The 55,953-nt window shown below is 72.7% G+C and carries 51 protein-coding genes, 2 tRNA genes and 1 pseudogene; 35 read left to right on the forward strand and 19 right to left on the reverse strand.

All coding sequences use genetic code 11. The annotated features are described in order from the left end of the window. Positions 1-304: 304 nt before the first annotated feature. Positions 305-378, reverse strand: a tRNA-Pro gene (locus ACF073_RS32900). A gap of 45 nt (positions 379-423) precedes the next feature. Next, positions 424-1,854 (reverse strand): MFS transporter, encoded by a 1,431-nt coding sequence (locus ACF073_RS32905; RefSeq protein ID WP_392075098.1) that lies wholly within the window; start codon positions 1,852-1,854, stop codon positions 424-426. Between the two features lie 207 nt (positions 1,855-2,061). Here ACF073_RS32905 and ACF073_RS32910 point away from each other — a divergent pair, with 207 nt between their 5' ends. Continuing rightward, entirely contained in the window at positions 2,062-2,640 is a 579-nt protein-coding gene (locus tag ACF073_RS32910; protein WP_392075099.1) for a TetR/AcrR family transcriptional regulator, read from the forward strand. 133 nt (positions 2,641-2,773) lie between these two features. Here ACF073_RS32910 and ACF073_RS32915 read toward each other — a convergent pair whose 3' ends face one another. Continuing rightward, a complete protein-coding gene (locus tag ACF073_RS32915) occupies positions 2,774-3,289 on the reverse strand; it encodes a hypothetical protein (RefSeq protein ID WP_392075100.1) in 516 nt (171 codons plus the stop codon). Positions 3,290-3,418: 129 nt separating this feature from the next. Here ACF073_RS32915 and ACF073_RS32920 point away from each other — a divergent pair, with 129 nt between their 5' ends. Beyond that, the gene (locus ACF073_RS32920) at positions 3,419-3,763 is read left to right on the forward strand and encodes a cupin domain-containing protein (protein WP_392075102.1); all 345 of its coding nucleotides are present in this window, start codon (positions 3,419-3,421) and stop codon (positions 3,761-3,763) included. A gap of 13 nt (positions 3,764-3,776) precedes the next feature. Here ACF073_RS32920 and ACF073_RS32925 read toward each other — a convergent pair whose 3' ends face one another. After that, on the reverse strand, positions 3,777-4,781 hold the full coding sequence (locus ACF073_RS32925) for a LacI family DNA-binding transcriptional regulator (RefSeq protein ID WP_392075103.1): 1,005 nt from the start codon (positions 4,779-4,781) through the stop codon (positions 3,777-3,779). Positions 4,782-4,892: 111 nt separating this feature from the next. Here ACF073_RS32925 and ACF073_RS32930 point away from each other — a divergent pair, with 111 nt between their 5' ends. The 3 genes and pseudogenes from ACF073_RS32930 (at position 4,893) to ACF073_RS32940 (ending at position 7,843) form a co-directional block, all read left to right on the forward strand. Continuing rightward, positions 4,893-6,044 (forward strand): Gfo/Idh/MocA family protein, encoded by a 1,152-nt coding sequence (locus ACF073_RS32930; protein ID WP_392075104.1) that lies wholly within the window; start codon positions 4,893-4,895, stop codon positions 6,042-6,044. A gap of 89 nt (positions 6,045-6,133) precedes the next feature. Further along, a pseudogene (locus tag ACF073_RS32935) lies at positions 6,134-6,541 on the forward strand (SDR family NAD(P)-dependent oxidoreductase); the annotation flags it as partial. A gap of 297 nt (positions 6,542-6,838) precedes the next feature. Further along, positions 6,839-7,843, forward strand: a complete 1,005-nt coding sequence (locus tag ACF073_RS32940; protein ID WP_392075261.1) for a Gfo/Idh/MocA family oxidoreductase — start codon at positions 6,839-6,841, stop codon at positions 7,841-7,843. A 48-nt stretch (positions 7,844-7,891) separates the two neighbouring features. Here the strand turns inward: ACF073_RS32940 and ACF073_RS32945 are convergent, their stop codons facing one another. From ACF073_RS32945 to ACF073_RS32965, 5 genes are all read right to left on the reverse strand, one after another. Further along, positions 7,892-8,089 carry a hypothetical protein gene (locus tag ACF073_RS32945; RefSeq protein ID WP_392075105.1) on the reverse strand — a complete coding sequence of 66 codons (198 nt, stop codon included), beginning with the start codon at positions 8,087-8,089 and terminating at the stop codon, positions 7,892-7,894. A gap of 209 nt (positions 8,090-8,298) precedes the next feature. Then, positions 8,299-9,207 (reverse strand): sugar phosphate isomerase/epimerase family protein, encoded by a 909-nt coding sequence (locus tag ACF073_RS32950; protein ID WP_392075106.1) that lies wholly within the window; start codon positions 9,205-9,207, stop codon positions 8,299-8,301. Positions 9,208-9,209: 2 nt separating this feature from the next. Continuing rightward, a complete protein-coding gene (locus tag ACF073_RS32955; RefSeq protein WP_392075108.1) occupies positions 9,210-10,121 on the reverse strand; it encodes an ATP-binding cassette domain-containing protein in 912 nt (303 codons plus the stop codon). Positions 10,122-10,124: 3 nt separating this feature from the next. After that, positions 10,125-11,201 (reverse strand): ABC transporter permease, encoded by a 1,077-nt coding sequence (locus ACF073_RS32960; RefSeq protein ID WP_392075109.1) that lies wholly within the window; start codon positions 11,199-11,201, stop codon positions 10,125-10,127. Continuing rightward, positions 11,201-12,220 (reverse strand): sugar ABC transporter substrate-binding protein, encoded by a 1,020-nt coding sequence (locus ACF073_RS32965; RefSeq protein WP_392075110.1) that lies wholly within the window; start codon positions 12,218-12,220, stop codon positions 11,201-11,203. The genes ACF073_RS32960 and ACF073_RS32965 overlap by 1 nt, the downstream gene beginning before the upstream one ends. Positions 12,221-12,801: 581 nt before the next feature. On the opposite strand from ACF073_RS32965, the gene ACF073_RS32970 reads away from it, so the two are divergent. The 3 genes from ACF073_RS32970 to ACF073_RS32980 are packed head-to-tail and all read left to right on the forward strand — an operon-like array spanning position 12,802 to position 15,988. Then, entirely contained in the window at positions 12,802-14,115 is a 1,314-nt protein-coding gene (locus tag ACF073_RS32970; protein WP_392075111.1) for an ABC transporter substrate-binding protein, read from the forward strand. An 8-nt stretch (positions 14,116-14,123) separates the two neighbouring features. Next, the gene (locus ACF073_RS32975) at positions 14,124-15,104 is read left to right on the forward strand and encodes a carbohydrate ABC transporter permease (protein WP_392075112.1); all 981 of its coding nucleotides are present in this window, start codon (positions 14,124-14,126) and stop codon (positions 15,102-15,104) included. Continuing rightward, complete coding sequence (locus ACF073_RS32980; protein ID WP_392075113.1) at positions 15,101-15,988, forward strand: carbohydrate ABC transporter permease; 888 nt, start codon at positions 15,101-15,103, stop codon at positions 15,986-15,988. Before ACF073_RS32975 ends, ACF073_RS32980 begins: the two co-directional genes overlap by 4 nt. 52 nt (positions 15,989-16,040) lie before the next feature. Here the strand turns inward: ACF073_RS32980 and ACF073_RS32985 are convergent, their stop codons facing one another. Then, positions 16,041-17,027 (reverse strand): aldo/keto reductase, encoded by a 987-nt coding sequence (locus ACF073_RS32985; protein WP_392075114.1) that lies wholly within the window; start codon positions 17,025-17,027, stop codon positions 16,041-16,043. A gap of 150 nt (positions 17,028-17,177) precedes the next feature. Here ACF073_RS32985 and ACF073_RS32990 point away from each other — a divergent pair, with 150 nt between their 5' ends. After that, a complete protein-coding gene (locus ACF073_RS32990; protein ID WP_392075115.1) occupies positions 17,178-18,545 on the forward strand; it encodes a cellulase family glycosylhydrolase in 1,368 nt (455 codons plus the stop codon). 38 nt (positions 18,546-18,583) lie between these two features. On the opposite strand, the gene ACF073_RS32995 is transcribed toward ACF073_RS32990, so the two are convergent. Next, positions 18,584-21,409: a LuxR C-terminal-related transcriptional regulator gene (locus ACF073_RS32995; protein ID WP_392075116.1), complete on the reverse strand. Its 2,826-nt coding sequence runs from the start codon at positions 21,407-21,409 to the stop codon at positions 18,584-18,586. Between the two features lie 267 nt (positions 21,410-21,676). Between ACF073_RS32995 and ACF073_RS33000 the strand changes: the two genes are divergently transcribed. The 3 genes from ACF073_RS33000 (at position 21,677) to ACF073_RS33010 (ending at position 25,220) form a co-directional block, all read left to right on the forward strand. Continuing rightward, positions 21,677-22,336 (forward strand): LuxR C-terminal-related transcriptional regulator, encoded by a 660-nt coding sequence (locus tag ACF073_RS33000; RefSeq protein ID WP_392075117.1) that lies wholly within the window; start codon positions 21,677-21,679, stop codon positions 22,334-22,336. Between the two features lie 149 nt (positions 22,337-22,485). Continuing rightward, positions 22,486-23,169, forward strand: coding sequence for a DUF4255 domain-containing protein (locus tag ACF073_RS33005; protein WP_392075118.1), 684 nt, complete (start codon positions 22,486-22,488; stop codon positions 23,167-23,169). Then, a complete protein-coding gene (locus ACF073_RS33010; RefSeq protein ID WP_392075119.1) occupies positions 23,166-25,220 on the forward strand; it encodes an ATP-binding protein in 2,055 nt (684 codons plus the stop codon). Before ACF073_RS33005 ends, ACF073_RS33010 begins: the two co-directional genes overlap by 4 nt. A gap of 16 nt (positions 25,221-25,236) precedes the next feature. Here the strand turns inward: ACF073_RS33010 and ACF073_RS33015 are convergent, their stop codons facing one another. Continuing rightward, positions 25,237-26,646: a hydrolase gene (locus ACF073_RS33015; protein ID WP_392075120.1), complete on the reverse strand. Its 1,410-nt coding sequence runs from the start codon at positions 26,644-26,646 to the stop codon at positions 25,237-25,239. A 303-nt stretch (positions 26,647-26,949) separates the two neighbouring features. Between ACF073_RS33015 and ACF073_RS33020 the strand changes: the two genes are divergently transcribed. From ACF073_RS33020 to ACF073_RS33075, 12 genes are all read left to right on the forward strand, one after another. Next, positions 26,950-28,569: a phage tail sheath subtilisin-like domain-containing protein gene (locus ACF073_RS33020; RefSeq protein ID WP_392075121.1), complete on the forward strand. Its 1,620-nt coding sequence runs from the start codon at positions 26,950-26,952 to the stop codon at positions 28,567-28,569. Positions 28,570-28,647: 78 nt separating this feature from the next. Beyond that, positions 28,648-29,091, forward strand: coding sequence for a phage tail protein (locus ACF073_RS33025; protein WP_392075122.1), 444 nt, complete (start codon positions 28,648-28,650; stop codon positions 29,089-29,091). Continuing rightward, positions 29,091-29,600 carry a hypothetical protein gene (locus tag ACF073_RS33030; protein ID WP_392075123.1) on the forward strand — a complete coding sequence of 170 codons (510 nt, stop codon included), beginning with the start codon at positions 29,091-29,093 and terminating at the stop codon, positions 29,598-29,600. Before ACF073_RS33025 ends, ACF073_RS33030 begins: the two co-directional genes overlap by 1 nt. Continuing rightward, positions 29,597-29,755: a DUF6760 family protein gene (locus tag ACF073_RS33035; protein ID WP_392075124.1), complete on the forward strand. Its 159-nt coding sequence runs from the start codon at positions 29,597-29,599 to the stop codon at positions 29,753-29,755. The genes ACF073_RS33030 and ACF073_RS33035 overlap by 4 nt, the downstream gene beginning before the upstream one ends. Before the next feature lie 2,306 nt (positions 29,756-32,061). Further along, positions 32,062-32,874: a hypothetical protein gene (locus tag ACF073_RS33040; RefSeq protein ID WP_392075125.1), complete on the forward strand. Its 813-nt coding sequence runs from the start codon at positions 32,062-32,064 to the stop codon at positions 32,872-32,874. A 119-nt stretch (positions 32,875-32,993) separates the two neighbouring features. Continuing rightward, positions 32,994-33,416, forward strand: coding sequence for a phage tail protein (locus ACF073_RS33045; RefSeq protein ID WP_392075126.1), 423 nt, complete (start codon positions 32,994-32,996; stop codon positions 33,414-33,416). Positions 33,417-33,430: 14 nt separating this feature from the next. Then, positions 33,431-34,156: a LysM peptidoglycan-binding domain-containing protein gene (locus ACF073_RS33050; RefSeq protein ID WP_392075127.1), complete on the forward strand. Its 726-nt coding sequence runs from the start codon at positions 33,431-33,433 to the stop codon at positions 34,154-34,156. Then, a complete protein-coding gene (locus ACF073_RS33055; protein WP_392075128.1) occupies positions 34,156-36,063 on the forward strand; it encodes a VgrG-related protein in 1,908 nt (635 codons plus the stop codon). Before ACF073_RS33050 ends, ACF073_RS33055 begins: the two co-directional genes overlap by 1 nt. Before the next feature lie 43 nt (positions 36,064-36,106). Further along, positions 36,107-36,541, forward strand: coding sequence for a GPW/gp25 family protein (locus ACF073_RS33060; RefSeq protein WP_392075129.1), 435 nt, complete (start codon positions 36,107-36,109; stop codon positions 36,539-36,541). Beyond that, positions 36,541-38,502 (forward strand): putative baseplate assembly protein, encoded by a 1,962-nt coding sequence (locus ACF073_RS33065; protein WP_392075130.1) that lies wholly within the window; start codon positions 36,541-36,543, stop codon positions 38,500-38,502. Before ACF073_RS33060 ends, ACF073_RS33065 begins: the two co-directional genes overlap by 1 nt. Further along, complete coding sequence (locus tag ACF073_RS33070; protein WP_392075131.1) at positions 38,502-39,101, forward strand: phage tail protein; 600 nt, start codon at positions 38,502-38,504, stop codon at positions 39,099-39,101. The genes ACF073_RS33065 and ACF073_RS33070 overlap by 1 nt, the downstream gene beginning before the upstream one ends. Then, positions 39,098-40,459: an NADase-type glycan-binding domain-containing protein gene (locus ACF073_RS33075; RefSeq protein WP_392075132.1), complete on the forward strand. Its 1,362-nt coding sequence runs from the start codon at positions 39,098-39,100 to the stop codon at positions 40,457-40,459. The genes ACF073_RS33070 and ACF073_RS33075 overlap by 4 nt, the downstream gene beginning before the upstream one ends. An 11-nt stretch (positions 40,460-40,470) precedes the next feature. Here ACF073_RS33075 and ACF073_RS33080 read toward each other — a convergent pair whose 3' ends face one another. The 3 genes from ACF073_RS33080 to ACF073_RS33090 form a co-directional block, all read right to left on the reverse strand. After that, complete coding sequence (locus ACF073_RS33080; protein ID WP_392075133.1) at positions 40,471-41,139, reverse strand: hypothetical protein; 669 nt, start codon at positions 41,137-41,139, stop codon at positions 40,471-40,473. A gap of 233 nt (positions 41,140-41,372) precedes the next feature. Next, complete coding sequence (locus ACF073_RS33085) at positions 41,373-41,894, reverse strand: NUDIX domain-containing protein (RefSeq protein WP_392075134.1); 522 nt, start codon at positions 41,892-41,894, stop codon at positions 41,373-41,375. Further along, the gene (locus tag ACF073_RS33090) at positions 41,891-43,153 is read right to left on the reverse strand and encodes an XRE family transcriptional regulator (protein ID WP_392075135.1); all 1,263 of its coding nucleotides are present in this window, start codon (positions 43,151-43,153) and stop codon (positions 41,891-41,893) included. Before ACF073_RS33090 ends, ACF073_RS33085 begins: the two co-directional genes overlap by 4 nt. A 232-nt stretch (positions 43,154-43,385) precedes the next feature. On the opposite strand from ACF073_RS33090, the gene ACF073_RS33095 reads away from it, so the two are divergent. From ACF073_RS33095 to ACF073_RS33115, 5 genes are all read left to right on the forward strand, one after another. Next, complete coding sequence (locus tag ACF073_RS33095; protein WP_392075136.1) at positions 43,386-43,817, forward strand: ATP-binding protein; 432 nt, start codon at positions 43,386-43,388, stop codon at positions 43,815-43,817. 499 nt (positions 43,818-44,316) lie between these two features. Further along, positions 44,317-44,583, forward strand: coding sequence for a putative ATP-grasp-modified RiPP (tgmA, locus tag ACF073_RS33100; RefSeq protein WP_392075137.1), 267 nt, complete (start codon positions 44,317-44,319; stop codon positions 44,581-44,583). Then, positions 44,583-45,548, forward strand: a complete 966-nt coding sequence (tgmB, locus tag ACF073_RS33105; RefSeq protein ID WP_392075138.1) for an ATP-grasp ribosomal peptide maturase — start codon at positions 44,583-44,585, stop codon at positions 45,546-45,548. Before tgmA ends, tgmB begins: the two co-directional genes overlap by 1 nt. After that, on the forward strand, positions 45,545-46,666 hold the full coding sequence (tgmC, locus tag ACF073_RS33110) for an ATP-grasp peptide maturase system methyltransferase (RefSeq protein ID WP_392075139.1): 1,122 nt from the start codon (positions 45,545-45,547) through the stop codon (positions 46,664-46,666). Before tgmB ends, tgmC begins: the two co-directional genes overlap by 4 nt. Beyond that, a complete protein-coding gene (locus ACF073_RS33115; RefSeq protein ID WP_392075140.1) occupies positions 46,621-47,178 on the forward strand; it encodes a DUF6087 family protein in 558 nt (185 codons plus the stop codon). The genes tgmC and ACF073_RS33115 overlap by 46 nt, the downstream gene beginning before the upstream one ends. Before the next feature lie 174 nt (positions 47,179-47,352). Here the strand turns inward: ACF073_RS33115 and ACF073_RS33120 are convergent. Continuing rightward, a tRNA-Pro gene (locus ACF073_RS33120) sits at positions 47,353-47,426 on the reverse strand. A gap of 106 nt (positions 47,427-47,532) precedes the next feature. Between ACF073_RS33120 and ACF073_RS33125 the strand changes: the two genes are divergently transcribed. The 3 genes from ACF073_RS33125 (at position 47,533) to ACF073_RS33135 (ending at position 49,747) form a co-directional block, all read left to right on the forward strand. Beyond that, positions 47,533-48,039, forward strand: coding sequence for a DUF309 domain-containing protein (locus ACF073_RS33125; protein ID WP_392075141.1), 507 nt, complete (start codon positions 47,533-47,535; stop codon positions 48,037-48,039). Between the two features lie 70 nt (positions 48,040-48,109). Next, complete coding sequence (gene cobF, locus ACF073_RS33130; protein ID WP_392075142.1) at positions 48,110-48,916, forward strand: precorrin-6A synthase (deacetylating); 807 nt, start codon at positions 48,110-48,112, stop codon at positions 48,914-48,916. 51 nt (positions 48,917-48,967) lie between these two features. Next, complete coding sequence (locus ACF073_RS33135; protein ID WP_392075262.1) at positions 48,968-49,747, forward strand: HAD-IIA family hydrolase; 780 nt, start codon at positions 48,968-48,970, stop codon at positions 49,745-49,747. Here the strand turns inward: ACF073_RS33135 and ACF073_RS33140 are convergent. The 3 genes from ACF073_RS33140 to ACF073_RS33150 form a co-directional block, all read right to left on the reverse strand. Further along, the gene (locus tag ACF073_RS33140; protein ID WP_392075143.1) at positions 49,736-50,533 is read right to left on the reverse strand and encodes a sulfite exporter TauE/SafE family protein; all 798 of its coding nucleotides are present in this window, start codon (positions 50,531-50,533) and stop codon (positions 49,736-49,738) included. The two genes, ACF073_RS33135 and ACF073_RS33140, sit on opposite strands and share 12 nt — an antisense overlap. A gap of 59 nt (positions 50,534-50,592) precedes the next feature. Then, positions 50,593-52,104 (reverse strand): long-chain fatty acid--CoA ligase, encoded by a 1,512-nt coding sequence (locus ACF073_RS33145; RefSeq protein ID WP_392075144.1) that lies wholly within the window; start codon positions 52,102-52,104, stop codon positions 50,593-50,595. A gap of 120 nt (positions 52,105-52,224) precedes the next feature. Further along, positions 52,225-53,412 carry a thiolase family protein gene (locus tag ACF073_RS33150; RefSeq protein ID WP_392075145.1) on the reverse strand — a complete coding sequence of 396 codons (1,188 nt, stop codon included), beginning with the start codon at positions 53,410-53,412 and terminating at the stop codon, positions 52,225-52,227. Between the two features lie 158 nt (positions 53,413-53,570). Between ACF073_RS33150 and ACF073_RS33155 the strand changes: the two genes are divergently transcribed. From ACF073_RS33155 to ACF073_RS33165, 3 genes are all read left to right on the forward strand, one after another. Continuing rightward, the gene (locus ACF073_RS33155) at positions 53,571-54,380 is read left to right on the forward strand and encodes an alpha/beta hydrolase (protein ID WP_392075146.1); all 810 of its coding nucleotides are present in this window, start codon (positions 53,571-53,573) and stop codon (positions 54,378-54,380) included. Positions 54,381-54,470: 90 nt separating this feature from the next. Then, positions 54,471-54,971: a DNA starvation/stationary phase protection protein gene (locus ACF073_RS33160; RefSeq protein ID WP_392075147.1), complete on the forward strand. Its 501-nt coding sequence runs from the start codon at positions 54,471-54,473 to the stop codon at positions 54,969-54,971. A gap of 165 nt (positions 54,972-55,136) precedes the next feature. Further along, positions 55,137-55,943, forward strand: a complete 807-nt coding sequence (locus tag ACF073_RS33165; RefSeq protein WP_392075263.1) for an SAM-dependent methyltransferase — start codon at positions 55,137-55,139, stop codon at positions 55,941-55,943. Positions 55,944-55,953: the final 10 nt, after the last annotated feature.

Genomic DNA, 55,953 nt, shown 5'->3' on the forward strand with positions numbered 1-55,953 from the left:
CTACCAGGTACGACAAGACCACTGAGTCTTACGAAGCAGCCGTCACCCTCGCCTCACTCCTGATGTGGGCGTGACATTTGACGACAGAACCTAGGCGGCGCTGCGGGGCTTGATGAACCAGCTCTGGCCACTGCACAGGAACATGTCGGGACCATATCAAGGGCGTTCCTCCGCGCCGCACGATTTTCCGGCGCGGTGCCGCTCCCCCGGCGCGAGTCCGTTCCGGCCGCGATCGGACCAGAAATGATCAAGGGGCGGTTCCGGATTTCTCCGGAACCGCCCCTTGATCTGCGACTCTCACAAGTCGGGACGACAGGATTTGAACCTGCGACCCCTTGACCCCCAGTCAAGTGCGCTACCAAGCTGCGCCACGTCCCGTTGCGGTCTCACGCGGGCTGTTCCGCGTGATCACGCAGGTCAACCCTACCGCACCTGTGCGGGTGCCCGTGTCGTACCCGGTGCGGCGGCCCCGACGGTGCGGCCGGCGGAGCGGCGGACCGGGACGAGGAGCGCGGCGCCGGCGGCGGCCAGGCAGAGCAGGGCGAGCAGCGCCCAGCCGTGGGTGTAGCCGGAGGCGTAGGGCAGGCCCGAGGGCTGGAGCCGGCCGGTGACCAGGACGCTGGTGAGCGCGGCGCCTATGGAGCCGCCGATGGTCCGGATGTTGGCGTTCATGCCGGTCGCGGCACCGGTCTGCTCGGGCGGCACGCTGCCCACGATGAGGTTGGCCATGGAGGCGAAGGCCAGTCCGATGCCGAGCCCGAAGAGGCCCGCGACGACGGCGATGTGCCACCGCTCGTCAGGCCACAGGGTGAGGAAGCCGCAGGCCACCGCGCCGAGCGCGGCGCCCGTGGTGAGCAGCGCCTTGGCGCCGACGCGGGGCTCCAGGCGGCCCGAGAGGACACCGGAGAGGAACATCGCGACGAGCATCGGCAGCATGAGCAGGCCGGAGGCGGTCACGCTGGCGCCGAAGCCGTAGCCGGCCGCCGACGGGGTCTGGACGAAGCCGGGCAGGAAGGACCAGATGGCGTACATGCCGGCGCCGAACAGCAGGGCCGCCGTGTTGGTCGTCCACACCGCGGGCAGCCGCAGCACGCGCAGATCGATGAGCGGGCTGCTCGACCGGGCCTCGGTCGCCAGCCACACCGCGAACAGCACGACGGCGACGGCGAACAGGCCGAGCACCTTCGCCGAGCCCCAGCCCCACTGGCCGGCCTGGCTGAGCGGCAGCAGCAGGGCCACCAGCCAGCCGGAGAGCAGCCAGGCTCCCGTCCAGCTGACCTTCCCCCCGGCCCGGTTGGGCGACTCGGGGACGTAGCGCAGGGCGATCAGGACGGTCGCGGCGACGACGCCCACCGGGAGCCAGAACAGCCAGCGGTAGTCGAGCGCGGACACGATCGGTCCGGCGGCCACCATGCCGACCCCGCCGCCCGCGGCGATCACGGCGGAGAGGTTGCTGATGCTGCCGCTGACCTCGGAGGGGGCGAACTCGTCCCGGATGATGCCGAAGGAGAGCGGGAACAGGGCGCCGCCGATGCCCTGGACGACCCGGGCGACGATGAGCACGGCGATGTTCGGGGCCAGCGCGGCGACGAGGCAGCCCGCGAGGACGGCCAGCAGGACGGCGACGAGGGTGCGCTTCTTGCCGACGAGGTCGCCGACCCGGCCGAGGATCGGGGTGAAGACCGAGGCGGACAGCAGATAGGCGGTCATCACCCAGGTCGCGGTGGACTGGGAGGTGTGCAGGGCGTGCTGGACGGTCGGCAGGGCCGGCGCGATCAGCGACTGGAGCATGGCGAACACGCCGGCACCGGTCGCGAGGACCGCGAAGGTGAGGCGGGAGGACGGACGGGGCATGAGGAAGCCTCTCCGGAATCGGGGACGCGGAGGGTGCGCAGGTCGGGCACGGCAGGGCACGGCCGTACGGGCCGCAGGAAGAAGGGGGGTGCGGGCCGGCGGCGTCCGGCCGCGGCGGAGCCGCCCCGCACTGGTAAAGTGGAGGTACCCCTCCACTGTAGCGGAGGTACCCCTCCGTTTCAATCGAGCACCTCCTGGGAGGCAGCAGTGACGGCCACGCCTTTCCCTGTCAGCGAGATCGCGGCGGCCCGCCGGCCGCACCGCAAGGACGCCGCCCGCAACTACGACGCCCTGCTCGGCGCCGCCCGCGAAGCGTTCGCCGAGCACGGGGCGGAGGCCTCCCTGGAGGACATCGCCCGCCGCGCGGGGGTCGGCATCGGCACGCTGTACCGCAACTTCCCGACCCGCCGCGACCTGTTCGAGACCGTCTACGCGGACGAGGTCGACGCCCTGTGCCGGGCCGCCGTGGAGGTCGCCGGGCAGGAGCCGTGGCAGGCGCTGACCACCTGGCTCGACCGGTTCGCCGAGTACATGGTCACCAAGCGCGCGGTGCGCGAGGCCCTCGACGGCGAGTCGGACATCTTCCAGGCCTGCCGCGAATCCATGTACGCGGCCGGCGGCCCGCTGCTGGAGCGGGCGCAGCGGGCCGGCATCGCTCGGGCGGACATGGACTTCGGGGACCTGCTGCGGATGGTCGTCGGGATCACCGCGACGGCGTTCGAGGACACGGCCCAGCGCGACCGGGTCCTCGCGATCGCGCTGGACGGGGTCCGCACCGGCCGCTGACCGGCCACGGCCGCCCTCCGCGGGCACGGCACCGGGGCCGCTTGCCGGCCGACGCGCTCGCACGCTTGCCGACGGACGCGCTCGCCCGCTTGCCGGCCGACGCGTTCGTCCGCTTGCCCGCAGACGCGCTCGCCTACTTGATGAACGCGTTCGCCACCACCACGATCAGCCCGAGCAGCGCGTCCCCGGTCCCCAGCAGCACGGCGGCGGGCCAGCTCCGTGCCGACCAGCGGGCGGTGAGCAGGCCGAGCACGAAGAGGATCACGATGTTGAGCACGAACGCCGCGTACTCGACGCCCTTCGCCGGCCACCACCCCCAGCGGGCGCCCGCGAGCAGGAAGACGGTGGGAAGCACGGCGGCGACGAGCGGCCACTCGTTGCGCATGGCGATCAGGACGTCCCAGCGGCGGTGCGGGGCACGCTCGGCGATGTAGTGGGCGTAGCCGTGGGCGAGGGCGGAGGCGCAGGCGGTCACCAGCACCCAGGCGGCGTCGTAGCCCCGGACGTCGGAGGACGTGTGCCCGTACCGGGTGAGCGCCGCGACCATGGAGCTGGCGAGGACGGCGCCGTACACCCCGCCGAACAGGACGATCTCGCGCGCCTCGCTGTGCCGGGGCGGTGCCGGGCCGCCCGCCGTGGAGTCAGCCATCTCCCCACGATCACCCGGGGCCCGCGCCCCCGCCAGTCAGCCGCCCCGACGAAGTGTCCTCCGACCAGGCCCGATGCCCCACACACTGTCCACGGTGACGCGGCGCGGGCGACGGCTAGGGTCGGCGGCATGACGCACAGCTTCGCGCTCCACATCCCCGACGCCGATCTCGCACCCGAGCCCCTCGATCCCGCGCAGATCGTCTCCGGCGACCCGGAGGTGACCGGGAAGGTCGTCTGGGAGTCGCCGGACGGCCGCCAGATCCGCGGGATCTGGCAGATCACCCCGGGCGTGGTCACGGACACGGAGGCGGACGAGCTGTTCGTGGTGATCAGCGGGTCGGCGACCATCGAGGTCGAGGACGGGCCGACGCTGCGCGTGGGGCCGGGCGACATGGCGGTACTGCGCGCGGGCGACCGTACCCGGTGGACCGTGCACGAGACGCTGCGCAAGGCGTACGCGATCAACCTGTGAGGGGCGGGCGGCCTCAGTCCGGCATGGACCGCGGTGCCGCCGTGGTGCCGCGGACCTCCAGGGTCGGCACGGCCAACCGCACGCGCCCCTCCCCGCCGGGCCGGTCGAGGCGGTCCAGGAGACAGCGGGCGGCGCGTCGGCCGATCTCGTGCGGGGCGGTGTCGACGGTGGTCAGCCACACATGCCGCAGCCGGGAGATGCTGGTGTTGTCGTAGCCGACGACCGACAGGTCGCCCGGCACCCGAAGGCCCAGCTCCCCGGCCGCCGAGAGGGCGCCGACCGAGGCCATGTCGTTGACGGCGAAGAGCGCGGTGGGGCGGTCGGCGCGGCTGAGCAGCCGTACCGTGCCCCGGTAGCCGCCCTCCTCGGTGAGATCGCCGGGTTCGACCAGCGGCTCGGCGCCGTGCGCCCGCATGGCCGTCTCGAAGCCGCGCCGGCGCAGCTCGCCGACGGCGCCCTGGCCGGCGAGGTGCGCGATCCGGCGGTGGCCCAGCGCGAGCAGGTGCTCGGTGGCCAGCCGGGCGCCGTGCTCGTCGTCCCCCGCGATGACGTCCACCCCCGGCGGCTGTGCCTCGCGGGCGCCCGCGACGACCACCGGCATGCGCCGGGCGAGCGCGCCGAGCCCGCCCGCGTCCGGGACCGTGCCGACGACCACGAGACCGTCGGCGCCCAGGTCGAGGAAGGGCTCGGCGAGGTCGTGGCCCATCCGCCGGTTCAGGCGCGCGTCGGCGAGGAGCATGTGCAGCCCCGCCGCGTGCAGCAGGGAGTTCAGGCCGTCGAGGAGGTCGACGAACCAGGGGTTGCGCAGATCGTCGAGGAGCACGCCCACCGTCCGGGTGCGCTGCTCGCTGAGGCTGCGTGCCGCGGCGTTGGGCCGGTAGCCCAGCTCCCGTACGGCCGCGAGGACGGCGTCCCGCTTCTCCGGCCGCACCGGCCCCGAGCCGCGCAGCACCAGGGAGACCAGCGACTTCGACACGCCGGCCCGTTCGGCCACGTCACGGATGGTCGGCGGTCTCATGGGATGGACCGTTCCATGCGGCGAGCCGCGCTGTCAAAGGGTTGACACGCTCGCTATGTCAGCACAAAGGTGACCTGGACGGAAGATGGACCGGTCCAACGAGGGGCTGTCATGGTGGATGCGCTGGGTGTCGCCGTCGTCGGGTTCGGCTGGATGGGCCGGGTGCACACCCAGGCGTACGCCCGGCTGCCGCACCACTATCCGCTGCTCGCGCTGCGGCCCCGGCTGGTCACGGTCGCCGAGGAGGTACCGGGGCGGGCCGAGGAGGCCGCCGAGCGGTTCGGGTTCGCCTCGGCGACCCGCGACTGGCGCCAGGTGGCGGCCGACCCGCGGGTGCGGGCCGTCAGCGTGACCGCGCCGAACTTTCTGCACCGGGAGATCGGCGTCGCCATGGCCGAGGCCGGCAAGCACCTGTGGATCGAGAAACCGGTGGGCCTGACCGCGGCGGACGCCCGCGCGGTCGCCGACGCGGTCGCCGAGGCAGGTGTACAGGGCACGGTCGGCTTCAACTACCGCAACGCGCCGGCCGTGGAGGCGGCCCGCGAGCTGATCGCCTCCGGCGGGATCGGCCGGATCACCCACGTGCGGATCCAGCTCTTCAGCGACTACGCGGCCCACCCCGACGGCGCCCTGACATGGCGGTACGAGCGCGAGCGCGGCGGCAGCGGGGTCCTCGGCGACCTCGCCTCCCACGGCGCCGACCTGGCCCGCTTCCTGCTCGGCGACATCGCGGCGCTCACCGCCGACACCGCGGTCTTCCTGCCGCAGCGGGCCCGCCCGACCGGCGCCACGGCCGGCCACTCCCGCGCCCGTGGCGGCGAGCCGGGCCCGGTCGAGAACGAGGACTACGTCAGCTGTCTGCTCCGCTTCGCCTCCGGCGCCCGCGGGGTCCTGGAGGCCTGCCGGGTCTCGGTCGGCGAGCAGAACAACTACGGCTTCGCGGTGCACGGCACCGAGGGCGCGGTGTTCTGGGACTTCCGCCGGATGAACGAACTCGGGGTGAGCCGCGGTACGACGTACCAGGACCAGCCGGTGAGCACGGTGTACGTCGGCCCGGGCGCCGGCGAGTTCGCCGCCTTCCAGCCGGGCGCGGCCAACGCGATGGGCTACGACGACCTGAAGGTGATCGAGGCCCACCGCTTCGTCCGCTCCATCGCCGAGGGCACGCCGTACGGCGCCACGCTCGCGGACGCGGTGCGCAGCGCGACCGTGCTCGACGCCATGGCGGAGTCGGCCGAGAGCGGCGGCTGGGTCGGCCTGTAGGCACCGGGTACGGCGGACGGCCGGTGCCCGCGCGGCAGGGAGGTGGTGCCGCGGTCCGGGCCGGGACGCCGGGGAAGCTGAGGAGCACCATGGGACCGCTGGACGACAAGCGCGTCCTCGCCGGTGGCGCCGGCCAGGGCGCGGGGGCCGTGATCGCGCGGGCCGCTGTCCGCGCGGGTGCCGCCGCGGCGGTCGGCGGACGGCGCCGGGAGCCGGGCGAGGCGCCGGTGGCGGAGCTGCCGCCCGCCGGGGGCCGGGCGCCGTACGTACGTGTGGATGCGGCGGACACCGCACAGGCCAGGGAGTTTGGCGCCGCGGTCGTGGACGCCCGCCGCCGGATCGACCGCCCGGTGGACTCGGCCTGGCCGGCCTCCCCGGGCACGCCGCTGGACACCACGCCGGAGCTGTGCGACGCGCGTGTCGCGGTCGGCCTCAAGGGGCCGTCCTCCGCGATGCGGGCGGCGGTCGCCGGCCTGGCGGCCCGCACGGCACCCCGCACCATCGTCGGCAGCCTCACCTCGTCGGCACACGGCAGCCGGACCGCGACCGAGGGCGAGGGCGGCGAGGGCGCCGTCCAGCGCGCCTTGCACGGCACCGGCGGCGGCCGGCGGGAGCAGGCCGCGGTCCGGCTGCCGATGGGCGGGCCCGGCCGGCCGGACGACCTCGCCGGCCTCGTGGTCCTCCCGCCGTCCGACCGGTCCGGCGTGGTCACCGGCTCGGTGACCGACGGGGACCAGCACGTGCTCGGCGGCCCCGACCAGAACTCCGCACCCCACCCTAGGAGCAGCACCCTCATGCGTATCGGAATCCTCGGCCTCGGCCGTATCGGCGCCTTCCACGCCGAGACCCTCTCCGGCCTCGACGCCGTCGAGTCGCTCGTCGTCTCCGACCCGTTCACGGACGCCGCCAAGGCCGCCGCCGAGCGGTTCGGGGCCGAGGTCGCCGACTCGCCCGAGGCCCTGCTGGCGGCCGGTGTGGACGGCATCGTGGTGGCCGCCGCGACCGACGCCCACCCGGCCCTGATCCTGGCCGGTGTCGAGGCCGGCGTCCCGGTCTTCTGCGAGAAGCCCGTGGCCAGGACGATGCGTGAGGGCGTCGAGGTCCTCCGGGCCGTCCAAGGGCGCGATGTGCCGATCCAGATCGGCTACAACCGGCGCTTCGACGCGGGCTTCGCCGCCGCGCGCGCCGCCGTGCGGGCCGGCGAACTCGGCAAGCTGCACACCGTCCGCGCCACCACCCTGGACCCGGCCCCGCCGCCCGCCGCCTACGTCGCCGCGTCCGGCGGCATCTTCCGCGACTGCTCCGTGCACGACTTCGACATCATCCGCTGGGTGACGGGCCGTGAGGTCAGCGAGGTGTACGCGGTGGGCGGCAACCGGGGCGCCGACTACATCGAGGCGGCGGGTGACGCCGACACCACGGGCGCCGTCCTCACCCTGGACGACGGCACGATCGCGGTGGTGTCCAACTCCCGGCACAACGCACGCGGGTACGACGTGCGCCTGGAGCTGCACGGGTTCGCCGACGCCGTCGCCGTCGGCCTGGACGAGCAGCTTCCGCTGCGCTCGGTCGAGCCCGGTGCGACCTTCCCGTCCGGCACCCCGCACGACTTCTTCATGGACCGCTTCGCCAGCGCCTACCGCGCCGAACTGACCGCGTTCACCGAGGTCGTGGCCGGCACCCGCCCCTCCCCGTGCACCGTCGAGGACGCGCTGGAGGCCGGCTGGATCGCCGAGGCGTGCACCCTGTCGCTGCATGAGCACCGGCCGGTGACGCTCGCCGAGGTGCGCGCGGTCTGAGGGCACGATGACGGCGCCGGGCGGTGGCCCGGCGCCGTCACCGCCGGCTCAGCCGCAGTACCGGATCAGCCACTCGTCGGCGTTGTACGTGTCCCGTGCCGGATCCGGCACGGTCGCCGGCTTGGTTTCCACCGTGTCCTCCGCGCGTATCCGCTCGGGCAGGTGGCCGAAGCGCTGCTGACGCTGGGCGGTGGCCGCCTCGGCGGCCCCCTGGGGGGTGTCGTGGAGTTCCGTGCGGTGTGCCATGTCAGTCCTCCCGTCGGCGCGGGCGTTCCCCGTTGTCAGTGAGAACGCCGGCGTGACCCGGTTGGTTCCCGGCCATCGCATGGCCGAATCCGTCGGGATACCGCAGGAACGGCCCGCGGTCACCGGACCGCGGGCCGCCCCGTCGGGCTCTGCCAGGCCCCGTCAGCCCCGTCGGGCCCGTCGGGCCCCCTCAGCCCCGTCAGTTCCCCTCAGGCCCCGCAGGAGCGCAGGAAGCGCCGGGTGCGCACCGCGATCGGCAGCGGCGCCTCCGGCTCGCACGGGTACATGTCCTGCTCGACGATGGCGAACAGCTCCACTCCGAGACGCTGTGCCGCCTCCAGCACCGGCCCCAGCTCCGGGACCCCGGAGGGCGGTTCGCACATCACACCGCGCTGCACGGCCGGCCCGAACGGCACCCCGCCCGCGACCACCCCGGCGAGGACGTCCGGGTCGACCTGCTTGAGGTGCAGGTACCCGACGCGCTCGCCGTAGGTCTCGATCAGCTTGACGCTGTCGCCGCCGCAGTAGGCGTAGTGCCCGGTGTCCAGGCACAGGTTGACCAGCCCGCCGTCGGTCGAGTCCAGGAAGCGCTCGACGTGGTCCTCGGTGTCGATGTGGGTGTCGGCGTGCGGGTGCACGACGATGTCCAGGCCGTAGTCCTCCTTGACCTGGTGGCCGAGCCGCTCCATGCCCTTCGTCAGGTGCGCCCACTGCTCGGCCGTCAGCTCCGGCGGCTCCAGGATCTCGGCGGTCTTGTCGTCCCGCCAGAAGGACGGGATCACCACCAGGTGCCGGGCGCCCATCGCCCGGGTGAGCGCGGCGACCTGGCTGACGTGCGCCCAGGTCTCCTCCCAGACGGCCGGCCCGCGGTGCATGCCGGTGAAGACCGTGCCCGCCGAGACCTTCAGGTTCCGCTTGGCCACCTCCTCGGTGAGCCGCGCCGGATCGGTGGGGAGGTAGCCGTACGGGCCCAGCTCGATCCAGTCGTAGCCGGCCTCCGAGACCTCGTCGAGGAAGCGGTCCCAGGGCACCTGGCGCGGGTCGTCGGGGAACCAGACACCCCAGGAGTCGGGGGCCGAGCCGACCCGGATGCGGTCGAGCGGAGTGGGGTGGGCCATGGTCAGCCGGTTCCTTCCCGGGGCGTCGCCGCGGGTCCGCCGAGGTCGCCCTCCTCGGGCAGCTCCTCCACGTCGACGCCGCGGACCTGGGCCAGTTCGTGCTTGAGCGCGGCGAGTTCGGCGCCGCCCGCCATGTGGTTGGTCAGCTCTTCCAGACCGATCCCGGTGCGCTCGGCGGAGAGTTCGAGGGTGCCGAGACGCAGCACGCTGAAGTGGTCGCCGACCATATAGGCGTGGTGCGGGTTGTGGGTGATGAAGATGACGCCGAGGCCGCGGTCGCGGGCGGCGGCGATGTACTTCAGGACGACTCCGGACTGCTTGACGCCGAGGGCGGCGGTCGGCTCGTCCAGGATGAGGACCCGGGCGCCGAAGTGGACCGCGCGGGCGATGGCCACGCACTGGCGCTGGCCGCCGGAGAGGGTGCCGATGGGCTGTTCCAGGTCGTCCAGGACGATGCCCATGTTGCGCAGTTCCTCGTCGGCGGTCTTCTTCATCCGGGCGATGTCCAGCCGGCGGACCGGCCAGGGGCCCTTGGTCAGCTCGGAGCCGAGGAAGAAGTTCCGCCACACCGGCATCAGCGGGACGGTGGCCAGGTCCTGGTAGACGGTGGCGATGCCCTTGTCGAGGGCCTCGCGCGGGCTGGTGAAGCGCACCGGGCGCCCGTCGACCAGGAACTCGCCCTCGGTGTGCTGGTGCAGCCCCGAGATGATCTTGATGAGGGTGGACTTGCCCGCGCCGTTGTCGCCGAGCACACAGGTGACCTGGCCTGCGTGGACCTGGAGGTCGACGCCGTGCAGGGCGCGGATGTTGCCGTAGGACTTTCCGGCGCCGCGCAGTTCGACCAGGGGGCCGCCGTCGGCGGGCGGGCCGTCCTGGAGGACGGCGCCATGGGTTCCGGTCTTGTCGTCAGTCATCGCTCACCTCCGGGTCGCCGTGCGCTGGACCCACAGATTGATCAGGACGGCGCCGAGCAGCATCACGCCGAGGAATGCCTTGAACCAGTCCGGGTTCCAGCCGGCGTAGACGATGCCCTGCTGCACCATGCCGAACATGAACGCGCCGAAGACCGGGCCGATCGCGGAACCGTAGCCGCCGGTGAGCAGACAGCCGCCGATGACGGCCGCCGCGATGTAGATCAGCTCCTGGCCGACGCCCTCGCCGGACTGCACGGTGTTGAACGAGAACAGGTTGTGCATGCCGATGAACCAGGCGCCGAAGCCGACCAGCATGAACAGGGTGATCTTGGTGAACTTCACCGGGACGCCGACCGCGCGGGCGCTGTCCTGGTTGCCGCCGACCGCGAAGATCCAGTTGCCGTACTTGGTGCGCAGCAGCACCCAGGTGGCGAGGGCCGCGAAGACCAGCCACCAGACCACGGTGATCTTCACCTGGACCCCGCCCACGTCGAAGGAGGAGGCGAAGATCTTCCTGGCCTGGTCGAAGCCGTCCATGTCGCTGATGTCGTCGGTGGCGACGTTCCCGGTGACGAGCTTGGTGACGGCCAGGTTGACGCCCTGGAGGATCAGGAAGGTGCCGAGGGTGACCAGGAAGCTGGGCAGCCCGGTCTTCACCACCATCCAGCCGTTGAAGGCGCCGATCGCGAGGGACGCGATCAGGGCGACGATCACCCCGGTCCACACGTTGAGGGTCAGCTGGTAGCTGAGCATGCTCGCGGTCAGCGCCGAGGAGATCACGGCGACGCCGGCCGAGAGGTCGAACTCGCCGCCGATCATCAGCAGGGCCACCGGGAGGGCCATGATGCCGATGGTCGAGGACTGGTAGAGGATGTTCGCCATCGAGCTGCCGTCGCGCACCGGCGGCGCCGTGATCAGGAAGAAGACCAGGACGGCGACGGCACCGAGGAAGACGCCCACCTCGGGCCTGGCCAGCAGCCGCAGGGCCAGCGGGCGGCGCGCGGTGCGGCCGTCGCTCTGCCGGGGGCCGGACGCAGGCGGCTTGCCCACCGCCGGCTCAGCCTGCTGGGGCATGCTCATCACCGGGTGCCCTTCGCGGCGTACTCGGCGACCTTGTCGACGTTGGACTTGTCGACGAAGGCCGGCCCGGTGAGCACCGGCTCCTCACCGCCACCGCTGTAGTTGCCGTTGTACTTGTAGAGCCACAGCGAGTCGACCGCCAGATAGCCCTGAAGGTAGGGCTGCTGGTCGACGGCGAACTCGATGGTGCCGCCCCGCACCGCCTTGACGAGTTCCTTGTTGAGGTCGAAGGTCGCCACCTTGGCCTTGCTGCCCGCGTCGCCCACGGACTGGACCGCGGTCAGGGCGAAGGGGGCGCCGAGCGTGACGACGGTGTCGACGGACTTGTCCTGCTTCAGCTTCGCCGTGATCGTCGACCTGACGGACGGCATGTCCGTACCGTTCACGTACAGGGTCTCCGTGGTGCCCTTGAACGTCTTCCGCACGCCGTCGCAGCGCTGGGTGAGGCCCACGTTGCCCTGCTCCTGGACCACACAGACGATCTTCTTGGCGCCGGTGGTGTTGAGCTTGTCGCCGAACGCCTCGCCGGCCACGCTCTCGTCCTGTCCGAAGAACTCCAGCAGGCCGAGCTTCTTCCAGTCGGCCAGTCCCGAGTTGAGACCGACCACCGGGATGCCGGCCTGGTGCGCCTTGGCGATCACGCCCTTCATCGCGTCGGGCTTGGCCAGGGTGAGCGCGATGCCGTCCACCTTCTGGTCGATGGCGTTCTGCACCAGGTTGGCCTGATTGCCGGCGTTCGGGTCGGCGGAGTAGACGAGCTTGACGTTGTCCTTGGCCGCCGCTGCCTCGGCGCCCTTGCGGACGGTGTCCCAGAAGGTGTCGCCGGGCGCCTGATGGGTGACCAGGGCGACGGTCATCCGGGGGGTGTCGGCCTTGCCCGCGGCGGCGTTCGCCGCTGCCTCCTCGGCCTTCTTGCCGCCGTGACTGCTGGAACAGCCGGCCAGGGTGAGCGCTGCCGCGGCGGCCACGGCCACGAGGGTGACCTGTCTGCGGGAGCGGGGGCGAGAAGAGCGGTCCATCTTTCCTGCACCTCACTGTGCGTGGGACGGGGCAAGGGACGCTGACGCGTTGGGACGGGATACAAGCCTCTGGCAAGGCCGCTGTCAATACTTTGTTAAGACATCATTTCACGAGCAGGTCCGAATGTAAGTACAAACTAGGGGCACCACCACCTTCCCGGACCTTCGCCCGAGAGGCATGAGGTCAGTACACCGCACCGCGCGGCGAACGGCACCGGGTGATCACATGCCCGCCGCCGCCTTCCCGCCGCTGGTCAGAAGCTGAAACGGAACCACCCCTTTCACCTGACGCCGGGCCGGACCCGTCCGCGACAAAACCACCTCTTCCACACAGCCCTCCCGACCGCCCGGACCACGGGGGTCGACGCCCCTGTCCCGGCACCCAACAACGCAGGTGACGGTGACGATTACGTTTCGGGCAAGAGACACCCGAGTCCGACCGGAGCTATTGACGCATGAGCGGACCTGGGGCTGTTATTACGCCCACGATGTTCGGTCGAGTTGGTTTCTGAGCGGTTTCGACGACCTTTCACTGATCAACTCATCCCCTTGACCGAACCCTGTATGCCTCAGGAGCCGCCATGCGCCTCTCCCCCTCCGGCCTTTCCGTCCCGGGTCCGAGCCGACGTTCCCTGTTGCGTGGTGCGGGCGGTGCCGCCGTGCTCGCGGGAGCCGGTATACCCCTGCTGTCCGCGTGCGGTGGCAGTGGCTCCGGGTCCGACCCGAAGACCGTCACCGTCGGCTCCAACGCTTCGGACGCGGTCCCGAAGAAAGCGTTCGAGAGCGTCTACGCGGACTTCAAGAAGCGCTCCGGCCTCACGGTGGACGTGAACACGAAGGACCACAACACCTTCCAGGAGCAGATCAACTCGTATCTGCAGGGCACCCCGGACGACGTGTTCAACTGGTTCGCCGGGTTCCGTATGCAGTTCTTCGCGGCGAAGAAGCTGGCCACACCGATCGACGACGTGTGGGCGAAGGTCGGGGACAATTTCCCCGAGGCGATGAAGAAGCTCAGCAAGGGCGAGGACGGCAAGTACTACTTCCTGCCGATGACGACGTATCCGTGGGCGGTCTTCTACCGCAAGAGCGTCTTTCGGCAGCACGGCTACGAGGTGCCCGCCACCTGGGACGACCTGGTCGCGCTGTGCAAGCGGATGCGGAAGGACGCTCTGGTGCCGATCGCCTTCGGCGACAAGGACGCCTGGCCGGCGATGGGCACCTTCGACCAGATCAACTTCCGCCTGAACGGCTACGACTTCCATGTGGAGCTGATGGCGGGCAAGGCGTCCTGGACCGATGCCAAGGTGAAGGACGTCTTCGACCACTGGGCCGAGCTCCTGCCCTACCACCAGGACGGCTTCATGGGCCGCACCTGGCAGGACGCGGCCCAGACACTCGTGGCGAAGAAGGCCGGCATGTACCTCCTGGGCTCCTTCGTGGCCCAGCAGTTCACGAACAAGGCCGACCTGGACGACCTCGACTTCTTCCCGTTCCCGCAGATCAACCCCTCCTACGGCCAGGACACTGTGGAGGCGCCGACCGATGGTTTCATGGTCTCCAAGGCCCCCAGGAACCATGCGGGTGTCGGCAAGCTGCTGGAGTACCTGGGCAGCCCGGCGGCCGAGGAGCTGTACCTGAAGACCGACTCCAGCGTGGTCGCCGCCTCCGGCAAGGCCGACACCTCCTCCTACTCGGCCCTGCAGAAGAAGGCGTTCGAGATGATCGGCGGCGCCAAGAACCTCACCCAGTTCATGGACCGCGACAGCCGCCCCGACTTCACCTCCACGGTGATGCAGCCCGGCCTGCAGAAGTTCCTCCAGAACCCCAAGGGCGTGGACGGCCTGCTGTCCTCGATCGAACGCCAGAAGAAGACCATCTTCGCGTCCTCGTGAGCGAGCCGATGACAACCGACATGACGACGAAGACCCCGACGACCACAGCCGAGCCGGCCACGGTCGCCCCAGCTGACTCGAAGCGGAACACGCACGGCCACCGCCGCCTGCTGACCCGCCGTGACCGGATCACCCTCGCCGTGATGGCGGGCGTGCCCACCCTCCTGCACGTGCTCCTGGTGTGGGTCACCGCCCTCGCCTCGATCCTGCTGGCCTTCACCACCTGGGACGGCATCGGATTCGACTCCATCACCTGGGTCGGCCTGGACAACTTCCGCCAACTGTTCACCGACAACCCGCAGTTCTGGCCAGCCCTCCAGCACAACGTCATCTGGTTCGCGGCACTGATCCTGATCCCGACCCCCTTCGGCCTCCTCCTCGCCGTCCAACTGGACAAGAAGATCCGGTTCAGCCGCATCTACCAGACCGCGTTCTTCCTGCCCGTCGTCATCTCGATGGCCTGCATCGGCTTCGTATGGCAACTGGTCTACAACCCCGACACAGGCCTCATCAACAGCATCATCCACGCCAACACACCCGGCCACTACATCGACTGGATCGGCGACCCCGACCTCAACCTGTGGGCCGTCCTGATCGCCGCCTCCTGGCGGCACGCCGGCTACATGATGATCCTCTACCTCGCCGGCCTGAAAAGCGTCGACCCCTCCCTGCGAGAAGCCTCCGCCCTCGACGGCGCAAGCGAGTGGCAGACATTCAAGAACGTCATCTTCCCCACCCTGCGCCCCACCAACACCGTCGTCCTGGTCGTCACCATCATCGAAGCCCTACGCGCCTTCGACCTCGTCTTCGTCTTCAACAAAGGCGCCCAGGGCACGGAACTGCTCTCCATCCTGGTCACCAACAACATCATCGGCGAATCCAGCCGCATCGGCTACGGCTCCGCCATCGCCGTCGTCCTCCTCGTCATCTCCCTCACCGTGATCATCCCCTACCTCATCGCCACCTTCCGAAAGGAGCGGCGCGCATGAGCGGCACCACCCTCCCGCTGAAACGCCGTGCCCCCCTGCGCCCCGCCCGGATCCTGCTGCACCTCTTCCTCACCGCCACCGCCCTGGCCTGGCTCGCCCCCCTGCTCTGGGCGGTCTTCTCCGCCCTGCGCCCCTACAGCGAAACCAGCACCAAGGGCTACGTCTCCTGGCCCGACACCCTCAACCTCGACAACTTCACACACGCCTTCCAGCAGTCCGACATGGCGCACTACTTCGGCAACACCCTGCTCATCGCCATCCCCGCCGTCCTGCTGACCCTCTTCCTGTCCTCGATGGTGGCCTTCTACGTCAGCCGGTTCGACTTCCGCCTCAACCTCGCCCTGCTCCTGGTCTTCACCGCCGGCAACCTGCTGCCCCAGCAAGTCATCATCACCCCCCTGTACCGGCTGTACCTCCTCACCGACCTGCCCGGCATCACCGCCAGCGGCAAGCTCTACGACTCCGCACTCGGCCTGGTCCTGATCCACGTCGCCTTCCAGTCCGGCTTCTGCGCCTTCGTCCTGAGCAACTACATGCGCTCCCTGCCCCACGAACTCACCGAAGCCGCACTCGTCGACGGCGCCTCGGTATGGCGGCTGTACTGGCAGATCACACTGCCCCTGTGCAAACCCGCCATGGCCGCCCTCGCCACCCTGCTGTCGATCTGGATCTACAACGACTTCTTCTGGGCCCTCGTCCTCATCTCCACCGGCGAGAACATGCCGATCACCTCAGCCCTGAACAACCTCTCCGGCCAATACTTCACCGACCCCAATCTGGTCGCCGCGGGATCCCTGCTCACCGCGATCCCCACACTCATCGTCTACTTCGCGCTCCAGCGCCAGTTCGTCAGCGGCCTGACCCTGGGATCCAACAAGGGCTGACGCGGCCGGGGCCGCGGTGGTCCGCCGGCGCGGACCACCGGGAGCCGCGCGGTCAGTGAGCGGCGTCCAGCCGGGCCCGCTGCTCCGCGGTGAGTTCCAGGTCGACGGCGGCGAGATTCTCCTCCAGCTGGGCCACCGACGAGGCGCCGGCGAGCGGGATCACGGGCAGCTCGCCGCCCAGCTGCCAGGCCAGCACGACCTGGTTGACGGTCGCCCCGGCCTCCCGGGCCACCTCGCGCAGCACGGCGAGCCGGGCCGGGGTGCCGGGGTGGTCGTAGTCCGGTGCGAGCGGCTTGTCGGCCCGGCTGTAGGCGCCGGCCAGCAGCGGCGAGTAGGCGACCAGGGTGAGGTCCGGCTCCGCCCGCAGATAGCTCAGCAGTTGGGCGTCGGCACCGCCGAGGCTGCCGTCCGGGAACAGCCCGCTGGGCAGGTCCGTACGGGGCCGCAGATGGCTGTGCTGGTACTGGAGCACCTCGTAGCCGGGCAGGCCGGCCGCCGCCGCGAGGGCGCGCGCCCGCTCCACCCGCCACACGGCGTGGTTGCTGACGCCGAGCAGGCCCGCCGTGCCCTCGGCGACGAGCGCGGCGAAGCCCTCGACGGTCTCCCCGAGCGGCACGGCGGAGTCCTCTATGTGCGCGTACAGCAGATCGAGCCGGTCCACACCGAGCCGCTCCCTGCTGCGCTCGGCCGACTCGCGGATGACCTTCGCGGACAGTCCCTCGGCGTTGTCGACGAACCCGGTGCCGGGTGCGAGAGGACGGGCGCCCAGCTTGGTCGCGATGACGATCTCGTCGCCGACGCCCCGGCTGCGCCGCCACCGGCCGAGCAGTTCCTCGCTCTGGCCGCCCTGGCCCCCGTCCTCCCAGAACGCGTAGTTGTTCGAGGTGTCGATGAAGTTCCCGCCGGCCTCGACATAGCGGTCGAGGACGGCGAAGGAGGTCTTCTCGTCGGTACGCGACCCGAACAGCATCGCGCCGAGCGCGAGCACGCTCACCTCCCGGCGGGTGGCGGGATCGGTGCCGATCGTGCGGTACTTCATGCGGGTTCCTCCCGTGTGTGGCTGGGCTTCAGAGTGTTCTTGCTGAAGTGCACGCGAAGTCAAGGCACTTGGAGTCACGGCACTTGAAGAGTCGTGCGACTGCTGATGGGATGCGCGGCACCACGAACCCCGTCGGCCCGGAGGTCTTCTGTGCTGCGAGCGATTCTGACGGCGAGCGCGGTCGTCGCCGCGCTGCTGTGCCCCGCCACCGCCCGCGCCGAGGACACCGGTCCCGGCATCCCCCGGCTCACCGACGGGCACGGGCGGGTGCTCAGCCTGCGCGGCTGGAACATAGAGGACAAGGCGCACCGGGGCGACGAGGCCCTGAGCGGCATCACCGAACGCCATCTGCGCGATCTGCGGGCCCAGGGCTTCGGCTTCGCCCGGCTGCTGGTCTTCTGGGACGACCTGGAGCCCAGCCCCGGCCGGTACAGCCGGAGCTATCTGCGCCGGATCGAGCGCGTCCTGGACTGGGCCGCGCGCTACGACGTGAAGGTGGTCATCGACGCCCACCAGGATGTCTTCGGGCCCGCCTTCGGCCATCGCGGGATACCCGAGTGGGCGACCAGGACGGACGGGCTGCCGTTCACCGCGCATCCGGACGACTGGTTCGCCGAGTACTTCGAGCCCGCCGTGCAGCGCGCCTTCACCCATCTCTACGAGGACGCCGATCTGCGCCGCGCCCAGGCCCGGATGTGGCGCACGCTGGCCGACCGGTTCGCCCGCCATCCGGCCGTGCTCGGCTACGACCTCGTCAACGAGCCGATGGGCGAGGCGCGTCCCGGGGAGGAGCTGCCGGCCGCGGCGCGCCGCATCGAACGCGACCAGCTCACCCCCATGTACAACCGCCTCGCCGACGCCGTCCGTTCGGCCGACCGGGACGCCTGGCTGTTCGTCGAACCGACCCCGATCGTGGGCGAGGGCGTGCCGACCGGCCTCGGCCGTATCGACGACCCCCGGGTGGTGTACGCGCCGCACTTCTACAACGCCGCCATGGAGGCGGGCGCCGACTACGATCCCGGGTCCGGCTGGATCGACGCGTACGAGCGGGCCGTCACCGCGTATCCGAAGCGGTACCGGGTCCCGGTCGTGGTCGGCGAGTGGGGTCCGCCGGACAGCGGCCTGCCGCACATGAACCGCTTCTACCGCGACGCGATGGCCTCCCTCGGCCGCTACGCCTCCGGCTGGGCGGGCTATGTGTGGTGCTACGGCGGCGGTTACTGCGCGCTCGACGGCACCGGTGCCTTCCGCGCCAACAAGGAGCTGACCGCCGAACCGTACGCGCGGGCCGTGGCGGGCACGGTCCGCTCGGCCGCCTACGACTCGGACACGGGCGTGTACCGGCTGGCGTACCGCGCGGCGTCCCGGGGCTCCCGGGTGACCGTGCTGTCGCTGCCGCCGGGTTCCTGGCGGATCACGGCCGGCGGCGGCGCGCGCGTCGTCCGCCCGGCGGCGGGCCGGGCCCTGGTGTCGGCCGCACCGGGCAGTGCGGTGACCGTGACCGCCGAGCGCCGCTGACCATGACCGCCCGGCTCGGCGCGACTCGGCCCCCGCGATCAGCCCGGTGCCCGGTCGCAGCGCGCGAGCAGGCCGAGCGGCACGCCCTCGACCGGGGCCAGCGCGCGGTGCAGTTCGGCACGCCGCCGGATGCCGAGCTTCTTGTAGGTGCTGGTGAGATGGGTCTCCACAGTGCGCCGGGCGAGGTGCAGCAGCTCCGCGATCTCGGTGTTGGTGCGCCCGTCCGCGGCCAGTTGGGCGATGCGCCGTTCGCTTCCGGTGAGCGACCCCGAACCGGTCCGCCCGGCGGCCGTCCGCCGGGCGCCGCCGGCCCGCAGGGCCTCCTCGGCGAGCCCGCGCAGACGCAGCGCGCCCAGCCGCTCGGCCAGTTCGGCGGCCTCCCTGAGCCGGTCCCGGGCCTGGGCGCGCTCCCCCGCGGCGATCAGCGCCCGGCCCTGCGCGAGCAGGGCGTGCGCCAGTTCCGCTCCGGTGGTCTCAGGCGCCTCCCGCAGCAGCCGTACGGCGCGCTCGGCGAGTTCGAGGCCACGGCGGCCACCGGTGACGGTGCCGAGCGCCCGCAGCGCCCGGCCGACCGTGCGGGGGGTGTTCCAGACCCGGGCGAGTCGCAGTTCCTCCTCGGCCAGGGTGATCGCCTCGCGGGGTGAGCCCATGGCGAGCCAGCACTCGGCTGCGGCCGACCGCCACGGGGTGACGACCGGGCTGCGGACCTCGCGGGCCAGCTGGCGGCGCCCGCACTCCAGGAAGTCGTGCAAGGCGCCGGCGGAGTCGCCGTCGGCGGCCCGCTGCACTCCCCGCGCGTAGAGGAACCGGTTCAGCTCCCAGGAGTCCGCCGCCGCGTGCAGGTCGAAGGCGCCGGCCAGCCGCCGCGCGTCGGCGGTCCTGTCCTGGGCGACCAGCCCGAGCAGCACATGGGCCTGTACGTTGCCGGGTCCCGCGTCCGCGTCCGGCAGGAGCGGGGGTTCGGCGGGCAGCCAGCCGTGGAACCCGCGGGCGGCTGCGATGTCGGCGCGGGTGTGGAGCAGCGCGTCGTGCATCGGGTGCAGCAGGTCGGAGCGCTGCCCGGCCAGCCCCCGGTCCACCAGCCGTTCCGCCTCGCCCAGTTCGTCGGCCCACTGGGCGACCGCGGCGGCCGTTCCCAGCAGGAAGGGCTCCGTGAGCGGGTCGGAGGGCTCGGCCAGCAGCAGGCGCATGCGCCGCGTGGCCTCCCGGGCCGAGATGAGTCCGGCGGTCGCCGCGTACCGGACGAGGACGGCGTGGGTGGCCGGGGCGATCCGCTCGGGCGAGCGCTCCGCGGTGGCCGACAGCCGCCGGTAGACGTCCCGGCGGACCGTCTGGTCCCGCTCGGCCACCATCGCGGCGGCGCTGCGCAGCACGCCGGACAGGTCCGGGCGGTCGCCCGCGAACTGCTCGTCGACGGCGGTCAGCACCTCCACGGCCGCGGCGATCCTGCCGTGGGCGGCCAGCGCGGTGCCGAGGGCGACGGCGGCCCGCACCCGTTCCCCCGGCGCGGCCGGCAGGCCCAGGGCCTCGGTGAGCCGCGGAACGGCAGCCGCGGCGCCCCGGTCGGCGGCCTCCAGGGAACCCAGTTCGGTCAGCAGTCGCTGTCTGCGGTGGTCGGACAGCGGTTCGTCGAGCGCCCTGCGCAACAGCGGCACGGCCTCGGCGACCCTGCCCTCCCGGACGGCCCGGCTGGCGGCGTCGTGCAGCACGCCGGACGCCCAGTCGGTGCCGACGGGACCGGAGTTCAGCAGCTGACCCGCCATCGCCTCGGTGGACGCGCCGCGGTGCAGCATGAGTTCGGCGGCGCCCCGGTGTGCGGCGCGGCGCCGGGTCTCGGGCACCCCGGCGAGCACCGCGTCGCGCAGCAGCGGGTGGGCGTAGCGGTGACGGCCGTCCGAGCCGGCCCGGAGCAGTCCGAGGCCGGTCATCGCGGTGAGCCAGCCGGCCACCCGGGCCCGGTCGGTGCCGGTCAGTTCGGCGAGCAGGCCCGCGAGGTCGACGAGGGGGCCGCCGGGCGGTCCGGCCGGGCCCGCGCCGTGCCGCTCGGCGTCCAGGGCGGCCAGCATCCGGGCGACCTCGGCGGTGCCGGAGCCCGCGCTGTCCAGCCACCAGGCAGCGGCGGCGGCGTAGTTGCCGGCGTAGAGCGCCGCGACGGTGTGCGGGAGGGCGCCGTGCGGCCGGGGTCCGCCGAGGTCGTCCAGGAGCGCGCGCAGCAGGAGCGGGCTGCCCGCACCGGCCCGGACACAGTCGTCGACCCAGGACGCGGGTGTGCCGGGGAATCGTTCACGCACCAGGACGCCGGCGTCGGCGGGCGTGAGCGGCGCCAGGGTGTGCGTGCGGACCAGGGCGGGCGGCAGGGTGTGCGCGAAGCCGGGCGCCGGCGGATCCACGTCGTACTGGCTGCGCTCGGTGACGGCCAGCAGCACGGGGAGCCGGAGCCGGTCCAGGTGCCGGGCCGACTCCACCAGCCAGCGGTGGGAGGGCACATCGGCGAGATGGACGTCGTCCACGGCGATCAGCAGCGGGGTCCGCTCGGCCCGCCGCAGCAGCTCCCGCCGCAGCAGCTCGGCCTGTTCCCGCTCCGACCCGGCCTGCTCGATCCCGGCGGCCGGGCCCAGTAATTGCAGTGCGGTCGCGAAGGGGATCCCGCCGTCACCGGGCGCGCAGCGGGCCCGCAGGACGTGCAGGCCGTGTCCGGTCGCGTCCTCGATCACCGATTCCAGCACGGTGGTGCGCCCGGTGCCGGTGGCACCGCGCAGCAGCACCAGGCCGCCGGCGTGCGAGCGGGCGCGAGCCACGCCGGCGGCCAGCGTCGTGATCGCCTCACGGTGTGCCCTCGGCCTGTCGTCCCGCGTTCCGGTCATGTCATGACTCCTCGGTTCGGACGTGGTTGTCGCACCGTCGAGGACGAGCGGATCGGAGCGGGGGTGGCGTGACACATCCCACGTCGGTTTGTTCCGGTTCCGGCGCAACCGCCGTGGCCGCTCCGCTCGTGGTCGACGTACGGGTTTTCTCGTGGTGGTGGCCGTGGTGGTCCACGATTGCGCGGCTGGGGGCCGTGAGCCGAGAGTGGGGAGCACCCGCCCGCCGGCGGTCGTCGGGGGCGGCAGGCACGCGGACAGGGGGAAAGCTTGCCCAGCTCATCGAGGACCACCCGGACCGGCACCGAGCCCGTGGCGCGGACCCCGGTGGCGGTGTACGCCTCCGATCTGATCCTGCGCGAGGGCGTCAACGGACAGTTGCGCCGGTTCCCCGAGATCGAGTTGCGCGAGGAGGGCGGTCCCGGCACGGTGGCGCTGATCGTCGACGACGTGCTGGAGGAGGAGGCGCTGACCCGGCTGCGCCGCTTGGTGCGCGGCGAGGGTGCGCGGGCGGTCCTCGTGGTGCGCTCGCTGCGGGAGGCCGAGGTGCTGGACGTGATCGAGTGCGGGGTGGGGGCCATCGTCTGGCGCCACGAGGCCACCGCGCACCGGCTGACGCAGGCCGTCCTCGCGGCGGCCCGCGGGGACGGCGACCTGCCCGCCGACCTGCTGGGCCGGCTCATCAACCAGGTGGGCACCCTGCACCGCAGCGCCGCGGGCCGGCCCGGGGCCGGGCCGAGCGGGCTGACGCCCCGTGAGGTGGACGTACTGCGGCTGATCGCCGAGGGGCTCGACACCGGAGAGATCGCGCGGAAGTTGTCCTATTCCGAACGCACCGTCAAGAACGTGATGCACGGGATGACCACCCGGCTGCACCTGCGCAACCGGGCCCATGCCGTGGCGTATGCCTTCCAGGAGGGCTACATCTGACCGGAGGGGCACTCCGGAGCGCCCTCGGGGGCAGCCGTCCCTGCCCGTCCGACGTCCCCCGGCGCGCTCGCGGGGGCGGTCCGGGCACGGCAGGATCGGACGGGTTCGGACGGGATCGGCAGCAGGGACGGCGGGGCGGGAGCACGACGGTGATCCACGAGGTGGACGAGGTCCTCAAGACCGTTCTGAGCGGCGGAGCCCTGGCCGGTTCCGGCATCGACATCGCCTTCGAGGCCCCCACCCGCGACTGGGCTGCCCGGCGCAACGGGCCCGTCGTGAACGCCTACCTGTACGACATCCGGGAGGACGTGCACCGGCGCCAGCGCGGCCAGCTGCCCGTGGTCGACGAACGGGACGTGGTGGTCAAGCGCCGTCAGCCGCCCCGCTGGTTCCGGCTGTCGTACCTCCTGACCGCCTGGACCAAGCAGCCGCAGGACGAGCACCGGCTGCTGTCCGCCGTCCTGGCGACACTCATCCCGCGCGAGCTGCTGCCGCCCTCCGAACTACCGGGTTCACTGGGCCAGTTGGGTATGGCGGTCCCCTTGTCCGTGGCCGGCATCCAGACCGAGTCGCGTTCGCTCGCGGAGATCTGGTCGGCGCTGGGCGGCGAACTCAAGCCGTCCCTCGACCTCGTGGTCACCGCCCCGTTCCCGGCCTATCCGGAGTACGACGCCGGTCCCCCGGTCACCGAGGGCGCGGTGGTCCGGGTCCGCGACACGGGCGGCCCCGGCCGGCCGGCCGGGGAGCGCGCGCACCGGCCGCGGCAGGTGGCGGCGGCCCGGGAGGCCCGCAGGGAAGCCCTGCGCCGCCGGAGGGCGGGCGGCCGGTCATGACGCGGGAGCCGGCCGCGGAGGCCATGGCCACGGACCGGGGGTCCGCGGGGGCCCCGCTCAGCGACGCCGAGGCGCTTTCGGCCCGGCTGGCCGCCTTGCGGGAGCGGGTCGCGCTGCTGGTCGAGCAGCGCGCGGAGGGCGACCCCACGGCAGGCGACCCGCTGCGCGGGCTGTACCTGTCGGAGGAGGCGGTACGGCATCTGCTGCGCACGCCCGCGCCGTCACCGCCCGCGCCGCCCGGACCGCCGCCCGGACCGCCGCTCGGACCGCCCCCGGCGCCCGCGGACCGGCTGACCTCACTGGCGGCACGGCTCGCACTCACCGACCTCGACGTCATGCTGCTGCTGATCGCGCTGGCACCCGACCTGGACCGCACGTTCGAGCCGCTGTACGGCTACCTCAACGACGATGTCAGCCGGCGCCGGGCGACCACGGGACTCGCGCTGGACCTGTGCGCGGTGCCGGCCGGTTCGGCGCCGGCCCGGGCACGGCTGCACCCCGGGGCGCCGCTGCGCGCGCTGGGGCTGCTGGAGGTGGAGGAGCCCGAACGCCCCCTCCTCAGCCGTGTCCTGCGGGTGCCGGACCGGCTGGCGGCCCATCTGCTCGGTGACGACACGCCCGACCCGGCGCTGTCGGGACACCTCCGCGCTCTTCCCCGCCCCCCGCGACCGGACCCGGACGGGAGCGACTTCGGGCGGTTCACCGAGCGGCTGGCGAAGCGGCTCACGGCCGGTCCGCCGCCCACCGTGTACCTGCGCGAGACCCACGAGGGCGACGGCTGCGCCGCGGTCGCCGCGGCCCTGCGCACGGCCGGCCTGCCCGCGCTGTCCCTCTCCGGTCCCCGCGACCTGCTGCCGGCCCTGCTCCGGGAGGCCCGGCTGACCGGACACGCCGTCGTCGTCACGGACCCGCGGGACGAGCCCGGACCGCTGGTACGGGAGCTGACGGCCGCCGCGGACGTGCCCGTGCTGATCACGGCCCGGGTGCCGTACGACCCGCACTGGTGCGTCCAGGACCCGCTCGTCCTCGATGTGCCAGGGCGGCGGGCCGACGCCGTCGGCGACTGGTCCGCCGCCCTGGGCGAGGACCCCGGCTTCGACCTCGCGCGGACCGTCGCCCCGTACCGCCTGGCCGGTGACCGGGTCGCCCGGGCGGTGCGGTCGGCCGAGGCGCTGGCCGGGTTCGAGGACGTCCGGCTCTCCCCCGCCCATCTGCGCCTGGCGGCCCGGCAGCAGTCCGCGTCCGGCCTGGAGCGGCACGCCCGCCGCATCCGGCCGGCCGTCGACTGGCGGGACCTGGTGCTGCCCGACCGGCCGCTGGCGCAGCTGCGCGAGCTGGCCCTGCGCGCACGTCACCGCGGCCGGGTCCTCGGCGACTGGCGGCTCAGCGCGGGCGGCGGCCGGGGCCGGGGCGTGCTGGGCCTCTTCGCCGGCGAGTCGGGGACCGGCAAGACCCTCTCGGCCGAGGTGGTCGCCGCCGAACTGGGTCTCGACCTCTACGTGGTGCAGCTCTCGTCCGTGGTCGACAAGTATGTCGGCGAGACCGAGAAGAACCTGGAGCGCATCTTCACCGAGGCCGACCGCACCGACGCCGTCCTCCTCTTCGACGAGGCGGACGCCGTCTTCGGCAGGCGCTCCGAGGTGAAGGACGCGCACGACCGGTACGCCAACATGGAGAGCGCCTATCTGCTCCAGCGGCTGGAGTCCTTCGACGGCATCGCCCTGCTGACCACGAATCTGCGCGCCAACATCGACGACGCGTTCACCCGCCGCCTCGACCTGGTGGTCGACTTCCCGTTCCCGGACGCGGAGCAGCGCCGGGCCCTGTGGCGGCACAGCCTGTCCCACGCGCCCTGCGCGGACGGCATCGACCACGGGCCGGTGGCCGAGGGGTTCGAGCTGGCCGGCGGGTCCATCCGCAGCGCCGTGGTGACCGCGGCCTATCTGGCGGCGGGCCGCGGTGACGTGGTCACGGCCGCCGATCTGCTGGAGGGGGCCCGGCGCGAGTACCGCAAGGCGGGCCGGCTGCTACCGGGAGAGGGCTCCTGGTAGCGGCCGGCCCGGCCGGTCACACGGTGAACTTGACGGCTTCCAGGAACCGGTCGTTCTCCAGCGCCCCGCCGAAGATGAACTCGGGCCGCTGCTGGACACAGCCCTGCGGGCCCCAGTCGAAGCCGTGCACGCGGGCGGTCTGGCAGACCTGGCCGGTGCCGACGTTGATGGCGAAGCCGAGCATGGAGGGGTCGTCCGGCTTCGTGCTGCCGACGTAGTTGTCCTCGCCGTCGGCGATGACGGCCGTCCAGCTCGGCGACCACTGCCCCTTGCCGTCGGTCGAATCGTCCTTGTGGAGGAAGGCGTTGGCGGCGGAGCCGCCGACCCCGGTGACCGCGATGTTCAGCGCCTTGATCGGGACGTCGCTGCCGACGGTGCCGGCCATGGTGCCGTCGCACACCGGCTTCTGCCAGCCCTGCCCGGTGACGAAGGCGCGGTAGCACACGTGCCGCCCCTCCGGGTCGTCCTCGGCGAGGCGCCGTACGGCTGTCGCGGCGGTCTCCTCCGGTGCCTTCTCGGTGACGGTGGCGGCCGGCCCGCCACCGCCTCCGCCCCCGTCGTCGCCGCTGTCCGGCTCCGCCGGGGGCGTGGTGGCGGCGGCCGTGGGCGGCGGCGGCGGGGTCACCGACGGGGACGCACTGGGCGCCAGGGTCGCTCCGGCGGCGACCTTCTGGGTCGCGCCGCTGCTCACACCCGGATTGTGGGAGATCCACAGCATCACGAACGTGACCGCCAGCGCGGTCAGCACACCGAAGCAGGTCGCCAGCCAGCGCGGCAGGAACCCCCGCTGGATGTAGGTCCCTTCGACCGGGAGCGGGTCGACACCCGAGCGCAGCACCGACAGGGTGAAGGGGCGCTGCTCCTTCGCGCCGAACCAGATGATCCGCCGCGGCTTCAGCGTCGCCTTCACGAACGCCGCGCGGCCCGGTTCGATCTGCACACTGCCCGGGCGGATGTCGTACGACAGCTGGTCGCCGTTGTCGCTGCCTCCGATCGACGCGGTCAGGCGCGTGTTGCCGATGTTGTCCACCGCCAGCTGAGGGCGCCCGCGGAGGCGCCCCTTCACCGTGGGCGGCACCAGCTCCGCCCGTACCTCGGTGAAGGGGGTGATGGTGAGGTTGCCCTCGGGTACCGTCACCGCCTCCGGATGCTCGGTCGGCGTGATCCGCACCGCGTACGGGTTGGGTCCCGCCGTCGCGTCCGGGGAGCGCGGCGGCGCGAAGCGCAGCTCCACCGCTCCGGTCGTGCCGGGATACAGGCGCAGCGTCGCGGGCTCGACCGTCGTCCACGGCGCGAGGGGCCCCACCGGCTCGAAGCGGTACTCGTCCACCACGTCACCGGTGTTGCGCACCCGCAATCGCACCGTCGTACTGCTTCCCGCGTCCACGGTCGCTGAGGCGGGTTCGAGAGAAGTCCACAGGCTCACCCGTCGACGCTAAGCCGGGGCACGGCGACGCGTCAGCGGACCGCGGGGCAGGGTGGGTGTCCGAAGGGGCAGAGTCGGCGGGGCGTCCCGCTCGAACCGGCCGCCGGGGTCGCCGACGCCGAGCCCGTCCCCGGTGCCGGCGCCGCCCGACCTGCCCGCCGGGGCAGCCCCGGGGCAGAGCGGCCGGTTGCCCTTCGGGGCAGCGGGCCTGCCCCCGGTCCGGCACCCGGGGACGTACCGCCGGCGGTGCGCGCGCGTGAAAGTGGAGGCAGTCCTGACTCGTACCCCTGAGGAGAGCAGAGCATGCCGTCCTACCTGTCGCCCGGCGTCTACGTCGAGGAGGTGGCCAGCGGCTCACGCCCCATCGAGGGGGTGGGCACATCGGTCGCGGCCTTCGTGGGGCTCGCGCCGACCGGCCCGCTGAACGAGCCGACGCTGGTCACCAACTGGAGCCAGTACGTCGCGAGCTTCGGCGAGTTCACCGACGGGTACTACCTCGCGCCCTCCGTCTACGGCTTCTTCCAGAACGGTGGCACCGCGGCCTACGTCGTCCGGGTGGGCGGCTCGGCCGAGGGCGCCCCCGCCAAGAACGGCTCGGCCGGCCGGTCCCCCACCGTGCCGGCCGAGTCCGCCGCCCCGGCCGCGCTGCCGGCGGCGGAACCGCGGCAGCTCGGCACGTTCGCGGTGACGGCCGTCGCCGCCGGCGCCGAAGGCCCGCTGAGCGTCGAGGTCGCCGACCCGGAGGGCGAGGGCCCGGCGGAGCGCTTCCGGCTCATCGTCAGGGACGGCGACCAGGCGGTGGAGACCTTCGACGTCACGGCGAAGAAGGGCGGTCGCAACTACGTCGTCGCGCAGGTCAAGGAGCGTTCCAAGCTCATCTCCGTGACCGAGGCGGCGCCGACCGCGCAGCTGGCCCGGCCGGACAACCAGACGGTCGCCCTTCCCGCCCCGCCGGCCGCTCCGGCCCCCGCCCCCGGCCGGCGGACTCCGTCGGCCACGACGGAGGACACGCACCCGGGGCCGGCCCACTACCTCGGTGATTCCGCCGATCGCACCGGCTTCGGCGGTCTGGAGGCCGTCGATGAGATCTCCATGGTCGCGGTGCCCGACCTGATGGCCGCCTACCAGCGCGGGGCGATCGATCTGGAGTCCGTCAAGGCGGTCCAGCTCGGTCTGATCGCGCACTGCGAGCTGATGGGCGACCGGGTCGCCGTCATCGACCCGCCGCCCGGCATGAACGCCCGGCAGATCCGCGTGTGGCGGCAGGAGACGGCCGGCTACGACTCCAAGTACGCGGCGCTGTACTACCCGTGGATCAAGACGTTCGATCCGGGCAGCGGCCAGACCCGGCTGGTGCCGCCGAGCGGACACGTGGCCGGCATCTGGGCCCGTAACGACTCCGAGCGCGGTGTGCACAAGGCGCCGGCGAACGAGGTGGTGCGCGGTGCGGTGGACCTGGAGATCCAGATCACCCGGGGCGAGCAGGACCTGCTCAACCCGATCGGCGTGAACTGCATCCGTGCCTTCCCCGGCCGCGGCATCCGCGTATGGGGCGCCCGCACCCTCTCCTCCGACCCAGCCTGGCGCTACCTGAACATCCGCCGGTACTTCAACTACCTGGAGGAGTCGATCCTGATCGGCACCCAGTGGGTGGTGTTCGAGCCGAACGACCATGCGCTGTGGGCCCGGATCCGGCGCAACATCTCGGCGTTCCTGGTCAACGAGTGGCGTGCGGGCGCCCTGTTCGGTCAGCGGCCGGAGGAGGCCTACTACGTCAAGTGCGACGAGGAGACCAACCCGCCGGAGTCGGTCGACGTCGGACGGGTGGTGTGCGAGATCGGCATCGCCCCGGTCAAGCCGGCCGAGTTCGTGATCTTCCGGCTGGCGCAGTTCTCCAGCGGGAGCGGGGAGCTGGAGGAGTAGGCACACGGCCGCTCCCGTGCACCGCCCCTGCCACCTCCGGTCCAGCAGCCATCCCTGATCCTGAAGGACAGCGCACATATGAGTCTCCAGCCGGGTGACGCCCTCACCTCACACAACTTCGGCCTCCAGATCGACGGCGTGATGGTCGAGTATCTGGCCGAGGTCAGCGGTCTGAGCATCGAGCAGGACGTCATCACCTACCAGCAGAACACCCCGAACGGCCAGAACGTGGTCAAGAACCTGCCGGGTGTGAAGAAGAACGGCACCTGCACGGTGGTGCGGGGCATGACCCAGTCGTCGTCGTTCACCCAGTGGATCAACGAGTCCATCTCCGGCCAGATGACCACGGCCCGGAAGAACGCCTCCATCATCATGATGGACTTCGAGAACAACCCGGTGAAGCGCTACCACCTGCGCAACGCCTGGTGCAGCAAGATCGACGCGAGCACGGTCAAGGCCGGCGAGGCCGCGGCCCTCACCGAGACGGTGACCATCGCGTTCGAAGAACTGGTCATCGAGTAATGCGCCGCACGACTTCCCGGGGGGCCGGTGCGGTCTCCCCCGCCGGCGGGGACACCGCGATCCAGGGCGGTCCGGAGCCGGACGCCTCGGCTCCGGACCCGCCGCCGGCCGCGCGTCAGGCACCGTACCGGCAGGACGAGTTGCGGACGGAGTTCCCGTTCCAGCTGCCGCGCGGCTATGTCGACGAGTCCGGCGCCGTCCACCGGGACGGTGTCATGCGGCTGTCGACGGCACGCGACGAACTCGTCCCGCTGCGGGACGTACGGGTCCAGGAGAACCCGGCGTTCCTCTCGGTCGTCCTGCTCGGCCGGGTCATCACCCGGCTCGGCACGCTCCCGATCGTGCACGACGGGATCGTGGAGCACATGTTCGCCTCCGACCTGGCGTTCCTCCAGGACTTCTACCGCCAGATCAACGCGGAGGGCCACACCCGCGCGGCGGTCGACTGCCCGCACTGCTCCGAGTCCTTCGAGGTGGAGCTCGGCGGGAGCCGCCTGGGGGAATCGTGACGTACGCGACCGACCGGCTGCACGAGGAGATCGCGTACATCGCCTACCACTTCCACTGGAGCATGGAGGACATCCTGGACCTGGAACACCACGACCGCCGCCGGTGGACGGGCGAGATCGCGCACCTGGTGACGCGAGCGGCGTCGGAGGGCTGACGGGTGGGGTTTCTGGACCGGCTGCGCGGAGGCGCGGCGAACGACCGGCCCACGGAGGCGTCTCCGACGCCGTCCGCACCCGTGTCGTCCACACCCGCGTCGTCCACGCCGGTGTCGCGCGCGCCGGTGCCGGCTCCGGCCTGGCCGGGTCTGGCGCCGATCCGGCGCAGCCTGTCCACGGACGCGTCCGGTGTGTCGGACGCGGCCTTCGGCGGGCGGTTGCCCACATGGCAGAACCCGTCGTTCACGGCCACGGCTTCGCCCTCGGTGCTGGACGGCCCCTGCAGCGCCGGGCTGGCCAGCAGCAGGCCCAGGGCCGCCGCGGCACGTCCGGTTGCGGGCCTGGAACTCCCGGCCGGGGCGCTGCCGCTCGCGGGTCCGGCCCCGGCGGTTCAGCGGGCCCCGGCCGTGCCGCTACGGCTGTTGCAGCCGACGGTGCCGGACGGTCCCGTTCCGCCCGCGCCGAAGGCTCCGCTCCGCGTCCCGACACGCCTGCCACAGACACGTCCGGCCGTGGGGTCGGGTACGAGTGCGGGGGCGGGGGCGGGGGCGGCTGCTGAGGGGGCTCCTGATGCGGGTACGGGCACTGGCACTGGCACTCGTACGGGCCTCGGTGGAGGCGCTGGCGATCTGTCGCAGGGGCGTGCCGGGACGGCACCTGCACCGAGTCTGGCTCGGGTTCAGAGGAAGCTTTCCGGGCCGGCCGCCTCCGCCGGGACTATGAGTTCCGTACCGTTCTCGGCGCCGCGGCGGCCCGCACGCCCGGAGACGTCCAGGGCCGGAACCGGAGGCGGAGGCGATACCGGAGCCGGGGTCGTGGGCGCGGCGGGGAGCGAACCCAGTGCCCGTGCCGGTGCCGGGACCCCCGCCGGTTCCGTTTCCAGTTCCGTTTCCGGTGCCGGTTCCGCGACGGAGCACGGTGGCCCCCTCTCCCACACCGGGCCGGCGCCAGGCGTGCGGCGGTCGGCGTCCGTGTCCGAGAGGCGGGCAGCGCCTGCCGTACCGGACCTCCCGGGCACGCCGAACGTGCTCGGCGGCGCCGAGGGCTCGGCCGTCGTAGTACGGCCCCGGCCGTCCGCCTCGTGGCCGATCACGCCGGTGCCGCCCGCGTCCGGCCTGCGGGTGCGGACCGCCGCTACGGCCACGGCCCCCTCGTCGCGCTCCTTCACCAGCGCCCGGACCGCAACGCCCCCGGTGCAGCGTCGCAGCCTGCCGGTGGTGCGCAGGCCGTCCGCGCCGACGGACTCCGGTGCGACACCTTCGGCAGCCGCGGACGACACGAGCGGAGCGGCGGAGCGAGAGGGCCAGGGCGGCGGTGCGGTGCCTCCCACCACGTCGGCCGCCCCGGCCCCGCCCCTGGCCACACGGGCACCCGCTCCCCCGCCCGCGCCCGCGCCCGTCCAACGGTCCGCCGGAACGACCGGGGCGGCTCCCACGGGCCTCGGCTCCGGCGACAAGACGTCAACTCTCACGGTGCGTAAGGCTGTTGAGCCGTCCGCCGACACCGGCGGACGCACTTCGCCCACCCCCGGGACGAGCGGTCGTACGACGGAGACACCCGCCTCGGCGGCACGATCCGGCACCCGCCCCCCGAAGGCCGCTCCCGGCGCCTCCTCCGCTTCACCGGCCCCCGGCCTCCCGCCGGCAAGCGCCCCTTACCGCCCTCCGCTCCGGGCCGCCGGCCGGCCACGGACACCTCGGACGGCTCACCCCGCGTGCAGCGCAGCACCGCCCACGGGGCACGTCGCCCGGGGCTCGCCGCCCCGCTTCCGTCCCGCCCGGCCCCGTCGGTCGCGGACGGCTCGTCGACACCCCTGCCTCCGCGTTCCCCGCACGACGGCACCGCACCTCGGAAGCCGAATTCGGCGGCGCCCACCGCCGATCAGGCTCCGCTTCAGCGCGCCGTAGGCCCCGTGGCCGAGAGCGGCACACCCCCCACCGGTAGCGACGGCGAGCGGCATCGCGAGAGCCTAAGCCAGGGTCAGGGTCAGGGTCACATGCTGCCCGGTTCCCCGTCCCACAGCCCCTCGTCCGCGCCCGGAACGGACGACGGATCCAAGCCCCCGACGCCGGTCCTTCGGCGCTCGCTGGACCGACCGAGCGAACCGTCCAGAGCGCTCCAGCCGGCCGCCTCGCCCCGACCGGCCCCGGACTCCGCGACAGCCCCGGCACCGGCACCGGTCGAGCCACACCTCCGGCACCGCAGGAACACCTCCTCCGCCCCCGCAGACGCCGTAGGCACCAGCACCGTCCAACGAGCCGGCTCCCCCGCCCGTCGCACGCCGCTCGGCGCTCCGGTGCCGGCCGTGCCCGCCGGTGTCACCCCCTTGGCCTCCCCGGCCCCGCCGCCCGGTCGGGCCACCCTGGCACCGCCCTCCTTCCCGACGCCCGGGCCGACGGGCCCGCCCCCCGTCCAGCGGGCCGCTCGCGACGCCGCGCCCGGCCGCACGGCCATCCCCACGGCGTCCGCGGACGGACCGACCCCGCCCCCGGGCGTCAACACCGCCCTGCCGCCTACTCCGCCGCAGGCCGCGGGCGCCGGTCCCGCGTCCGGCACCAGCACCAGCACCAGCACCAGCACCGGGACCGCTTCCCCCGCCCGCCCCCCGGCGACCGGTGCTTCGGCGCCGGCACTCCCGGTCCAGCGGTTCTGGCGGAAGAAGGCGTCCTCGTCCGGCCCTCGGAACACCCCGGCGACCGGCCACTCCGCTGTCGGGGCGCTGGCCTCGTCGGCCGCCGCGACCGTCGCGAACGACCTGAGCCGGGGCTCCGGACCGGCCGGTGGCCACCGGGCCGACGCCCCGCCGCCGTACACCGCCCTGCCCGGCACCCCACCGCCGCCGTACGAACCACCGGGGCACGGGCCGCCGGCTCCGGACGGACCGGCTCCGCACGGATCGAGCGGGGGCAGGCCGCCGCCGTACGCGCCGGCCGGGGGCGGCGAACCGGCGCCCGCGTACACGGAGCTTCCCGCCGGTTCCTTCGATCCGAGGGAGCTGACCGACTTCCAGCTGGACGAACTCGTGCACCGCATCATCGGCCGCATCACCCGGCTGATCCGGGCCGAACTGCGCATGGACCGCGAACGCATCGGCCGGCTCCGCGATCCCCGCCATTGAAAAACCGCTGGAAGTCCGCCGAAACCGCTGAAGGACGCACACGGACCGCGGCAGACAGACCGCCGCCGCAACAGACGAACAAGCAGACAGACAGACCACTGACAGAAAGGTCCGCCGCGATGTCCCGCCAGGACCCTGGCTCCACCATCTGGTTCACCCTCAGCATCGACGGCGAGAGCCTCGGCTACTTCAACGGCTGCCAGGGGCTCTCGTCGCAGGTGGAGGTCGAACAGCGCCAGGAGGGCGGCAACAACGGCTTCGTCTGGCACCTGCCCACCCGGGTCACGTTCTCCACGATCCGGCTGACCCGGCCGCTCACCCCGGACACCGCCCGGGTGGCCAAGTGGATCTCGTCGGTGCAGACCGGGATCACGCGCCCCACCGCACAGATCGCGGCGTTGCGCGCGGACGGCTCGGAGGTGGCCCGCTGGGGCCTGATCGACGTGCTGCCGGTGAGCTGGACGGGCCCCACGCTTGACCCCGCGAGCCCCGCCGTGGCGACCGAGGTACTGGAGATCGCCCACCACGGATTCACGGACTGAGGGGACGGCACGACATGGCGAAGGGCAGCAGGGGCGGGGCCGGCAAGAGCCTCGTACGGGCCACGCTCGCGATCCACGAGCCGCCCGTCGGCACGAGCACCACACCTGGCGGGATCATCCGGACGTTCCGGTTCGACTTCAACCCGGCGCAGCTGTCGCTGACCCGCCGCGCGGAGTGGAAGTCCACGCCCGCGCAGGTCGAACGGGACGGTTCGCTCCCGGAGTTCATGGGGGCGCTGCCGCGCGAGATGAGCGTCGAGATCTTCCTGGACTCGTCCGACGAGCCGACCGGCAACACCGTGCTCAAGAAGGTCGAGTCGCTGCTCGACTGCTGTGAGACGACGGCGCGGAGCGTCACCGCCAAGCAGCCGTCCCCGCCCTGGGTGGTGCTCCAGTGGGGTTCGTTCTCCACGGCGCGGTTCACGGCGTACGTGAGTTCCGTGGAAGCGAGTTACACCCTGTTCGGGACGACGGGGGCGCCGATCCGCGCCACCTGCCGGATGCGGTTGCACGAGATCCCCGGTCAGACCCTGGGGCAGAACCCGACCTCGGGGGCGCTGACGGCGCAGCGCGTCCACCGGGTGGTGGCGGGCGACTCGCTGCAGTCGCTGGCATGGCGGGAGTACGGCGACGCGACCGTGTGGCGGGCGATCGCCGAGGCCAACGGCATCGACGACCCGGCCCGGCTGCCGACGGGCACCGAACTGGTGCTGCCGGCCGTCGAGGAGGTGCGTTCCTGATGCCGAAGTCCGCTTTCTCCAATGTCGTCGACGTGCGGATCGGCGGCGCCAAGCTGCCGCCGGAGTTCGCGCGGGCCCTCGTGGACTGCTACGTCGACCAGGGCGTCGGAGTGCCGGCCGCGTTCCGGCTGACCTTCCGCGATCCCTACCGGCTGCTGCTGGGCAAGCTGGGCGTCACCTTCGGCACGAAGGTGGTCATCGCGCCGGTCACCTCGGGGCAGGGGGCCGCCGATCCGCTGCTGACCGGCGAGGTCACCGGTCTGGAGGCGGACTACGACGGCACCGGCACGTTCACCGTGATCCGCGGCTACGACGCCGGCCACCGCCTGCTGCGCCAGCGCCGGGTCGCGGCCTACCGCAACCAGAGCGCCTCCGACATCGCCCGGAAGCTGGCCGCCCAGGACGGGGTGCCGATCGGCCGGATCCAGCCGACCCGGACCGTCTACGAGTTCATCAGCCAGTCCAACGTGACCGACTGGGACTTCCTTGCGCGGCTGGCCGACGAGAACGAGATGGTCATGTCGGTCGACGCGGACGGCAGGTTCCAGTTCGTGCGCCCGCGCTCGGCCTCGGGGGCGCCCTCCCCGGACATCGGCGGTGACAAGAGCCCGTTCGTGCTCCAGGCGGGACACGACATCCTGCGGCTGCGGTCCGCCGTGACCGCGGCCGACCAGGTGAACCGCGTCGAGGCGCGCGGCTGGGACGTGACGACCAAGAAGAAGCTGACGGCCAGCTCGCGGGCGAGCCTCAACCCGGGCATCGGGATCGGCACCACGCCTGCCGCCGCCGCGGGCAGTTTCAAGCCGGCCCGGCTGGTCGGCACGGGCACGCCCTACGACAAGCAGAACGAGGTGCGGTTCGCGGCCGACGCCCTCGCCGACGACGTCACCTCCTCCTTCGCCGAACTGGAGGTCGCCGTACGGGGGAACCCCAAGCTGCGGCCGGGGGTTCCGGTGGCGCTGGCGGACGTCGGGGCGCCGTTCGAGGGCAAGTACACGGCCACCTCGGTACGGCACGTGTTCGGCGACGGCTCGCACTACGAGGCGTGGGTGACGGTCAGCGGCCGGCAGTGGCGGTCGCTGTACGGGCTGGCCTCGGGCGGTGTCGACACCGGTCCCCGGCTGCCCGGTGTGGCCAACGCGCTCGTCACGGACGTGCAGGACCCGCTGAAGCAGGGGCGGGTGAAGCTGCAGTTCCCCTGGCTCGACGACGCGTACGTCAGCGACTGGACGCGGGCCGTGCAGCTGGGCGGCAAGGGCGGCGGCGGGGTGTTCCCGATGGACGTCGGCGACGAGGTGCTGGTCGCCTTCGACCGGGGTGCGCTGGACCACCCGTTCGTGATCGGCGGCCTCTACAACGGGCGGGACAAGCCGACCGCGGTCTCCGACGTGCCGCTGCACGACGGGCTGAGGAAGCAGGCGTCCCGGCACACCGTCGCCGACCGGACCGGCAACCGGCTGGACCTGCTGAGCCAGCGCACCGGGGGCCGCAAGCAGGGCGTCCGGCTCGCCACCGGCAACAACAAGCTGGTGATCAACCTGGACCGGACGAAGACGGAGATCACCGTGGACAGCAAGGGTGCCGTGAGCATCAAGGGCAGCCGGTCGGTGTCCGTGGAGGCGGGCACCGACCTGTCGCTGAGCGCACGGCGGAACCTGACCATCAAGAGCGGCGGCATGCTCGACATCGAGGGGCGCGGCCTGGTCAACCTCAAGTCCCTCACCGGAGCGGTCACCGTGGACGCCCTCGGCGCCCTGAGCCTGAAGGCGCTGGGCGCGGCCACGGTCACCGCGGGCGGCAGCGTGCAGATCACCTCCATCGCCAACGTGGGCATCCGGGCCGCCACCGTTCCGATCATCGGCGCGCTGACCTCCAACGGGCTGGAAGTGATGGTGGTGCCGGTATGAGCGGGCGCTCGGGCCGCCGCCCGGAGAGGCGGGTGGGTCGCTGATGGCCGAGCAGTTCGTCGGCTCCGGCTGGTCGTTCCCGCTGCGGATCGGCCCGACCGGCGGTATCGCCCTGGTCAGCGGCGAGCGGGAGGTCGAGGAGGCGATCCGGCTCGTGCTGTCGACCGCGCCGGGCGAGCGCCCGATGCGGCCGGACTTCGGCTGCGCGATCCACGACCTGGTGTTCGCGCCGGTCAACGAGCAGACGGCGGGCCGCATCCAGCACGAGGTCCACGCCAGCCTGGACCGCTGGGAGCCGCGTATCGAGGTCGCGGACGTCGAGGTGACCGCGGGTGCGGACCGCAGCGTCCTCTACATCGACGTCCGCTACGCGATCCGCGGCACCAACAACCCGCGCAGCCTGGTCTTCCCCTTCTACGTCATTCCGTCCCACGACGAGCCGGGAAGCGACTCGCCGGCTCCGGAAAGCGATCGCTGATGGCCCTGCCCTCCCCGAATCTCGACGACCGCCGGTTCCAGCAGTTCGTCGACGACGCCAAGCGCTACATACAGCAGCGCGCCCCGGAGTGGACCGACCACAACGTCTCCGATCCGGGAGTCACCCTCGTCGAGACGGTCGCGCACATGGCCGACCAGATCGTGTACCGGCTCAACCGGGTGCCGGAGAAGAACCATCTGGCCTTCCTCGACCTGGTGGGGATCACCCTGTTCCCGCCCACCGCCGCCCGCACGGACGTGACGTTCTGGCTGTCGGCCCCCCAGGAGGAGCCGGTGCGGGTGCCGCTCGGCACCGAGACCGCGACCGTGCGCACCGAGAGCGAGGAGGCGGTCGTCTTCGCCACCGAGCGCGATCTCACGGTCGTCCCGTGCGCGTTGCGGTATCTGCTGGTGCAGCACCGGGGCGAGGCGGCCGTCGACCGCACGCACGACCTCGCCGACGAGGACAAGGACGTGCTGTGCTTCGCCGAGTCGCCCGGCACCGGCGACAGCGTGCTGCTGGGCCTGACCGCCGCCGTGCCGCACTGCGCGCTCGCGCTCGACCTGGACAGCAGGGTGGACGGCGTCGGCGTCGACCCGCGGCAGCCTCCGCTGGTGTGGGAGGCGTGGACGGCGGACGGCTGGCAGCCCTGCGAGGTCGACCGGGACGGCACCGGCGGCCTCAACCGGCCGGGCGAGGTGGTCCTGCACGTCCCGGGCGGGCACGTGCTGTCCCGCAACGCCGGCCGGGAGGCGGGCTGGCTGCGCTGCCGGGTCACCGAGCCCCTGGCCGGCCAGCCTTTCTACACGACGTCGCCGACGGTCCGTTCGGCCGAGGCGTTCACCGTCGGCGGCACCACGATCGCCGTGCACGCCGAGACGGTGCGCGACGAGGCGCTGGGCGAGTCGACGGGGCTGCCGGGACAGCGGCTGCGCCTCGCGCACGCGCCGGTGGTCGGCGACGAGCCGCCGGTGCTGCTCCAGACCGCCGAGCCCGAAGGATGGGCGGACTGGCAGGTGGTGCGCGACTTCGCGGCCTCCGGGCCGTCGGACCGGCACATCACCCTGGACGCGGCGACCGGTGAGATCGCCTTCGGTCCCGCGGTGCGCGAACCGGACGGCTCGCTGCGCCAGTACGGGGCGGTCGCCCGGAAAGGCACCCCGGTCCGGGCCCGCCGCTACCGCACGGGCGGCGGCCGGGCCGGGAACGTGGCCCGGGGCGCGGTGCAGATCCTGCGCACCTCCATCCCGTACGTCTCGGAGGTCGGCAACCGGGAGGCCGCGCGGGGCGGGGTGGACGGCGAGACGGTGGAGGAGGCGAAGATCCGGGCGCCGATCACGCTGCGCGCCCAGGAGCGGGCGGTGACCCTGCGCGACTACGAGGAGCTGGCCCGCCGCGCCGCCCCCGAGACCGCTCGGATCGCCTGCCTGGAGGGCGCGGAGAGCGAGTACGGGGCCTACGCGGTCCGGGTGCTGGTGGTGCCGCAGGCGGTGCCCGATCCCGGCGGCCGGCTGCGCTTCGAGCAACTGGTCCCAGGGGACGGCCTGTTGGAGCGGATCACCCGGCATCTGGACGAACGGCGCCTGATCGGGACCCGGTTGGCGGTCGGTCCGCCGTACTACCAGGGGGTGACGGTCGTGGCTACGGTGCACGCGTTCCGCGGGGTGGACACCGACCGGGTCCGCCGGGAGGTGCACGATGCCCTCTACCGGCACCTGGACCCGCTCACCGGCGGTGCGGAGGGCGCCGGCTGGCCGTTCGGCCGTCCGGTGCAGAGCGGCGAGGTGTTCGCGGTGCTCCAGCGGGTGCCGGGCGTGGAACTCGTCGACGAGGTACGGCTGCACCCGGCGGACCCGCTGACCGGCAAGCGCGGCGACGCGACCGACCGTATCGACCTGTCGGCGCCGTCCCTGGTGTTCTCCTACGACCACCGCGTCCGGGTGATCGGGGACGGCTCCTGATGCGCGGCTCCATCGACGGTCTCGGCTCGTCCGCGCCGATCGGCATGATGCTGCCCGCCGTGTTCGCCGACGACGACCTCGCGCAGCGGTTCGTCGCCGGGCTCGATGACGTACTGGCCCCCGTGCACGGCGTTCTCGACTGCCTGGACACGTACTTCCGGCCCTCGCTGGCCCCGCTCGACTTCGCCCAGTGGCTGGGCGACTGGGTGGGGGCCGAGACCGAGGGCATGGAGCGGGAGCCTCGCGTGCGGGCCGCCGTGGCCGCCGCCGCCCACCTGCACCGCATCCGGGGCACGCGGCGCGGTCTCGTGGAGGCGGTGCGCCTCGCCTTCGGGGTGCGCCCGGAGATCACCGAGAGCGGCGCGGCGTCCTGGAGCGCGCGTCCACTGGACGCGTTCGCCGGCAAGCCCAGGCCCGCGCTCCATGTGCATCTGCGCCTGCCCGACCCGACCCCCGCGGACCGGCACCGCCTGGACGCCCTGGTGGCCGCCGCCCGCCCCGCCCACATGCCCTACACGGTGCGGGTCAGTGTCCTGGACCGCGCCGATGCCGACGGTGCCGAGGGCGCCGTATCCACCGAAAGGAACCCCGAGCGATGACGACCCCCCAGAACTGCGCCGAATGCGGCACCCGCGCGGAACCGGGCCAGTCGTTCTGCGACGCCTGCGGGGCGGTGCTCGGCTGGACGGACCGGGCGGCGGCGCGCGCCTCGGCCGCCTCTCCGGCGGCCGGGACGACGGCCCGGGCGGGGGCGGACGCCCCGGACCGGGCGGCGGCCCGCCCGGAGTCGGGCCCCGCCCCCGCCGACGCCACGGCGCCGGACGCACCCGGGACGGCTCCCGGAGCCCGGCCCGGCGACCACTCCGCGACCGCCCCCGACCCGGCCCAGGCCGCTGCCCCGCACATGCCGTACGCCGGCCGCCCCGGGGGCCCCGCGTCCCCACCGCCCGCCCCGCACCGGACGCCCCGCCCCGCCTCCGAGACCGCGTCCACCGAGCCACTGCCCGCGGCGGCACCCCCGGCGCCCCGCTCCGACGGCACCACCGCCGACGACGGCCTCGACCGGGCCCGTCGCCTCCTCGTCCCCCTCACCGACCCCGAGGCCCGGCCCGACGCCCCCGCCTCCGTCGAGCCGGTGCTGCCCGGACGCCCCGAGCCCCGGCGCCCGCAGACAGTGCGCGCCCCAGGGGAAGAGCCCGGGGCGTACGGGGGCACGCCCTGCCCCTGGTGCGCGACACTCAACCACCCCGAACGGCACTACTGCGCACGGTGTGCGATGCCCCTGGCCGGCGAGCGGCCGGAGACGCCCGGGCGGCTGCCCTGGTGGCGGCGGCTGCGATGGCGGGGCGACCGGGAGACCCCGTGGGCCGGCGACCGGCCGCGCCTGCGCCGCGTCTTCGACCGCGTCCTGGGCTGGCTGGGCGCCGCGCTGGTAGTGGCGCTGCTCGTCGCCCTCGCCCTGGTCGTCAACATCCCCCAGGGCGTGCAGGCGACCCGCGATCACTTCGCCAAGCGCGCCCCGGTCGCCCCGGACCGCTACAGCGCCTCCCGCTTCTTCCCGGGCCACAAGCCCCAGTTGGCCTTCGACAAGCTGAACAACACCTGGTGGGGGCCGGGAGTGGCGGACTCCGGGCAGGGCCAGTGGATCGAGGCCCGGTTCGCCGAACCGACCCGGCTGCTGGACCTGCTGATCACTCCGGGCGAGTCGATCCGCCCGGACCAGCTCTCCCGGTCCGCGCTGCCGCACCGCGTCGCGGTGCGCGTCACCGGCGCGGACGGCAAGACGACGACCCGGCACCTCAACCTGGACCAGGGCGCGGGTCCCCAGCGCGTCCCGTTCCGCGTCGGCGAGGTCACCGCCGTCCGCTTCACCCTGGAGTCGGCCTACCAGCCGTCGCCGACCAAGCAGGTGGCCATCGCCGAGATCGAGTTCTTCGGCCCGTCCCACGCGTCCTGACCGCTGCCGGCTCAGCAGTGCACGCGGAGCCGGACGATGTAGGCGTCGGGGTCGAGTCCGTACAAGTAGGTGTCCGCGAAGAGGAAGTAGCCCGCCGGGCCGCTCTCCAGTCGGCGGCCGTCGACGGTCACCAGGATGTTCGACGGGATCGCGCGCGCGACCTCCTCGCGCACGAAGGCGCCGAGGTCGTCGCCGAAGTGGTCCGCGGGCTCGGCGTGCATGAAGCGCAGGCCCTCGGAGACCAGGAGCTCGTCGAGCGCGCCGATCAGCGGCTGCTCCCGGTGGGCGTGCCAGCGGTCGGGATGGTGCGCGAACGCCTCGACCGGGGCGGCCCGGGGCAGGGTGCGGGCCAGGCGCCGCCACGCGTGCCAGGCCGCCTCCGCCCGGCCCGCTACCGCCTGGCGGGGGGTGTCGAGGTCGAGCAGCCCACGCGGGCCGCCGTCGCAGAAGCCGGGGAGCAGCTCGCGGGGCCCGCCGCGCGGGTCGCGGGGCGTGCGGACGAGGCGAGGGTCGTTCCCGGCTCCGGCCGCGATCCGAAAACCCCAGGCGGCGTCGCGGGAGCTGGGCCACCACGCGTCCCACCACTCGTCCGCGTGCGCCTGCATGGCGGCGTCCACCGCCCCGGGAACGCGATCGCGCGGCACGGGCGGCAGACAGAGGGTGACCGTGTCCTGGGCCATGGTCTGCGGTTCGCTCCTGTTCTCGGATGTGTCACGTGCGAGGCCGGGCCCTTCGTCCGTGCGAGGGCCCCGGCAGTCGGTCATGCGCGGCTGACAGTCGTATCGCAGACGCCGGCCCCGTAGGCGTCGTCGACGGCGTCGCGTTCGTCCTGTCCGCCGAAGCCGAAGGGGCCGAAGGTGCCCGTGAGCACCTCCCGCGAACCCCGCTTCGAGCCGCGGTCACGACGCGCCGGTCACATGACGGGTGCGCCGTCTCGGAGGTACAGCGGACGTCCCGCCTCCAGCGCCTTCAAGGCGTGCTCGAACCGGCGCCGCATCCGGGCCCGGAGGCGACCGGCGGCGTCGTCGGCCGTGACGAACGCGGCCTCCGACAGCTCTTCGTCCCGCGGGCGTATCCGGTCGGCCTGCTCCTGGTCGAGGGTGCCGCCGTCGAAGATGAACGCGATCTGATCGTCCCAGGGGCCGTGCGGGGCAACCCAGTCCACGACCAGCAGCCCGAGCAGGGTCACGTGCAGGCTGAGTTCCTCGACCAGTTCCCGGCGCACCGCGTCCTCCGGCGGCTCGTTGGCCTCCGCCATCCCGCCGGGAAGATCCCATCCCGGTTTGTAGGTGGGGTTCACCACCAGCACACGCCCGTCCGGGTCCCTCAGCAGCACATCGGCCGCCACGCGCTTGCGGGCCTGCCTGGCGTTGCCCTCCGCGAGATACGCGTTCCAGGCGTCGGTGTCGGCGGGGTCGGGTGCGGTGCGCCTCATGTGGTGGTGCCTCCCGGGTGCGGCGGGATCAGATCGGCCAGCAGGAGCATTCTGGCGCGGCGCGCGTCAGCGAACCGTGCCAGGTACTCCCTGACCGGCGCGTACCCCCGGTACGGCTCCAGCAGCCGGCGCAGACCGTCGAGCTGCCGCACCACCCGGACCGAGCCGAGCGTCGGGCTCGTGCTGAGCAGGTCATGCCCGACGCACACCGCGGCGTCCAGATCACCCCGGCGCACGTGGATGTCGACCAGGGTGATTCGGCTGAGAGCCAGCGACCGCGCTCGTCCTGCCTCCCTCAGGGCGACGGCTTGTTCCGCGTGCGTGAGGGCCTGGTCGTACTGCTCCAGGTCGCGCATGATCAGCGCCGCCTCACTGGCCATGGCGGCGGCGTCGAATGGGCTCAACCACGGATGATCGGCAGCCGCCCCGTCGAGATCACCGTGTGCGGCCTCCAGCGCGCGGGCGGCCGGCGTTCGCTGTGCGGACCCCGCCAGGGCCCGCGCCAGCATCGTGTGCAGCCGTGCCGTCAGCGCCGGAATCCGGGGGCCCCGTGCCGCCAGGTCGAGCCCGGTCCGCGCCCATCCCACGGCCCCGGACGCGTCTCCGGTCTCTCGCGCAAGGTGGCTGCTGCTCGCGGCGACGTGGGCGGCCAACGGCATGTCACCGGAGGTTCGGGCGAGGGGAAGGGCTCGGGCGAAGTGCTGTGCGGCGCGGTCGTCGTATCCGGAGCCGTGGGCCATCCATCCGGCCATCTCGGTCAGCGCGGCTGCGGCGGCGAATACCTGCGGGCCGCTGCCGAGGTCGACGAGCCGGGGAGCCACCCGGTCCGACAGGTGCCGGACAACAGCCCCGTACAACCGGCCGCCGCCGGTCTGCCGGTCCGCGCTGCGGAAGTGGTCCATGGCCATCAGGTCATCCCCGTCCGGCGGCGGATGGTCCGCCCGCTGATGCTCGTCAGTTGCCGGCGCTGGCTCCCACGACCGGCGAGCCAGCCCCAGCAGACTACCCGGGATGTGGAAGGCGTCGGCGATCTGCTCGAACAGGGTCAGCTTCTCTACCCGGCTCTTTCCGTTCATGTAGTCGTACAAGCGACCCTGCGTGATGTCGACGGCAGCAGCGATGCGCCGCGTACTGACCCCACGCGTATTGAGTATCCGGAACACCGCGCCCATGTCTCGCTCCGAGCAGGCCTTGAGCAGGCGTTCATCCCCGAGGAGACCGGCGATGACCTCACGCGGGTTCGGCGAGAGACGGTCCATCTGCAGCTCCCCAGAGTAGCGAACGGACCCGATGCTAAAACCAACGCCCGTGCCCAGACTCCATGTTGGAGTCACCTTCTGGAGTCCCCCGTCCCTACCGGAAGCCGTTGACTACCTATCAGCCGCCAGGGAGTGCACCCGTGAACGCGCCTCGGCGGCGCTTCGCCCGCAAGTTTCTCCCCCGAGACACGCGGGCGGCCCTTCCCCCAACGGCCCCGACCAAGGCGTGACGATGACCATGACCGACAAGCAGGTGGGACCAGGTCGGCAGTACCCGGCCCAGAGCATCACCCTCGCGAGCGAGGCCGCCAGCGTTCCGGCAGCGCGTCGGATACTCCGTGAGGCGTGCACGGCATGGGGCCTGGACCAGGGCACCGCTGAGACCGGCGCGCTCCTCCTCTCTGAGCTGGTCACGAACGCCATCCGGCACGGTCACTCACACCGTGTCCGGGTGATCGCGGAGCAGCCGGCTCCTGACCGGCTCCACGTCGCCGTGGTCGACAAGTCCCGCCGTATGCCCGAGATGCACCACGCAAAGCCGGATGCCTTCGGAGGCCGGGGCTTGCTTCTGGTCGACATACTGTCCGACCGCTGGGGGACCGATCTCCTTTCCTGTGGGAAAAAGGTCTGGGCCGAGATCGTGATCAAGGGCGCCGACCAGTGACCGGCCGTCACCGCACGCCCGAAGCGGACGGGGTGACCGCCGGGGCAAGCCTCCTAGGAGCCGTCGGCGGCGGCCTTGGCCTGGTGGCCTCGATCGTAATCAGCGAGACCCGGACCGCCCCAGCACCCGCCGCGCACTCCGTCCCGGACGCCGAGCCGCCGGCAACAGTCCTCACCGCCGTCCGCCTGGACGCGCAGCACACCTGCTGCTGCGGCCCACGGACCACACCATGATCCCCGCCCCGGGGCCGGCCGCTGCACGTGCGCTACGCCCCGCACCCGGCCACCGGGGCGGCAGCAAACCCTGCGCGGTGCACCCGCCGCACCAGTGCGGGCCCGGTCCCCGCCCCCGTCGGGGTTCACTCGACCGGCCCGCCCAAGACCCCTGGGACGGGCGACCCCTGAGCCCTCGGCCGAGGCTCGCTCGTTCACACCTGCCGCCCCGGCCGGCCCCTCCGGCGAGTGACACCGTTGGATCCCCTGAGAGACGAAGGAGACTCATGCAGCAGCCCTTGGCGTCACAGGATCAGGTCGCCCCCTGGGGGGTCGGACGTATGCGGCCCTACCCGGCTGCGGCCGTCCTCCCCGACGCCCGGCCCGTCCTCGACCCGGACACGCAGGTCACCGCGTGGGTCGACCCCGACGGCGCACCGCTGGCGATGGAAGCCAAGCACAAGCGGTCGGAGACGTCGCAGGAGACGAGCACGAAGACCAGCCTGGACGGCACCCCGGACCAGGGCAGCGACCAGAACGGGGACTCTGACTGATGGCTTTGGGTGGGCCGCCCGTCCTCGTCGTCACGCGCCTGGACGACGCGACGGCGGACGCAGTGATCACCGACCTGAACCGGCGACGCGTGCCAGTGGTTCGCCTGGACCCCGGCGACTTCCCCCGCGAGGTGACCCTGTCCGGCACCTTCGACAGCATCGGGACCGGCGGCACTCTCGCCACTGGATCCCGGAGCATCGACCTGGGGAACGTCCGCTCGGTGTACTGGCGGCGGCCAACCCCCCACACTGCCGATCTCGCCATGGACGAGCAGACCGGCCGATGGGCCGTCGAAGAAGCCCGCTACGGGCTCGGCGGCATCCTCGCCGCCCTCCCTGGCGCGCGCTATCTGAACCATCCATGGCGTAACAGGGATGCCGAGTACAAACCGACGCAATTGGCCACGGCCGCCGCCTGCGGCTTCACCGTGCCGCCCACACTCATCACCAACGACCCCGGCCGCGCTCGCTCCTTCGCCGTAGAACACGGCCCGGTCATCTACAAGCCGCTGAGGGAAACCGAGTACACCGACGACACGGGCCGCGCCCTGACGGTGTGGATCGAGGACGTCACCCCCGACCAGATCGACCAGCAGATACGCCACACCGCGCACTTCTTCCAACAGCGCGTCACGAAGACCGCCGACATCCGGCTGACCGCCGTCGGCGAGGAGCTGTTCGCCGTGCGCATCGGCGGCTCACCCGGCGTGGACTGGCGCCGCCACTACCACCGGCTCACCTACACGTCCGTGCCGGTTCCCTCGGAGGTCGCCCAGGGCGTACGTGCCTACCTGGACGCCTTCGGTCTCGTCTTCGGCGCCTTCGACTTCGGCTTGGACCGCAAGGGCCTGTGGCACTGGTACGAGTGCAACCCCAACGGTCAGTGGGCCTGGTTCCCCGACCGCATCACCACCCCGATCACCCGCGCCATCGCCGACCACCTACAGCACGGAGCCCCCGCATGAGTGACCCCGCAGATCTGCGCCGCCAGCTCGCCGCTGCTGTCCCCGCGGACGACCCGGCATGGCGTACCGCCCTCGAAACGGTGCCCCGCGAACTGTTCATCGGTGATGGCCTGTTCCAGTTCGACGGCCGCCAGTGGACCCCCGTGCACCGTGACCAGACCACCCCCGGCGACTGGCTGGGGCTCGTCTACCAGGACACCACCTGGGTGACCCAGGTCGACGGTACCTCCGCCGACGCGGCCGGCACTGTTGCCGGCCGCCCTACCTCGTCCAGCACGCTGCCGTCGCTGATCGTGCGCATGCTCGACCTCGCGCAGATCCGCGAAGGCGACAAGGTGTTGGAGATCGGCACCGGTACCGGCTACTCCACCGCCATCCTGTGCAGCCGCCTCGGCGACAAGAACGTGTACTCCATCGAGTACGACCCGGGATTGGCCGCCGCGGCGGCAGAACATATCCACTCCGCCGGCTACCACCCCACCCTCGTCACCGGTGACGGCCTCGCCGGACACAAGGACGGCGCCGAATACGACCACATCGTGGCCACCTGCGCCGTCCGGCACATCCCCCCGGCATGGCTCTACCAGGTACGCGACGGCGGAACCATCACCACCACCATCAGCGGATGGATGCTTGCCTCCGGCCTCGTCCGCCTCACCGTCCACGACGACGGCACCGCCACCGGCCGCTTTCACACCGACCAGATCAGCTACATGCTCGCCCGGCCCCACGAGCGGCCGCCCCGTCCCACCTTCCATCAGCACCCCGGCATCACGCGTCCCACCCGCGTGAACCCCGCGCTCCTGGAGGACTGGACCGGGCAGTTCCTCGCCCAACTCGCCGCGCCGTCGGCCGAACTCATGACCACCGGAAACGGCATGGTCCTGGTGGACGTCGCCACCGGATCGCAGGCATGGAGCGAACCGGCCGGAGACGGCTGGACCGTACACCAGCACGGCCCGCTCAGCCTCTGGGACCAAGTGGAGGACGCGTTGGCCGCCTGGCAGAGTGCAGGATCACCCGCCCAGTCCGACTTCGGTCTCACCGTGGAACCGGACGGCACACAGCGAGTATGGATGGGCACTCCCGACGGACCGTCCTGGGACCTGCCCGTATAGCACCGCACGCACAAGGAGCGACCGTGGGCGACCCGGAAGACGAGCCTCTAGAGCAATGGGCAGAGCCCCGGGACAAGCGCCTACGGCCGGTGGGGGAACGCGAAGGCGTCCACCTCGGCAACGGTGCCCAGCGAGCTGCCCACCTGTTACCGGATGCGCCCCGCCTGATCGTGGAGTGGGACGGCCATCAGTGGGTGCCGCTGACCGCGGTAGACGACTACGCCGCCGCTCAGCGAATGCTGCACGGAATCGAGGGTGACGGCCTGCATCCAGCCCGAAGCCGACGATCGGGCGCAGCCGACACCGGAAGCCCTGACCGATCACTTATGAATAGTGCACCGCCGGTCACCCGGCGGGGCGCAGTGCTGTACGGGGCTCGGGCGGATTTCTTCGGCTTGCGCTGCCGCTCGCGACGGCCGCAGCCAACCCCCGGCCGCGCCGTCTCTCTGGTCTTGTCCCGGCCCCAGTCTGGCCCGCAATGTGAAAGGTGCTTTGCGGGGGCCCTCGTCTGAACTGGAGTTCGCTCTGTGGGAGCCGTCGAGTGACGTGGTGTGGCGTCCGCGACCGTACGAGGCTGCTGGAAATTCGCCGGTCCCGAGCCGATCCCTGGCAACCGTCTGCCTGCGCGCGTAAACGCCGACGGGCCCGCTGACCTGGTTTCCCAGTTCAGCGGGCCTGTGTCTGCGTCGGGACGACAGGATTTGAACCTGCGACCCCTTGACCCCCAGTCAAGTGCGCTACCAAGCTGCGCCACGTCCCGTTGCGCTCTCGCGCGGTGTCCCGCGTGATCGTGCGAACACACTTTACCCCACGCCGCGGGGTGCGCCGACGAAGGCCGTCGGCGGGGGCGGGGCACAATCGGCGGTATGACGAACGCGGGCGCATCGGATGCCAGGGACCGGGACACGACCGGACGGGCCCGCAGCGCGCGGCCCCGGGACGGTCTCGGGCGCCCGCTGCCGTACGGCGCCGAGGGCGTACCCCGGCAGCCGGAGGGGGTGCTGCGGGCCCCGGTGCAGACGGTCGCCGAGGCGCAGGCGCTGCTGACGGCGGGGCGGCCGTTCCACGCGCACGAGGTGTTCGAGGACGCCTGGAAGTCGGGCCCGGAGCACGAGCGCACGCTGTGGCGGGGGCTCGCCCAGCTGGCGGTGGGGCTCACCCACGCGGCGCGCGGGAACGCCGTCGGCGGGGCGCGGCTGCTGCGGCGGGGCGCGGGCGCCATCGAGGAGTGGGTGGCGGAGCGGGGCGAGGAGCGGCCGTACGGGCTTGATCTGCCGGGGCTCGCCGGGTGGGCACGGGAGCTGGCCGGGCGGGTGGAGCAGGATGCGGCGCCGGTGGACGCGCGGGCCGAGGCGCCCCGGCTGGGCGGCTGACCGGGGCGTCATCGCGGCGCGTGCGGAGGCGGCGGACGGGCTGTCGGTGGCATGCGGCAGACTCGTGGGTGTGCGAAAGATTCATGTCATCGGTATCGGCGCGGGCGACCCCGACCAGCTGACCCTGCAGGCGGTCAAGGCGCTGCGGAGCACGGACGTGTTCTTCCTGCTCGACAAGGGCGAGGTGAAGAGCGAGCTGACGGGGTTGCGCCGGGACATGCTGGACGCGCATCTGCCCGCGGGCTCGTACCGGGTGGTGGCGGCCCGGGACCCGGAGCGGGACCGGGCCGCGGACGGGGCGTCGTACGCGCCGGCCGTCGAGGACTGGCGCAGCGCCCGCGCGGAGATCTACGCACGGCTGATCGCCGAGGAGCTGGACGAGGACGGCACCGGCGCCTTCCTGGTGTGGGGCGATCCGGCGCTGTACGACAGCACGCTGAGCATCCTGGAGGAGGTGCTGGCGCGGGGCGCGGTCGCGTTCACGTACGACGTGGTGCCCGGCATCAGCAGTGTCTCCGCGCTGGTCGCCCGGCATCGCACGAGTCTGAGCCGGGTCGCGCGGCCGGTGCAGATCACCACCGGCCGGCGGCTGGCCGAGGGCTTCCCCGAGGGGGTGGACGACGTGGTGGTGATGCTGGACGCGCAGCAGGCGTTCCGGCGGTACGCCGGGGACGGCGAGAGCGGCGAGAGCGGCGTAGGCGGCCAGGACATGGACATCTACTGGGGTGCCTACATCGGCACACCGGACGAGATCCTCGTCTCCGGGCCGATCGCCGAGGCCGGCCCGCGCATCGAGCGGCTGCGGGCCGAGGCGCGGGAGCGCAAGGGCTGGATCATGGACACGTATCTGCTGCGCAGGAACCCCGGCGACGCCTGACGCGGCCGGGCGCTCCGGTGCCCGGGTCGCTACGGTCGGGTCATGGAGTCCATGGGGTCCGTGCGTGCCGTCCTGATCGACATCGACGGGGTGCTCACCGTGTCCTGGAAGCCGCTGCCCGGTGCGGTGGCGGCGCTGCGCGCCCTCCGCGCGGCCGGGCTCGGTGTGGCCCTGGTGACCAACACCACCTCCCGGACCCGGGCGTCGATCGCCGGGACGCTGTCGGAGGCCGGCTTCGAGGTCGGCGTGGAGGACGTGCTGACCGCGCCCGCCGCCACCGCCGCCCATCTCGCCGAGCACTTTCCGGGCGCCCGCTGCACCGTCCTCAACAGCGGGGACATCGGGGCGGACCTCGGTGACATCACCCTGGTCGAGGAGCGTGCCGACGTGGTCGTGGTCGGCGGGGCCGGGCCCGGGTTCGACTACCGGGCGCTCAACCGGGTCTTCGGCGAGCTGCAGCGCGGTGCGCGGCTGGTCGCCATGCACCGCAACCTGTACTGGCGGACGGACGCCGGGCTGCAACTGGACTCGGGGGCCTTCCTGCTCGGTCTCGAACGGGCGGCGCGGGTGACGGCGGAGGTCACCGGCAAGCCGTCGCGGGCCTTCTTCGAGGCGGCGCTGGCCCGGCTCGGGGTGGACGCGGAGCGGGCGCTGATGGTCGGTGACGACATCGAGTCGGACGTGCTCGCGGCGCAGCGGGCCGGGCTGACGGGGGTGCTGGTACGGACGGGCAAGTACCGGCGGGAGACGCACGAGAACGCCAGTGGCGCCCCCGACCACGTCGTGGACTCGTTCGCGGACGTCCCGGAACTGCTGGGGCTAGCGCAGTAGCAGCTGGACGCCGCCCACCACGGTCGCCGCGATCACGAGTTGCTCGAAGAGCCGCTGGTTGATCCGGTTCACAGCCCATTTGCCGAACAGCGCACCGGGCACGACGAACACCACGAGCGCGGCGTCGAGAAGCAGTGAGCGCCCGTCGATCAGGCCGAGGCCGGCGCTGAAGGGCACCTTCGAGATGTTCACGATGAGGAAGAAGAACGCGGAGGTGCCGAGGAAGCCGAGCTTCCGGAAGCCCGCGGAGAGCAGGTACAGGGACATCACCGGCCCGCCCGCGTTGGCGACCATCGTGGTGAACCCGCCGAGCACACCGTACGAGCGGGCCTTCGCGCGGCCCGCCCGGGTCGTCACCGCCTCCGGCTCCCCGTTCGTCTCCGCCCCCGGCTCCCGGGGCGTCTCGGCCGTCCGGCGGCGCCACAGGGTCACCCCTGCCATCAGCAGCAGGATCGCGCCGATCGAGGTCCGGACGATCCCGTCGTCGGCCCACACCAGGAACAGCGTGCCGAGCACCACGCCCGCGGCGACCGCCGGGAACAGCCGCCAGAGCGTGGGCCAGTGGGCGTGCCGCCGGTAGGTGAGGACGGCGAGCACGTCGCCGGCGATCAGCACGGGCAGCAGCACCCCCGTGGAGGCGCGGGCGGGCAGCACCGCCGCGAAGACCGCGAGGCTGACCGTGTTGGCCCCGCTGACCGCGGTCTTGGAGAAGCCGACCAGCAGCGCCGCGAGGGCGAGGGCGGCGAACCCCCAGCCGGATATGTGCCAGAGCGTCATCGTGTCCATGGGAGACCGATGCTATGCGCATACATCCATCGGCATGAGACCCGTCTCGCCGGCCGGTCCTAACGTCCCGTGTAGCGCGCCCGCAGTTCCCGCTTGAGCACCTTCATGCTCGGCCCGAGGGGCAGCGCGTCCGCGAACTCCACGCGCCGCGGGTACTTGTGCTTGCCCAGGTGCCCCTTGGACCACTCGACGAGCGCGGCGGCGTCCCGCTCGGCGCCCTGGGCCGGGACGACGACGGCGCACACCTCCTCGCCGTGCAGTTCGTCGGGCAGGCCGATGACGGCGGCCTGGGCGATCGCCGGGTGGCGCATCAGGACCTCCTCGACCTCCCTCGGGTAGACGTTGTAGCCGCCGCGGATGATGACGTCCTTCTTTCGGTCGACGATCCGCAGGAAGCCGTCGTCGTCCTTGGTGCCGAGGTCACCGGTGCGGAACCAGCCGTCCACCACGGCCTCCGCCGTGGCCTCGGGGCGGCCGAGGTAGCCGGAGAAGACGTTGTGGCCGCGGATGACGACCTCGCCCAGCTCGCCGGGCGGCAGCAGCTCGATCCGGCCCTCCACCTCGGCGCGGGCGATCTCCACGTCGACGCCCCACAGCGGGTGGCCGATGCTGCCGGCCCGGGTGCCGTACACGGGCTGGTTGACGGCGGCGGCCGGCGAGGTCTCCGACAGGCCGTACCCCTCGTAGATCTCGGCCCCGAACGCGGCCTCGAAGCGCTCCAGTACCGCGACCGGCAGCGAGGCCCCGCCGGAGACGCACACCCGCAGCCCGGGCAGCCGGTCCGCCGCGCCGGCCGCCGCCGCGAGCGCGACGAACATGGTCGGCACGCCGTGGAAGGTGTTCACGCCCTCGCGCACCATCAGCTCGATGGCGCGGGCCGCGTCGAAGCGGGGCAGCAGTACGAGCGTGGCGCCGGCCCGCCAGGTGGAGTTGAGCGACACCGTCTGGCCGAAGGCGTGGAACAGCGGGAGCGCGCCCAGGGCGATGTCGTCGGCGCGGATGTCGTTGGCGTCGAAGGCGTTGACGGTCGCGTTCATCACCAGGTTGAAGTGGCTGAGGACGGCGCCCTTCGGGACACCCGTCGTACCGCTGGTGTAGAAGACCACCGCCGGGTCGTCGGCGGCCCGGGTGACGTACCCGGGCAGGGGCTCGGCCTCCGCCGCGAGCTTGTCGAACTCCTCGTCCAGGGTGACGACGCGGATGCCGAGGGTGTCGGCGGCGGCCCGTCCGGTCGCGGCCTGGGCCGGATGGACGAGCAGCAGGGTCGCCCCGCTGTCCTTCAGCACGTGCTCGACCTCGCCGGCCGACAGCAGCAGGTGTACCGGTACGACGACACCGCCCACCGCGGCGATCGCGTAGTAGGCCAGCGGGAACTCGGCCGTGTTGGGGGCCATGAGGGCGACCCGGTCGCCCGGCCGTACGCCGAGGCCGGTGAGCGCCCCCGCCCTGGCCAGGGCCTTGTGCCACGCCTCGGCGAAGGTCAGCCGCAGATCTCCCTCGACCAGGGCGGTCTTGCCGGGACGGCGCCGGGCGTTCTCGGCGAGGATGGCGGCGACGGACAGGGTTGCCATGGAGTGCTGCTCCGTTTCCTTGCTGCGGCTCGTACTACCGGGCTCCCCGTACGGGGAGCTGCCGGGCCCCGTACGGGGAGCTACCAGATCCCCCTGCGGGCAAACCCCCGTGAAGACGCCTCAGTGCCGCTCGACCAGCACCGCGCTGCCCTGCCCCACGCCCACGCACATGGTCGCGAGCCCGCGCTCCGCGCCGGTGCGCCGCATGCGGTGCAGCAGGGTGGTGAGGATGCGGGCACCGGAGCAGCCGAGGGGGTGGCCGAGGGCGATGGCGCCACCGGTGGGGTTCACCAGGTCCGGGTCGATGCCCAGCTGGTCGACGCAGGCGAGCGCCTGTGCGGCGAACGCCTCGTTGAACTCGGCCTCCCGCACGTCGCCGATCTCCCAGCCGGCCCGGGCCAGCACCTTGCGGGTGGCGGGGACCGGACCGATGCCCATCACGTCGGGGTGGACACCGGCGGAGGCGCCCGCGACGTACCGGCCGAGGGACTCCAGTCCCAGTTCGTTCAGGGCCTCTTCGCTGACCAGCAGCAGCCCTGCCGCGCCGTCGTTCATCGGCGAGGCGTTCCCGGCGGTGACGCTGCCGTCGGCGCGGAAGACCGGCTTGAGCCGGGACAGCTTCTCCAGCGAGGTGTCCTCGCGTACGCACTCGTCCTGCTCGACCACGATGCCGTCCGGGCGCTCGACGGCCAGGAGTTCGTCGTCGAAGTGGCCGTTCTTGCGCGCGGCGGCGGCGAGCTGGTGGCTGCGCAGCGCGAACGCGTCCTGGCGGGCGCGCGAGATGCCGTACCGCCCGGCCACCTCCTCGGCCGTCTCGCCCATGGCGAGCAGGCCGTGCAGCTCCTTCATGGCGGGGTTGACCAGCCGCCAGCCGAGCCGGGTGTCGTAGGTCTCGATGCGCTGCGGCAGGGCCTCGTCGGGGCGGGGCAGGACGAAGGGGGCGCGGCTCATCGACTCGGAGCCGCCGGCGATCACGATGTCGGCCTCGCCCGCCGCGATGGTCCGCGCGGCGGCGGTGACGGCTTCCAGCCCGGAGGCGCACAGCCGGTTGACGGTGGCGCCGGGTACGGAGTCGGGCAGTCCGGCGAGCAGGGCGGCCATCCGGGCGACATTGCGGTTGTCCTCGCCCGCCTGGTTGGCGGCGCCCCAGTAGACGTCGTCGATCCGGGCCGGGTCGAGCGCGGGCACGTCGGCCACCAGCCCGCGGATCACGGTCGCGGCCAGATCGTCGGGCCGGACGGAGGAGAGGGCACCGCGCAGCTTGCCGATGGGGGTGCGGCGGGCGATCGCGAAATGGACGGGACGCACGGCTGGGACTCCTGACCTACGACGCTGTGGATCAGCACGGACCGGTGTACGCGTGGTTCAGCACTACTTAATTAGCACTGCTAGTTTTAGACTATAGACCTCGGACCGCCTCGCTGGGAAGATCCTCCGGGACCTTCACCGAGGCAGCTGGAGGAGATATGCCCCACGTCCGCGAGCACGTCCTCGACGGCACGCGCGGTGCCCTCGCCGTACGCGAGTGGCCGCACCCGTCCCCCCGCCTGCTGGTGCTCCTGGTGCACGGGTACGGCGAGCACGCCGGCCGCTACGACGAGCTCGCGGCCCGGCTCACCGGGGCGGGCGCCGCCGTCTACGGGCCCGACCACATGGGCCATGGCCGGTCGGCCGGGGAACGGGTGCTGATCGAGGACTTCGAGGACGTGGTCACGGACGTGCACGCGGTGGCGGACCTGGCCCGCTCCGCCCGGCCCGGCCTGCCGCTGGTCATGGTCGGCCACTCCATGGGCGGGCTGATCGCCGCCCGCTACGCCCAGCGGTACGGCGCCGGGCTGAGCGCGCTGGTCCTGTCCGGGCCGGTGATCGGCACCTGGTACCTGCCGGAGCGGCTGCTGGCGCTCGACGAGATCCCGGACACCCCGCTCAGCCCGTCCGCGCTCTCCCGGGACCCCGCCGTCGGCGCCGCGTACGCCGCCGACCCGCTGGTCTGGCACGGCCCCATGAAGCGGCCGACGCTGGAGGCGTTCGCCCGGACCCTGGACACCGTCGCCCGGTCCGGTGCCGTAGGCCGGCTGCCGCTGCTGTGGCTGCACGGCGGGGACGACCGGGTGGTGCCGCCGGCCGGGAGCCGGATCGGGGTGGAGCGGCTGAGCGGCGGCCCGCTGACCGAGCGGATCTTCCCGGGCGCACGGCACGAGGTGTTCCACGAGACGGACAGGGCGCGGGCGCACAGCGAGACGATCCGCTTCCTTGACCGGGTCGTGCCTCGCTGATCAGCTGGTTTGCCGCCCCGCAGCAGGGGCACACGCCCTTGCGGACAGAGCCACAAAGCACAGAAACCCGACGGAAGGGGCTTGGACAACATGACCGTGGTCAAGAGCACGCTGCCCGAAGAGGCGCTCGGCGTCACCGGAACGGCCCTGCAGGAGACCCTGGTCGACCTGCTCGGGCTGTCGCTGATCGGCAAGCAGGCGCACTGGAACGTCGTCGGTCCGCGCTTCCGGTCGATCCACCTCCAGCTGGACGAGGTCGTCGCCGCCGCCCGCGGCCACTCCGACACGGTGGCCGAGCGTGCCGCCGCGCTGGGCGTCTCGCCCGACGGCCGGCCGGAGACCATCGCCGCGGCCTTCGCGCTGCCCGGCGCCAAGGACGGCTGGCTGCGCGACACCGAGGTGGTGGAGCTGATGGTGTCGGCGCTGACGGCCGCCGTCGACCGGCTGCGCGAGCGGATCGACGCCACCGAGAAGGCCGACCCGGTCAGCCAGGACCTGCTGATCACCATCACGGCCGACCTGGAGAAGCAGCGCTGGATGTTCGAGGCCGAGAACCACCCGCACGGCGACGGGGGCCGATCGGCCGGCTGAGGCTCCGGGACGCCCAACCAGCCGTACCCAAAGCCCCGTTGACGCAGGCGCCGGCGGACGGAGAGGTGGCCGGAGTCCGTCTGCGCCGCGCCGGATGATCGTGTCAGAATGCTCCCCGCACGTCCCGGAGTGACCACCGGGACCGGATGGGCGGAGGAGCAGCAGGTGACGGGGACCGGGCCGGACTTCCAGGACATCGACACGACCCGGCCGCATCCGGCCCGGGTGTACGACTGGTTCCTCGGCGGCAAGGACAACTACCCGGTCGACGAACAGCTGGGCCGGCGGATCGCCGGGATCGACGGCGGCGCCCCGAAGGCCGCCCTCGCCAACCGGGCGTTCATGCGCCGCACCACGCGGGCGCTGGCGGCGGAGTCGGGAATCCGCCAGTTCCTGGACATCGGCACGGGCATACCGACCGAGCCGAACCTGCACCAGATCGCCCAGTCCGCCGCGCCGGACGCCCGCGTGGTCTACGTCGACAACGACCCCATCGTGCTGGCCCACGCGAGCGCGCTGCTGCGTGGCACCCGCGAGGGCGTGACGGAGTATGTGCAGGCCGACGCCCGCGATCCGCACACCATCCTCGAAGAGGCCGGCCGCGTCCTGGACCTCGGCCGCCCGGTCGCCCTCTCCCTCATCGCCCTGCTGCACTTCATCGCCGACGAGGACGGCGCCCACGACCTGGTCAACACCCTGGTCGGCGCGCTGGCACCGGGCAGCGCGCTGGTGCTGTCCGCGATGACCGCCGACTTCGAACCGGAGAACGTCCGGCAGGGCATCGCGGCGTACGCGGCCGGCGGCGTGACCCTGGTGGCCCGCTCGCGGCACGAGGTGGGCGCCTTCTTCGAGGGACTCGACCTGCTGGAGCCGGGGATCGTGTCGGTCTCGGACTGGCGCCCCGAGGAACCGCCGTCCGCCGACGGCCCGATCTCGCTGTACGGCGCGGTGGGCCGCAAGCCCGCGAGCTGATCGCCCCCGC

The sequence above is a fragment of the Streptomyces sp. NPDC015171 genome (assembly GCF_043079545.1).
Classification (GTDB): Bacteria; Actinomycetota; Actinomycetes; order Streptomycetales; family Streptomycetaceae; genus Streptomyces.

What these genes read in the sequence shown, in the direction of transcription:
- ACF073_RS32905 (WP_392075098.1), bottom strand. Translation starts at nt 1,854, where the DNA reads ATGCCCCGTCCGTCCTCCCGCCTCACCTTCGCGGTCCTCGCGACCGGT.
- ACF073_RS32915 (WP_392075100.1), bottom strand. Translation starts at nt 3,289, where the DNA reads ATGGCTGACTCCACGGCGGGCGGCCCGGCACCGCCCCGGCACAGCGAG.
- ACF073_RS32920 (WP_392075102.1), top strand. Translation starts at nt 3,419, where the DNA reads ATGACGCACAGCTTCGCGCTCCACATCCCCGACGCCGATCTCGCACCC.
- ACF073_RS32925 (WP_392075103.1), bottom strand. Translation starts at nt 4,781, where the DNA reads ATGAGACCGCCGACCATCCGTGACGTGGCCGAACGGGCCGGCGTGTCG.
- ACF073_RS32930 (WP_392075104.1), top strand. Translation starts at nt 4,893, where the DNA reads ATGGTGGATGCGCTGGGTGTCGCCGTCGTCGGGTTCGGCTGGATGGGC.
- ACF073_RS32940 (WP_392075261.1), top strand. Translation starts at nt 6,839, where the DNA reads ATGCGTATCGGAATCCTCGGCCTCGGCCGTATCGGCGCCTTCCACGCC.
- ACF073_RS32945 (WP_392075105.1), bottom strand. Translation starts at nt 8,089, where the DNA reads ATGGCACACCGCACGGAACTCCACGACACCCCCCAGGGGGCCGCCGAG.
- ACF073_RS32950 (WP_392075106.1), bottom strand. Translation starts at nt 9,207, where the DNA reads ATGGCCCACCCCACTCCGCTCGACCGCATCCGGGTCGGCTCGGCCCCC.
- ACF073_RS32955 (WP_392075108.1), bottom strand. Translation starts at nt 10,121, where the DNA reads ATGACTGACGACAAGACCGGAACCCATGGCGCCGTCCTCCAGGACGGC.
- ACF073_RS32960 (WP_392075109.1), bottom strand. Translation starts at nt 11,201, where the DNA reads ATGAGCATGCCCCAGCAGGCTGAGCCGGCGGTGGGCAAGCCGCCTGCG.
- ACF073_RS32965 (WP_392075110.1), bottom strand. Translation starts at nt 12,220, where the DNA reads ATGGACCGCTCTTCTCGCCCCCGCTCCCGCAGACAGGTCACCCTCGTG.
- ACF073_RS32970 (WP_392075111.1), top strand. Translation starts at nt 12,802, where the DNA reads ATGCGCCTCTCCCCCTCCGGCCTTTCCGTCCCGGGTCCGAGCCGACGT.
- ACF073_RS32975 (WP_392075112.1), top strand. Translation starts at nt 14,124, where the DNA reads ATGACAACCGACATGACGACGAAGACCCCGACGACCACAGCCGAGCCG.
- ACF073_RS32980 (WP_392075113.1), top strand. Translation starts at nt 15,101, where the DNA reads ATGAGCGGCACCACCCTCCCGCTGAAACGCCGTGCCCCCCTGCGCCCC.
- ACF073_RS32985 (WP_392075114.1), bottom strand. Translation starts at nt 17,027, where the DNA reads ATGAAGTACCGCACGATCGGCACCGATCCCGCCACCCGCCGGGAGGTG.
- ACF073_RS32995 (WP_392075116.1), bottom strand. Translation starts at nt 21,409, where the DNA reads ATGACCGGAACGCGGGACGACAGGCCGAGGGCACACCGTGAGGCGATC.
- ACF073_RS33010 (WP_392075119.1), top strand. Translation starts at nt 23,166, where the DNA reads ATGACGCGGGAGCCGGCCGCGGAGGCCATGGCCACGGACCGGGGGTCC.
- ACF073_RS33020 (WP_392075121.1), top strand. Translation starts at nt 26,950, where the DNA reads ATGCCGTCCTACCTGTCGCCCGGCGTCTACGTCGAGGAGGTGGCCAGC.
- ACF073_RS33025 (WP_392075122.1), top strand. Translation starts at nt 28,648, where the DNA reads ATGAGTCTCCAGCCGGGTGACGCCCTCACCTCACACAACTTCGGCCTC.
- ACF073_RS33030 (WP_392075123.1), top strand. Translation starts at nt 29,091, where the DNA reads ATGCGCCGCACGACTTCCCGGGGGGCCGGTGCGGTCTCCCCCGCCGGC.
- ACF073_RS33045 (WP_392075126.1), top strand. Translation starts at nt 32,994, where the DNA reads ATGTCCCGCCAGGACCCTGGCTCCACCATCTGGTTCACCCTCAGCATC.
- ACF073_RS33050 (WP_392075127.1), top strand. Translation starts at nt 33,431, where the DNA reads ATGGCGAAGGGCAGCAGGGGCGGGGCCGGCAAGAGCCTCGTACGGGCC.
- ACF073_RS33055 (WP_392075128.1), top strand. Translation starts at nt 34,156, where the DNA reads ATGCCGAAGTCCGCTTTCTCCAATGTCGTCGACGTGCGGATCGGCGGC.
- ACF073_RS33060 (WP_392075129.1), top strand. Translation starts at nt 36,107, where the DNA reads ATGGCCGAGCAGTTCGTCGGCTCCGGCTGGTCGTTCCCGCTGCGGATC.
- ACF073_RS33065 (WP_392075130.1), top strand. Translation starts at nt 36,541, where the DNA reads ATGGCCCTGCCCTCCCCGAATCTCGACGACCGCCGGTTCCAGCAGTTC.
- ACF073_RS33070 (WP_392075131.1), top strand. Translation starts at nt 38,502, where the DNA reads ATGCGCGGCTCCATCGACGGTCTCGGCTCGTCCGCGCCGATCGGCATG.
- ACF073_RS33075 (WP_392075132.1), top strand. Translation starts at nt 39,098, where the DNA reads ATGACGACCCCCCAGAACTGCGCCGAATGCGGCACCCGCGCGGAACCG.
- ACF073_RS33080 (WP_392075133.1), bottom strand. Translation starts at nt 41,139, where the DNA reads ATGGCCCAGGACACGGTCACCCTCTGTCTGCCGCCCGTGCCGCGCGAT.
- ACF073_RS33085 (WP_392075134.1), bottom strand. Translation starts at nt 41,894, where the DNA reads ATGAGGCGCACCGCACCCGACCCCGCCGACACCGACGCCTGGAACGCG.
- ACF073_RS33090 (WP_392075135.1), bottom strand. Translation starts at nt 43,153, where the DNA reads ATGGACCGTCTCTCGCCGAACCCGCGTGAGGTCATCGCCGGTCTCCTC.
- ACF073_RS33095 (WP_392075136.1), top strand. Translation starts at nt 43,386, where the DNA reads ATGACCATGACCGACAAGCAGGTGGGACCAGGTCGGCAGTACCCGGCC.
- tgmA (WP_392075137.1), top strand. Translation starts at nt 44,317, where the DNA reads ATGCAGCAGCCCTTGGCGTCACAGGATCAGGTCGCCCCCTGGGGGGTC.
- tgmB (WP_392075138.1), top strand. Translation starts at nt 44,583, where the DNA reads ATGGCTTTGGGTGGGCCGCCCGTCCTCGTCGTCACGCGCCTGGACGAC.
- tgmC (WP_392075139.1), top strand. Translation starts at nt 45,545, where the DNA reads ATGAGTGACCCCGCAGATCTGCGCCGCCAGCTCGCCGCTGCTGTCCCC.
- ACF073_RS33115 (WP_392075140.1), top strand. Translation starts at nt 46,621, where the DNA reads ATGGATGGGCACTCCCGACGGACCGTCCTGGGACCTGCCCGTATAGCA.
- ACF073_RS33125 (WP_392075141.1), top strand. Translation starts at nt 47,533, where the DNA reads ATGACGAACGCGGGCGCATCGGATGCCAGGGACCGGGACACGACCGGA.
- ACF073_RS33135 (WP_392075262.1), top strand. Translation starts at nt 48,968, where the DNA reads ATGGGGTCCGTGCGTGCCGTCCTGATCGACATCGACGGGGTGCTCACC.
- ACF073_RS33140 (WP_392075143.1), bottom strand. Translation starts at nt 50,533, where the DNA reads ATGGACACGATGACGCTCTGGCACATATCCGGCTGGGGGTTCGCCGCC.
- ACF073_RS33145 (WP_392075144.1), bottom strand. Translation starts at nt 52,104, where the DNA reads ATGGCAACCCTGTCCGTCGCCGCCATCCTCGCCGAGAACGCCCGGCGC.
- ACF073_RS33155 (WP_392075146.1), top strand. Translation starts at nt 53,571, where the DNA reads ATGCCCCACGTCCGCGAGCACGTCCTCGACGGCACGCGCGGTGCCCTC.
- ACF073_RS33160 (WP_392075147.1), top strand. Translation starts at nt 54,471, where the DNA reads ATGACCGTGGTCAAGAGCACGCTGCCCGAAGAGGCGCTCGGCGTCACC.